General features: G+C 67.4%; 42 protein-coding genes and 2 tRNA genes (1 of these 44 only partly in view). 12 read left to right on the forward strand and 32 right to left on the reverse strand.

The genetic code is table 11. The annotated features are described in order from the left end of the window. The 4 genes from aceA to GGR48_RS06780 all read left to right on the forward strand — a co-directional run. Window positions 1-779, forward strand: the 3' portion of a protein-coding gene (gene aceA / locus GGR48_RS06765; protein ID WP_183951123.1) for an isocitrate lyase. 502 nt of this gene lie to the left of the window's left edge; only the last 779 of its 1281 coding nucleotides appear in the window; its start codon lies beyond the left edge, outside the window; it ends in the stop codon at window positions 777-779. A gap of 29 nt (window positions 780-808) precedes the next feature. Then, window positions 809-967 carry a hypothetical protein gene (locus GGR48_RS06770; RefSeq protein WP_183951124.1) on the forward strand — a complete coding sequence of 53 codons (159 nt, stop codon included), beginning with the start codon at window positions 809-811 and terminating at the stop codon, window positions 965-967. A 293-nt stretch (window positions 968-1260) separates the two neighbouring features. Continuing rightward, window positions 1261-2220, forward strand: coding sequence for a cation diffusion facilitator family transporter (locus GGR48_RS06775; protein ID WP_183951125.1), 960 nt, complete (start codon window positions 1261-1263; stop codon window positions 2218-2220). An 8-nt stretch (window positions 2221-2228) separates the two neighbouring features. After that, the gene (locus GGR48_RS06780; RefSeq protein ID WP_183951126.1) at window positions 2229-2906 is read left to right on the forward strand and encodes a hypothetical protein; all 678 of its coding nucleotides are present in this window, start codon (window positions 2229-2231) and stop codon (window positions 2904-2906) included. Here the strand turns inward: GGR48_RS06780 and GGR48_RS06785 are convergent. After that, a complete protein-coding gene (locus GGR48_RS06785) occupies window positions 2813-3484 on the reverse strand; it encodes a DUF4893 domain-containing protein (protein WP_183951127.1) in 672 nt (223 codons plus the stop codon). The genes GGR48_RS06780 and GGR48_RS06785 overlap by 94 nt on opposite strands. After that, entirely contained in the window at window positions 3484-4269 is a 786-nt protein-coding gene (locus tag GGR48_RS06790; RefSeq protein ID WP_183951128.1) for a 3-hydroxybutyrate dehydrogenase, read from the reverse strand. Before GGR48_RS06790 ends, GGR48_RS06785 begins: the two co-directional genes overlap by 1 nt. Before the next feature lie 124 nt (window positions 4270-4393). On the opposite strand from GGR48_RS06790, the gene ypfJ reads away from it, so the two are divergent. Further along, window positions 4394-5296, forward strand: coding sequence for a KPN_02809 family neutral zinc metallopeptidase (ypfJ, locus tag GGR48_RS06795; RefSeq protein ID WP_183951129.1), 903 nt, complete (start codon window positions 4394-4396; stop codon window positions 5294-5296). A 144-nt stretch (window positions 5297-5440) separates the two neighbouring features. Here ypfJ and GGR48_RS06800 read toward each other — a convergent pair whose 3' ends face one another. Both GGR48_RS06800 and GGR48_RS06805 read right to left on the reverse strand, forming a co-directional pair. Continuing rightward, entirely contained in the window at window positions 5441-6424 is a 984-nt protein-coding gene (locus GGR48_RS06800; protein ID WP_183951130.1) for an NADP-dependent oxidoreductase, read from the reverse strand. Window positions 6425-6525: 101 nt separating this feature from the next. Beyond that, window positions 6526-7773 carry a DUF2171 domain-containing protein gene (locus GGR48_RS06805; RefSeq protein WP_183951131.1) on the reverse strand — a complete coding sequence of 416 codons (1248 nt, stop codon included), beginning with the start codon at window positions 7771-7773 and terminating at the stop codon, window positions 6526-6528. Between the two features lie 246 nt (window positions 7774-8019). Between GGR48_RS06805 and GGR48_RS06810 the strand changes: the two genes are divergently transcribed. From GGR48_RS06810 to GGR48_RS06820, 3 genes are all read left to right on the forward strand, one after another. Beyond that, window positions 8020-8095, forward strand: a tRNA-Ala gene (locus GGR48_RS06810). Between the two features lie 103 nt (window positions 8096-8198). Further along, complete coding sequence (locus GGR48_RS06815) at window positions 8199-8972, forward strand: NUDIX hydrolase (RefSeq protein WP_183951132.1); 774 nt, start codon at window positions 8199-8201, stop codon at window positions 8970-8972. Further along, window positions 8972-9703 (forward strand): extensin-like domain-containing protein, encoded by a 732-nt coding sequence (locus GGR48_RS06820; RefSeq protein ID WP_183951133.1) that lies wholly within the window; start codon window positions 8972-8974, stop codon window positions 9701-9703. The genes GGR48_RS06815 and GGR48_RS06820 overlap by 1 nt, the downstream gene beginning before the upstream one ends. A 56-nt stretch (window positions 9704-9759) precedes the next feature. On the opposite strand, the gene GGR48_RS06825 is transcribed toward GGR48_RS06820, so the two are convergent. The 4 genes from GGR48_RS06825 to GGR48_RS06840 all read right to left on the reverse strand — a co-directional run bounded on the left by GGR48_RS06825 (window position 9760) and on the right by GGR48_RS06840 (window position 12449). After that, the gene (locus GGR48_RS06825; protein WP_420854063.1) at window positions 9760-10284 is read right to left on the reverse strand and encodes a hypothetical protein; all 525 of its coding nucleotides are present in this window, start codon (window positions 10282-10284) and stop codon (window positions 9760-9762) included. Between the two features lie 213 nt (window positions 10285-10497). Next, window positions 10498-10785, reverse strand: a complete 288-nt coding sequence (locus GGR48_RS06830; RefSeq protein WP_183951135.1) for a hypothetical protein — start codon at window positions 10783-10785, stop codon at window positions 10498-10500. Window positions 10786-10846: 61 nt separating this feature from the next. Next, a complete protein-coding gene (locus tag GGR48_RS06835) occupies window positions 10847-11626 on the reverse strand; it encodes a transglutaminase-like domain-containing protein (RefSeq protein ID WP_183951136.1) in 780 nt (259 codons plus the stop codon). A 76-nt stretch (window positions 11627-11702) separates the two neighbouring features. Beyond that, a complete protein-coding gene (locus GGR48_RS06840; RefSeq protein WP_183951137.1) occupies window positions 11703-12449 on the reverse strand; it encodes a Bax inhibitor-1/YccA family protein in 747 nt (248 codons plus the stop codon). Window positions 12450-12571: 122 nt separating this feature from the next. Between GGR48_RS06840 and thpR the strand changes: the two genes are divergently transcribed. From thpR to GGR48_RS06855, 3 genes are all read left to right on the forward strand, one after another. After that, the gene (thpR, locus tag GGR48_RS06845; protein WP_183951138.1) at window positions 12572-13132 is read left to right on the forward strand and encodes an RNA 2',3'-cyclic phosphodiesterase; all 561 of its coding nucleotides are present in this window, start codon (window positions 12572-12574) and stop codon (window positions 13130-13132) included. Window positions 13133-13184: 52 nt separating this feature from the next. After that, a complete protein-coding gene (locus tag GGR48_RS06850; RefSeq protein ID WP_420854066.1) occupies window positions 13185-13721 on the forward strand; it encodes a superoxide dismutase family protein in 537 nt (178 codons plus the stop codon). Between the two features lie 67 nt (window positions 13722-13788). Continuing rightward, window positions 13789-14451 (forward strand): HAD-IA family hydrolase, encoded by a 663-nt coding sequence (locus GGR48_RS06855; RefSeq protein ID WP_183951140.1) that lies wholly within the window; start codon window positions 13789-13791, stop codon window positions 14449-14451. A 233-nt stretch (window positions 14452-14684) separates the two neighbouring features. On the opposite strand, the gene GGR48_RS06860 is transcribed toward GGR48_RS06855, so the two are convergent. The 22 genes from GGR48_RS06860 to GGR48_RS06965 form a co-directional block, all read right to left on the reverse strand. Next, complete coding sequence (locus GGR48_RS06860; protein ID WP_007404566.1) at window positions 14685-15038, reverse strand: HesB/IscA family protein; 354 nt, start codon at window positions 15036-15038, stop codon at window positions 14685-14687. 2 nt (window positions 15039-15040) lie between these two features. Then, window positions 15041-15499 (reverse strand): SUF system Fe-S cluster assembly protein, encoded by a 459-nt coding sequence (locus tag GGR48_RS06865; protein ID WP_183951141.1) that lies wholly within the window; start codon window positions 15497-15499, stop codon window positions 15041-15043. Further along, the gene (locus GGR48_RS06870) at window positions 15496-16701 is read right to left on the reverse strand and encodes an aminotransferase class V-fold PLP-dependent enzyme (protein WP_183951142.1); all 1206 of its coding nucleotides are present in this window, start codon (window positions 16699-16701) and stop codon (window positions 15496-15498) included. The genes GGR48_RS06865 and GGR48_RS06870 overlap by 4 nt, the downstream gene beginning before the upstream one ends. A gap of 145 nt (window positions 16702-16846) precedes the next feature. Next, window positions 16847-17926: a SufB/SufD family protein gene (locus tag GGR48_RS06875; RefSeq protein ID WP_183951143.1), complete on the reverse strand. Its 1080-nt coding sequence runs from the start codon at window positions 17924-17926 to the stop codon at window positions 16847-16849. A 136-nt stretch (window positions 17927-18062) separates the two neighbouring features. Continuing rightward, window positions 18063-18806, reverse strand: coding sequence for a Fe-S cluster assembly ATPase SufC (sufC, locus tag GGR48_RS06880; RefSeq protein ID WP_183951144.1), 744 nt, complete (start codon window positions 18804-18806; stop codon window positions 18063-18065). Then, window positions 18806-19129 carry a hypothetical protein gene (locus GGR48_RS06885; RefSeq protein WP_183951145.1) on the reverse strand — a complete coding sequence of 108 codons (324 nt, stop codon included), beginning with the start codon at window positions 19127-19129 and terminating at the stop codon, window positions 18806-18808. The genes sufC and GGR48_RS06885 overlap by 1 nt, the downstream gene beginning before the upstream one ends. Further along, entirely contained in the window at window positions 19129-20592 is a 1464-nt protein-coding gene (gene sufB / locus GGR48_RS06890) for a Fe-S cluster assembly protein SufB (RefSeq protein WP_007404490.1), read from the reverse strand. Before sufB ends, GGR48_RS06885 begins: the two co-directional genes overlap by 1 nt. Continuing rightward, window positions 20592-21047, reverse strand: coding sequence for an SUF system Fe-S cluster assembly regulator (locus GGR48_RS06895; RefSeq protein ID WP_183951146.1), 456 nt, complete (start codon window positions 21045-21047; stop codon window positions 20592-20594). Before GGR48_RS06895 ends, sufB begins: the two co-directional genes overlap by 1 nt. 237 nt (window positions 21048-21284) lie before the next feature. Then, window positions 21285-22331, reverse strand: a complete 1047-nt coding sequence (locus GGR48_RS06900) for a Glu/Leu/Phe/Val dehydrogenase family protein (RefSeq protein WP_183951147.1) — start codon at window positions 22329-22331, stop codon at window positions 21285-21287. 133 nt (window positions 22332-22464) lie between these two features. Then, a tRNA-His gene (locus tag GGR48_RS06905) sits at window positions 22465-22541 on the reverse strand. 64 nt (window positions 22542-22605) lie between these two features. Beyond that, the gene (locus tag GGR48_RS06910; protein WP_183951148.1) at window positions 22606-23328 is read right to left on the reverse strand and encodes a type II secretion system protein N; all 723 of its coding nucleotides are present in this window, start codon (window positions 23326-23328) and stop codon (window positions 22606-22608) included. After that, window positions 23328-23801: a type II secretion system protein GspM gene (gene gspM, locus GGR48_RS06915; RefSeq protein ID WP_183951149.1), complete on the reverse strand. Its 474-nt coding sequence runs from the start codon at window positions 23799-23801 to the stop codon at window positions 23328-23330. The genes GGR48_RS06910 and gspM overlap by 1 nt, the downstream gene beginning before the upstream one ends. Continuing rightward, a complete protein-coding gene (gene gspL / locus GGR48_RS06920; RefSeq protein WP_183951150.1) occupies window positions 23798-24880 on the reverse strand; it encodes a type II secretion system protein GspL in 1083 nt (360 codons plus the stop codon). Before gspL ends, gspM begins: the two co-directional genes overlap by 4 nt. Next, window positions 24880-25869, reverse strand: coding sequence for a type II secretion system minor pseudopilin GspK (gene gspK / locus GGR48_RS06925; protein WP_183951151.1), 990 nt, complete (start codon window positions 25867-25869; stop codon window positions 24880-24882). The genes gspL and gspK overlap by 1 nt, the downstream gene beginning before the upstream one ends. After that, complete coding sequence (gene gspJ, locus GGR48_RS06930; protein WP_183951152.1) at window positions 25862-26551, reverse strand: type II secretion system minor pseudopilin GspJ; 690 nt, start codon at window positions 26549-26551, stop codon at window positions 25862-25864. Before gspJ ends, gspK begins: the two co-directional genes overlap by 8 nt. A gap of 71 nt (window positions 26552-26622) precedes the next feature. Further along, on the reverse strand, window positions 26623-27078 hold the full coding sequence (gene gspI, locus GGR48_RS06935; RefSeq protein WP_420854067.1) for a type II secretion system minor pseudopilin GspI: 456 nt from the start codon (window positions 27076-27078) through the stop codon (window positions 26623-26625). A gap of 73 nt (window positions 27079-27151) precedes the next feature. Beyond that, entirely contained in the window at window positions 27152-27652 is a 501-nt protein-coding gene (locus tag GGR48_RS06940) for a GspH/FimT family pseudopilin (protein ID WP_276208011.1), read from the reverse strand. Window positions 27653-27738: 86 nt separating this feature from the next. Then, on the reverse strand, window positions 27739-28194 hold the full coding sequence (gspG, locus tag GGR48_RS06945; protein WP_183951155.1) for a type II secretion system major pseudopilin GspG: 456 nt from the start codon (window positions 28192-28194) through the stop codon (window positions 27739-27741). Between the two features lie 12 nt (window positions 28195-28206). Next, window positions 28207-29430: a type II secretion system inner membrane protein GspF gene (gene gspF, locus GGR48_RS06950; protein WP_183951156.1), complete on the reverse strand. Its 1224-nt coding sequence runs from the start codon at window positions 29428-29430 to the stop codon at window positions 28207-28209. A 387-nt stretch (window positions 29431-29817) separates the two neighbouring features. Beyond that, window positions 29818-31293, reverse strand: a complete 1476-nt coding sequence (gene gspE, locus GGR48_RS06955; protein ID WP_483409547.1) for a type II secretion system ATPase GspE — start codon at window positions 31291-31293, stop codon at window positions 29818-29820. 130 nt (window positions 31294-31423) lie between these two features. Beyond that, window positions 31424-33646 (reverse strand): type II secretion system secretin GspD, encoded by a 2223-nt coding sequence (gspD, locus tag GGR48_RS06960; protein ID WP_183951157.1) that lies wholly within the window; start codon window positions 33644-33646, stop codon window positions 31424-31426. Continuing rightward, a complete protein-coding gene (locus GGR48_RS06965; RefSeq protein ID WP_183951158.1) occupies window positions 33643-34476 on the reverse strand; it encodes a type II secretion system protein N in 834 nt (277 codons plus the stop codon). The genes gspD and GGR48_RS06965 overlap by 4 nt, the downstream gene beginning before the upstream one ends. Window positions 34477-34581: 105 nt before the next feature. On the opposite strand from GGR48_RS06965, the gene GGR48_RS06970 reads away from it, so the two are divergent. Continuing rightward, window positions 34582-35253, forward strand: coding sequence for a prolyl hydroxylase family protein (locus tag GGR48_RS06970; RefSeq protein ID WP_183951159.1), 672 nt, complete (start codon window positions 34582-34584; stop codon window positions 35251-35253). Window positions 35254-35818: 565 nt separating this feature from the next. Here the strand turns inward: GGR48_RS06970 and GGR48_RS06975 are convergent. Next, a complete protein-coding gene (locus GGR48_RS06975; protein WP_183951160.1) occupies window positions 35819-38659 on the reverse strand; it encodes a TonB-dependent receptor domain-containing protein in 2841 nt (946 codons plus the stop codon). A 113-nt stretch (window positions 38660-38772) separates the two neighbouring features. Beyond that, window positions 38773-40404 carry a hypothetical protein gene (locus tag GGR48_RS06980; RefSeq protein WP_183951161.1) on the reverse strand — a complete coding sequence of 544 codons (1632 nt, stop codon included), beginning with the start codon at window positions 40402-40404 and terminating at the stop codon, window positions 38773-38775. Window positions 40405-40997: the final 593 nt, after the last annotated feature.

The raw sequence follows: 40997 nt of genomic DNA on the forward strand, positions 1-40997 counted from the left end.
CGGCGGGGGTCCATTTCGAGGACCAGCTCGCCTCGGAAAAGAAGTGCGGGCATCTGGGCGGCAAGGTTCTGATCCCCACCCAGACGCATATCCGCAATCTGGACGCGGCACGGCTGGCGGCCGACGTGTCGGGCGTACCGACGATCATCTGCGCGCGCACCGATGCCGAAAGCGCGCGCCTGATCACCTCCGAGGTCGACGAGCGCGACCGCGAGTTCCTGACGGGCGAGCGGACCGCCGAGGGCTTCTACCGCCTGAAGGAGGGAACCGGCGTCGACCATTGCATCAAGCGCGGACTGGCCTTCGCCCCCCATGCCGACCTGTTGTGGTGGGAGACGTCCAAGCCCAATCTCGACGATGCGCGCCGCTTCGCCGAGGCGATCAAGCGCGAGCATCCGGACAAGATGCTGGCCTATAATTGCTCGCCCAGCTTCAACTGGGAGAAGAATCTCGACCGCGACGACATCGCCCGTTTCCAGCGCGAGATCGGGGCGATGGGGTACAAGTTCCAGTTCGTTACGCTGGCGGGGTTCCACCAGCTGAACTTCGGCATGTTCGAGCTGGCGCGCGGTTATCGCGATCGGGGCATGGCGGCCTATTCCGAACTGCAACAGGCCGAGTTCGCCGCCGAGGACCATGGCTATACCGCGACCCGCCACCAGCGCGAGGTGGGCACGGGCTATTTCGACCTCGTTGCCCAAGTGGCAGCGGGCGGCGAAAGCTCGACCACCGCACTCGCCGAATCGACCGAAGCCGCCCAGTTCGAGCAGGCGGCATAATAACCCCGAAATGGAAAGGAGACCTGATCATGCAGACCGAACCCCAACGCAGCCGTGCCGTCTTCTCGACCGAGGACTTCGCGCTGATGAAGGAAGCCATCGCCGAACACGTCAAGCGCGTCGCGGACGATCCCCGCTCGGTGAAGTTCGCGCATCTCTACCACCGGCTGGGGCGGATCGCCTCTTGAGGTGATCCCTTGGCCTTCGACTTCGGCGCAACGCGCCGAAGTTTATCCTGAGCGGCTGGCTTGCCAGCCAGTCGAAGGGCTCAAGCTGAACGGCGGTTTGGGATCAGCTCTGACACGAGGCCTTTGTCCCAACCTCCGTTCGCACTGAGCGAAGTCGAAGTGCACGCTTCGAATGACAGTAACGCACCCCACCGTCCAAGACTTCCTTGGGGAAGGAGGCACCCCGCCGGCACCCACCGGCGGGGTTTGTTTTCGCGGCGGAACAACGACCCCGATGGGACGCTTAGCGCTCCATGCCCGATACCGGCCTGACCGCGCGTATTCGCGAGAACATCGTCCTCTACGGCGCGCTGGCGGCCAATCTGGGCATCGGCGTGGCCAAGTTCGTCGCCGCCGGCATCACCGGATCGTCGTCGATGCTGACCGAGGGCGTCCATTCGGTCGTCGACAGCGGCAACCAGATCCTGCTGCTCTATGGCCAGAAGCGCGCCAAGCGCGGGCCGGATGCCATCCACCCCTTCGGCTATGGCCGCGAGCTGTATTTCTGGGCGTTCGTCGTCGCCATCCTGATCTTCGCGCTGGGCGCCGGCATCTCGATCTATGAAGGCTGGCTACACGTCCGCGACCCCGAGCCGCTGGTCGATCCAACGGTCAACTATATCGTGCTGGCCATCGCCTTCGCCCTCGAAGGGGCATCCTGGACGATCGCGGTTCGCGAGTTCCGCCGGTCGAAGGGCGATGCCGGCTGGTGGCGGGCGATCCATGAATCGAAGGACCCGCCCGGCTTCATCGTGCTGTTCGAGGATTCGGCGGCGCTGGCGGGGCTGGTCATCGCGGGCCTGGGCGTCTTCCTGTCGCACGAACTCAACGATCCACGCATCGACGGCATCGCCTCGATCCTGATCGGGGTGGTACTTGGGATGGTCGCGGTGCTGCTGGCGCGCGAGGCCAAGGGGCTGCTGATCGGCGAGCGTGCCGACCCGGCGGTGGTCGAGACGATCCGTGGCATCGTCACCGAACGCCCATGGATCACCCATGTGAACCATGTCCGCACCGTCCACACCGCGCCCGACAGCATCTTTGCCGCGATCAGCGCCGATTTCGTCGACAGCCTGCCCATGGGCGCGGCGGAGACGATGATCGAGACGCTGGAGGATGATCTGCGACGCGCGGTGCCGAGCCTGTCATCCATCTATATTCGCCCGGAAAAGCGCGAAAATGCCGCTACGGCTGCGCCCCAACCCAGGTTATAAGCGGTATCATGACCAAGTCGCTGCGCCTTCTGCTCGCCTTCGCTTTGTGGATCGGATGGGCCTTGCCGGCCCAGGCCGCCGTCACGATCACATTCTGGAGCCATGAGCTGGGGAACAGCTTTCCCCATGCGTTCTTCTCGCTGCGCGGCACGGTCGATGCGACGGGCCAGCCGGTCGATGCCAATTACGGCTTCACCGCCAAATCGGTGTCGCCGGCGATCCTGATGGGCACGGTGCCGGGGCGGCTCGACATCTCGAAACCCTTCTATATCTCGACCAGCGACGCGCAGTTCTCCTATGTCATGATCGACGCGCAATATGGCGACATATTGGCGCTGGTCGCGGCATGGGACGACAAGACGGGCGACGGCCATTACAATCTGAACCGGCGCAACTGCGTCCATTTCGTCCAGGAGGCCGCCCGGCGGCTGGGGCTGATCGGGCTGGATCACCCCGAGCTGATGAAGAAGCCGCGCTCCTATCTGAAGGCGGTGGCCAGCGCCAATGCCGACCGGGTCACGGTGCTGGGCATGTCGGGCAAGGCCTATCTCGCCTCGCTGCTGCCGCTGCCGGCTTTCGGCGCGCCGATCGGTCAGGTGCCGCTGGCCCCGGCGGTGCCGCCTGCGCCCACACCGGCCGTACCTTCATCGGCCACCAGTTCGACCACGTCCAGGATCGACTCGTAAGACGGATAGGGAAAGGCGATCCGCCAGCTGCGCTCGCCGACCCGCTCCAGCACGCCCGCCATGTCGCGCGCGCGGTCCTGGCCATAGGCATAGGATCGCTCCTCGTCCCCCAGCATCAGCGTGCCCAGGAAGATGCTGCGCGCATCGGTGTCGGGGTAGAGGCGCCCCGTCAGCCGCTGCGATCCGGTCAGCTTCACCAGCTGCTTGCCGCCGTCCGACACGCGGCACCGGAAATAGGGATAGGCGACATAGGTCAGCGTGCCGCGCCCCTGCGATCCCAGCTTGATCGTGCGACATCGGTAATCGCCATCGGGTAGCCCGGGCTCGGCGATCGAACGGTCGGGATTGACCAGTTCGCCCAGCGCCGCGACGTCCGTTGCCCAGCCGCCGGCCCGTGCCTGGCGCAGCCCCTTCATCCACGCGTCGCGCCAGTTGCGCAGCCGCAGCCGATCCTCCTCGGTCGCGGCGCGTCGCCAGTCGACCGCCTCCGCCTGCCGCCGCGCGGCATGGGCGATCCCCGTCCCGCCGGCCGTAAGCCCCAGCATCAGCACCAGCGAGCAGCGCTTGCCCCCGCGCATCACTGCGCCGTCCAGCCGCCATCGACCGACAGATTGGCGCCGGTGATCGCCTTGGCCTCGTCCCGGCACAGGAACAGCGCCAGCGCCGCGACCTGTTCGATGGTGACGAACTCCTTGGTCGGCTGCGCCTTCAGCAGCACATCCTCGATCACCTGATCGCGGGTCAGCCCGCGCGACTTCATCGTATCGGGAATCTGGTTCTCGACCAACGGCGTCCAGACATAGCCGGGCGAGATGCAATTGGCGGTGATGCCATCGGTCGCCACCTCCAGCGCCACCGTCTTGGTGATGCCGACGACGCCGTGCTTGGCCGCGACATAGGCCGACTTGTTGGGGCTGGCGACCAGGCTGTGCGCCGAGGCGGTGGTGATGATCCGGCCCCAGCCCTTCGTCCGCATATGCGGGATGGCGGCGCGCATCATGTGCCAGGCCGAGGACAGGTTGATCGCGATGATCGCGTCCCATTTCTCGACCGGGAATTCGGTGATCGGCGCGACATGCTGGATACCGGCATTGTTGATGACGATGTCGACAGAGCCGGTTTCCCTGGCCGCACGGTCGATCATCGCTGCGATTTCGTCCGGCCGGGTCATGTCGGCGGGGTCGTAGAGCGCGGCGGCGCCACTCGCCTGTTCCAGCGCGGCGCGGTTCGCCTCGATCGCATCCGCATCGCCGAAGCCGTTCAGCATCACGGCCGCTCCCTCCGCCGCCAGCGCCTTGGCATAGGCCAGGCCGATGCCCGAGGTGGAACCAGAGATCACCGCGGTCTTGCCCTTCAGGAACATGCGCTTCTCCTTGATATGCGCCGCACCATGCGGCCTGGCATCCGCGCGTGCAACCGCCGGAAGGGCTTGCGGGTTCAACGAACCAGACCCGATAGGTGGGCGAGGACGAAAGGGGTGATGTGCCATGCGGCTCGACGATTATGACAACGACATCAATGTCGGCGAGGCGCAGGGTGGCGGCGGCTTCGGCGGTGGCGGCGGCGGGCTGCTCTTCGGCCTGTTGCCGCTGATCGGCAGCCGGTTCGGCTGTGGCGGCATCGTCGTCGTCCTGATCATCCTCGCGGTCCTCGGCATGAACCCGCTGGGACTGTTGACCGGTGGCGGCTCCAGCAACGCGCCCGTCACGCGGACCGCGGGGTCGAGCGAAGGCGGAAATGTGCGGCAGGTCTGCGAAGCCTCGCCCGAACGCCGCGAGACCTGTCAGGCGTTCAGCAACGCCCAGAACACCTGGGAAAAGATCTTCGCCGAGTCCGGCCAGCGCTTCTCGCCGCCGGGGCTGCGCTTCTTCACCGGCTCGGGCCAGTCGGGCTGCGGCGCAGCGCAGGCGGCGATGGGGCCCTTCTACTGCCCGACCGACAGCAGCATCTATCTCGACACCAGCTTCTTCGACGAACTCGCCAACCGCTTTGGCGCGAAAGGCGATTTCGCCCGCTATTATATTGTCGCGCACGAGTTCGGCCATCACATCCAGAATCTGCTCGGCACGTCGGATCAGGTGCGGCGCGCACAGCAGGCGGCGGGTCAGGCGGAGGGCAATGCCCTGTCGGTGCGGCTGGAGCTGCAGGCGGATTGCTATGCCGGCGTCTGGGCCGCGCGCAATCGCGACCGTCTGGAGCCCGGCGACGTGCAGGAAGGCATGACCGCCGCGCAGGCGATCGGCGACGATACGCTCCAGCGCGAGGCCTCCGGCCGCGTGGTGCCCGACAGCTTCACCCATGGCACCTCGGAACAGCGGATGCGCTGGCTGCGGCGGGGCATCGAGACGGGTGATCCGGCCCAGTGCAACACCTTCTCAGGCGCGATCTGAACGGATTGATCCTCCCCTCATAGGGGAGGTGGCAGGCCGAAGGCCTGACGGAGGGGTGTCCCGGTTCGCGAGGAAACAGATCCTCACCACCGGCGACACCCCCCACCATGCCGCGCATGCCCCCCTCACAGGGGAGGAAGGCGGTTACAGCTTGACGAGCATTTTGCCCTTGTTGCCGCCGGAGAACAGCGCCAGGAACGCCTCGGGGGTCTTGTCCAGTCCTTCGAACACCGTCTCCTCGCGCTTCAGCTTACCCTCTGCCAGCATCGCGGCCATGTCGCGATAAAAGCCCTCATGGTCCTTGAAGTCGGACACGATGAAGCCCTGAATCCGCACGCGATTGCCGATCAGGCGGGCGAGATATTTCAGGCTGGTCGGCTTGGCGTCGTTATAGACGTCGATCATCCCGCAAATCGCGAAGCGCGCGCCCGGATTGGCATGGGCGAGCGCGGCGTCGAGATGATCGCCGCCGACATTGTCGAAATAGACGTCGATCCCATCGGGGGCGACCTGCCCCAGCGCCTCGGCGACGGGTGTGCCGCTCTTATAGTCGATGACCGCATCGGCCCCCAGCTGGCGCACCCATTCGACCTTTTCGGCGCCGCCCGCCGATCCGATCACGGTCATGCCCTTGGCCTTGGCGATCTGCACGACCGTCGAGCCGACCGCACCCGCTGCCGCCGAGACGAACACCGTGTCGCCCGGCTTGGCCTCGGCAACATGGAGCAGGCCGTAATAGGCGGTCATGCCGGGCATGCCGAACTGGCCCAGAAACGCCTGCGGATCGGCCTTGATGTCGGGCAGCGGCTGGACATGCTGCGCGGGTAGCACCGCCTCGTCGCGCCAGCCGGCCATATGGCTGACCATGGTGCCGACCGCGATGCCATCCGCCTTGCTCTCGACCACCTCGCCGATCGCGCCGCCCTGCATCGGCTCGCCGAGCTGGAACGGGGGCACATAACTCTTCGTGTCGTTCATTCGCCCGCGCATATAGGGGTCGACCGACAGCCAGCGATTGACGACGCGCACCTGCCCCTCGGCAAGATCGGGCAGCGTTTGCTCGACCAGCGCGAAGTCGGTGTCGACGGGCAGCCCCTTGGGGCGCGCGGCCAGGGTCCAGGCCTTCATATAATTGTCCTCTTCGTTACAATATTCGTAAATGGGAAAGGGCCCGGGTGTTGTCCACCCGAGCCCTTCCCTGTCGTCATCGATGGCGACGAGCCGTGCGATCAGTAACCGCGATTGGTGTCCGACGCGCTGCCGGTCGTGGTCGTGCCGGTGGTGCCGGTCGTCCCCGTGGTGCTCGACGTGCTGCCCGTGGTGGACGTGCCGGTCGTGGTCGAACCGGTGCCGGTAGTCGAACCGGTCTGGCCATAGCTGTTCGACTGGCCGTAGCTGTTCGACGACTGGCCATAGCGGTTGCCACGGTCGTCATTGGTGCGGTCGCCGAACATGGCGCGCGCATTCTCTTCCTCGCGCCACTGGGCCTTGGCTTCGTCGGCGGTCTTGGTCAGCGTGACCTTGTCATCGACCGACTTCAGCCAGCGCGACGGGATCGAGTGGTGCTGGCCACCCGCGTCGCGGTCGTTCTTGGTCAGCAGGATGCGATCGCCGCGCAGCTTGTCGACGGTGCCGACATGGCTGCCGTCCGAACCGACGACCTCCTGATGCTCCTTCACCTTGTTCAGCAGGTCGCGCTGGCCCTGACGCTCGGTGCGCCAGCTGCTGAACTCGTTCTGGAACTTGGTGCGGTTCTCGCTGCGATATTCATCATAATCGCGGTCGAGCGCGGCAATCTGGCCCGAGCGCCAGTCGTTATAATGATGGTCCTGCTCCGCGTAATAACGCTCGTCATAGCGGGCATCGGCCTCGCGACGGCGCTCCGCCTCCTCGTCGCCGAACCACGAACGGACTTCGTCCCCGGCGCGCGCAAAGAAGCCGCGATCCTCATAGTCATAGCCCTGCGGCTGACGGCCATAATCGCCGCGCTGGCCCTGCTGACCCTGACGGCCATAGTCGCGGTTCTGGCGATCGTCGCGGCCATAGCGGTCGCCGGTATAGCCATAACCGCGCGACGAATTGCCGTAGCTCGAAGTGCGGTTGTCGTCGCGGTCATAGTCGCGGTCGCTGCGGTAATCGCGGCCATAGTCGCGCTCGCCGCGATAGCCGGTGTAACCGCCCGAGCGGCCTTCGCCGTAACGGCCCTCATAGGCGCGGCCGCCGAAATCCTGACGCCCCCGGTTCAGCGAGTCGCGGTTGCCATAGCCCTGATAGCCATAGTCGCGTGCGCCATAACCGCGGCGGTCATCGTTGCGGCTGCCATAACGGTCGTCGTCGCGATCGCGATCGAAGGCGCCCGCCGCTTCATAATTGCGCGCGCTGGAATAGGTATAGTCACGGCCCGAGCCGTAGTCGCGGCCATAGTCGAAGTCGCGGTCGCCCCGATTGGCGTCGCGGGAATAGCGATCATAAGCCATCCATATTCTCCTGAATTCCGGTCCTGCGGGGGCCAGGGTCGCTCACCGGCGCCTGTACCGTCCGAGCGTTTCAATGAGGCAGATCAAGACATTGTTCCGTGGCCGATGCGGTGCGCACGACGGAATGCGCCACCCGACAGGCCGAAGGAGTCGGAAAAATTTTTGAGCGATGGCATCGAACCGGTGTTGCGTCGCCCCGGATCACCGGCTAATGGCGTCGCTCCCGATCATGATCGGGCACGGGGCGGGGCTGTAGCTCAGATGGGAGAGCGCTGCAATCGCACTGCAGAGGTCAGGGGTTCGATTCCCCTCAGCTCCACCACCCCGCCTATCTCCCGACATCGCCGATCCGACATGAAGCCCGCCAATCATGCCATCATCGCGCGCGGCTTGCCCGACCGGCGGCTTTGCGCGTTAAGCGGGCGATGAACGACGATCCCGCCATCCCGGATGCGATCCCCGCCGCCAGTCTGATCCTGATACGCGACGGCATGGACCCGGGCGACCCGCCCGAGATATTGATGGTGCAGCGGGGTGCGACGCTCGCCTTTCTGGGCGGCGCGATGGTCTTTCCCGGCGGGCGCGTCGACCCCGCCGATCATGCGCTGGTCCCCCATGACGATCCCGATCCCGCCGACACCGCCGCGCAGATCGCCGCCATTCGCGAGACGATCGAGGAGGTCGGCCTGGCGGTCGGCCTCTCCCCCACCCCGGATGCCGCGACGCGCGCGGCGCTATGCGAGGGGGTGCGACAGGGCCGGGCGTTGGCGGACGTGCTGCGTGACCACGACCTGACGATCGATACCGCCGCCCTAATCCCGTTCGCGCGCTGGTGCCCCGAACATAGTCCCGTCCGCCGCTTCGACGCGCGCTTCTATCTCGCCTGGATCGACCGCGACCGGTCCGAGACCAGGATCGACGGCAGCGAGACGGTCGATGCGCGGTGGCTTCCCGCCGCATCGGCGCTGGCACAGGCAGACGCGGGTCGGATGCGGATCATCTTTCCCACGCGCCGCACGCTGGAGCGGCTGGCGCTCTACCAAAGCTTCGCCGCTGCGGCCGCCGATGCCGGAGCATGGCCGGTGCGGCGGATCATCCCGTTTCTGGCCGATCGCGACGGTGTGCCGTCGATCTGCATCCCTGACGATCTGGGCTTTCCGGTGACGGCGGAAGCTGCGTCGCAGGCCGAGCGCGGCTGATGCACGGGCTTCGCCACGGCGTCCGCCTCCTGGTCGGCATCGTCGTCGTCGCGACGCTGGCGCTGCTGCTCTGGGGCCTGAGCCGGCAAAGGCCGCAGGACGTGCCCTGGGCACCGCTCGACCTCGGCCAACCGGTGGGCATGTCGACCGGGCGCAAGCTGACGGCGCTCACCCAGGATCGCGAGCAATGCATGGCGCTGCTCGACCGAGCGGGCATCCGCTACAATCCCCTGCCGACGCGACGTGATGGCGCACAATGCGGCTATGACGATGCCGTGCGGTTCGCCGACGGCGGCGCGCAGGCCATCGCCTATCGCCCGGCCTCGCTCGGCGTATCCTGTCCGGTCGCCGCCTCGCTGGCGCTATGGGAGTGGAATGGCGTGCAGAGCGCCGCCCGCGAATTGCTGGGGTCCGAGGTCGTCCGGATCGATCATCTCGGCAGCTATAATTGCCGACGGATCAGCGGGCGCAGCACGGGCGATTGGAGCGAACATGCCCGCGCCAATGCCGTCGACATCGCCGGTTTCGGCTTGCGCGATGGCCGCCGGATCAGCGTGTTGCGCGACTGGTCGGACAGCGGCGCCAAGGGCCGGTTCCTGCGCCGTGTCCGCGACTCGGCCTGCGAGCTGTTCGCGACGACCCTGTCGCCCGATTACAACGCCGCACATGCCGATCACCTCCATCTCGATCAGGCCTATCGCGGCCCGATGGGATGGCGCGCCTGCCGATGACTTGACCGGTAATCCTGGCGGTGACGAGGCCCCCCCGGCCCGTCACCGGCCCGGGATCAGCTGGCCAGCGAGGTGCCGTTCGTGTCGACCTTTTCGACCCAGTGCGGAAAGAAGGCCGGCTGGCGGCTCGACCAGCCGGCGGCAGTGGCCGCCGCTTCGCTGATCGACTGGAGCAGCTGGCGACGCAGTTCGGGATGCAGATGCGGCAGCGCCGCCGCCGCGCAGAACAGCGAGGGCAGCCACGGCCGCACTTCGGCCCCGATCAGCCGTTCATAGAGGAAGCGAAAGGCCGAGAAGCTGGTCAGACGCCCCTGCCCCAGATCGAACGCCGCGATCATCACCGCCGGCGCCAGAAAGGGTTCAAGCGATTCGAGACCGCTGTCGATCGGAATATGGTGCCGCACCTCGGGCAGGTTGCGATACAGACGCGCCTGCGCGCGGATGCTCGCGGCCTCGACGACATCGCGCGACCAGCGGGTCATCGCATCGTCGCGGTCCAGCCCGATATCGAGCGAGCGGCGGATATAACGCTGCGTCGATGCCGAGAAGCTCGCAAATTCCTTCATTTCGGCCAGGGTCATCGCACCTTCGGCTGGCCTGTTCTTCGATCCCATATCGTCACCCCACCCATTGGTTGAACGCGCCCAGCTTACGCCAAGTTGGTTAACGCAAGGCTGAACGCGTCAGGGACAGACGATCATGAAACGCGCCGCACCGCAACATTGGTTGCGACGAACCGCTGTCGTCGCAACCAATTACGAGCCTAAAGCGGCTTCGCGGCAACTTTCATGCGCTCAGCGCTCGTCCTTGTCGTAACCCGAGGACGGTGCCGGATCGCTGCGCCCCGGCTGGATGATCGAAACCGGATCGCTGGCGTCCATCGTCTCGTCCAGGCTTTCGTCGAGCTGCGCGTCGACATCCTCGGGATTGCCTTCGATCTCGTCGGTGATCGCCTCGTCCTGGCCGGCATCCTGCTCGGGCTGTTGGCTGGGCTGGCCCGGCCGGTTGCCTTCCTCGGCCTTGGCGCCGCCGGGCGCTACCGAAACGCTGTCCAGCGCGCGATCGTCGATGCTGTCATTCATGGCACTTCCCCATCTCAGTGGACAGGATCAACGAGCCACCCCGCGCAACCGTTCCTGCCCGTCAGTCGAGCCGGTCGACGCGCACGCTCTGTTCGCACAGCTGCGCTTCGCCGAAGATGGTCATGAAGGCGATGTCGGTCGCGTCACGCCCCACCCCGACCAGCGCGATCTCGTCGGCGCGCGCCATGCCGGTCGCATCGACCAGATGCCAGCGGCCATCGAGCCACAATTCAGCCACCGCATGAAAATCGGGCGGATCGACGCCCGGCGCATAGGCCGAGACGCAGCGCGCCGGAATCTCCGCCGCCCGCGCCAGTGCGACCAGCAGATGGGCATAGTCGCGACACACGCCGGTGCGCGAGGCGAAGGTGTCGAGCGCGGTCGTCACGCCTTGCGAGCTGCCCGCGCGATAGGTCATCCGGGTCGCCACCCAATCGACCAGCGCGGCGGCCAGCGCACCGCCGGACAGCCCGCCGAAGCGCGCGCGGACGAAGCCCTCCAGCTTGTCCGACTCGCAATAACGGCTGGGCAGCAGATAGGGGATCAGGACACCCGGCATCGCGCGGGCCGGCGTCGCCGGCAGGACGTGCAGGTCATGGACCGGACGGTCGATCACGACGATCGCCTTGTACCGGGCGGACAGGGCGTGGTCGGCGCGGACCCAGCAGCGCTGGCCGATGCCGTCCTCGCCCGGCACCGCCGTGACGCCGTGATCGGACCAGATGGTCAGCGACTGTTCCTCCAGCCACTGGTCGGCCATCGCCGCTGCCTCGATCTGCAGCAATATGTCCGCCGGTGCGGTCAGCGTATAATCCAGCGACACTTCGATCGACAGCCGCATCACATCATCCCGTCATAGCAAAAGGGCCTGGCGGATTGTCCGCCAGGCCCTGAAAGATACTCATAGTCGCTGTGCGTCAGTCGCGGCTGGAACCGGTCAGGCGCAGGATGAACAGGAACATGTTGATGAAGTCGAGGTACAGGCTGAGCGCCGACATGATGACCACGCGGTCCTGCATCGACGTACCGCGCACCTCGTAATAGAGCGACTTGGTACGCTGCGTATCATAGGCGGTCAGGCCGGCGAACAGCAGCACGCCGACGAAGCTGATGACCAGACCCATCGTCCCCGACTGGAGGAAGATGTTGATGATGCTGGCGACGATCAGACCGACCAGACCGATGATCAGGAAGGTGCCGAAGGCCGACAGGTCACGCTTGGTGGTGTAGCCGTACAGGCTCAGCGCCGCGAAGCCCGCCGCGGTGGCGAAGAACGCGCCCGCGATCGACGAACCGCTATAGACCAGGAAGATGGTCGACAGCGACAGACCCATGACGATCGCGAACGCCCAGAAGAGCAGCTGCATCGTCGATGTCTTCATCCGCGACTGGCCCATGCTCAGCGCGAAGACGAAGCCCAGGGGTGCGAACATGATGACGTACTTCAGCGGACCGCCGCCCATGAAGACCTGCGCGGCCGGGCTCGACGCCCCGCCCCAGGCGAACAGCAGCGCGACGATACCCGTCAGCAGCACGCCGGACGCCATATAGTTGTAGACGGACAGCATGTACGAACGCAGGCCGGCGTCGAACGCGGTCGAGCCCGTGTTGGCGGTGGTTCCGAACGGCGCGGCGCTCGGCCGTGGATCAGACCAGTTTGCCATGGTGAACTATTGCTCCTTTGCACGGCCATATGCCGGTTGATGGAAATATCGCTCTCTCGGGGACGCATTTCAAGCCAAAGCGGTTCCCGATCATAGCGTCATTACGATAGAAACACTTTGTTATGCTCCGCCTGTTCATCGCACTCCGCCCGCCGCCCGCCATTCGCGACCTGCTCGCCGATGCGATGGATGGTGTTCCATCGGCTCGCTGGCAGGATGACGACCAGCTGCATCTGACCCTGCGCTTCATCGGCGAGGTCGATCGCCCGGTGGCCGAAGACATCGCCGCCGCGCTGGGACAGGTCCATGCGCCCGCGCCGACCGTGCGGATCGCGGGCGTCGGCACCTTCGATCGCCGGGGGCGGGTCGACACGCTCTGGGCCGGGGTCGCGCCGCACGATGCGCTCGCGCATCTGCACCGCAAGGTCGACCAGGCCTGTGGGCGCGCGGGTCTGTCACCCGAGCCGCGTGCCTATCTGCCACATATCACCTTGGCCCGCCTGCCCGGCTCGGCCGGCCGCGCGCCCGAGATCGCGGGGTGGCGCGCGGTCCATGCCGGGCTGTCGAGCGCGCCCTTCGCGATGGAGCACCTCGTCCTCTACCAAAGCCATCTGGGTCATGGCGGCGCATCCTATGAACCCGTGATGCGTTGGCCGCTGGACACCGGCGCGCCCGATGCCTGAACCTTGGCGTGCCGGCTATGAAAAGACGTTCGAACAGGGAGCTTCCGACATGATGAAATATGCCACGCTGCTGACCATCGGCACCCTCGCGCTGGGCCTCGCCGCCTGCGACCAGACCAAGATGGAAACCGGTGCCCCCGTCCCCGGCGCGCCGAGCGCGACCGCGATGCTGCGTACCGGCACCGGCGGCGAGGCCGGCCGCGCGACGGCGACCGAGGTGGCGGGCGGCCTGCGCGTCACGCTCGACGCGATGAACGTGCCGGCGGGGCTGCACGGCGTCCATGTCCACACCGTCGGCCGTTGCGACGCGCCCGATTTCACCACCGCCGGCGGCCATTGGAACCCCGCGCAGCGCCAGCATGGCAGCATGAACCCGCAGGGCCCGCATGAGGGCGATATGCCCAACATGAGGGTCGGCAATGACGGGCGCGGTACGCTGGGCGTCGTGCTGCCCGGCGCGACGATGGCCGGGCTGCTCGATGCGGACGGCTCGGCGATCATCATCCATGCCGCCGCCGACGATCTGAAAACCGACCCCAGCGGCAATAGCGGCGCGCGTCTGGCCTGCGGCGTGTTCCAGGCCAACTAAGCCCCACTCCGATCGGCCCCGTCGCATGACTTCCGAGCGGCGGGGCTTTTCCTGTCAGGATGTCCGCATGACCAGCGCCCTGCCCACCCGTCGCTTCGGCGGGTTCCTGTTCGACATGGACGGCACGATCCTCAGTTCGATCGCCTCGGCCGAGCGCGCCTGGACGGATTGGGCGACGCGGCAGGGGCTGGATGTCGACGCGTTCCTGCCGACCATCCACGGCGTCCAGTCGGTCGAGACGATCCGCCGGCTGAACCTGCCCGGCATCGATCCGGTGGCGGAGGCGCATGCGCTGACCGAGGCGGAGATGCTGGACGTCGACGATGTCGTGCCGATCGGTGGTGCGGCGGAATTCCTCGCCGCGCTGCCGGCGGATCGCTGGGCGATCGTGACCTCCGCGCCACGGCGGCTGGCGGAGGTGCGGCTGAAGGCGGCGGGCCTGCCGCTACCGGGCGTGTTCGTGACGGCGGAAGATGCCGAGCGGAGCAAGCCCGCGCCCGACGGCTTCCTGCTGGGGGCGAAACGGCTGGGCATCGCGCCGGAGGATTGCCTGGCGTTCGAGGACGCACCCGCCGGGATCGCGGCGGCCGAGGCGGCGGGCATGACGGTGGTGGTGATCACCGAGACGCATGGTCACGCGATGGATACGGCCCATGCGACCGTGACGGATTATCGCGATCTGGCGGTGGAGTGGGACGGTGCCAGTCTGAAATTGGACCACCGGATTTAAATCGCCATCCTCACCCTTCCCACCCAACTTCCGTGGGCGGGCCCCTTCCCTCTCCCATCGGGAAAGGGAGGGAGGCGCGAAGCGCCGGAAGGGTGAGGGCATCCCGCCCCACCGTTCAGCCTGAGCGAAGTCGAAGGCCAAGGGACGCGGGATGGCTCAGGGCGTGCACTTCGACTTCGCTCAGTGCGAACGGAGGGAGAGCGTGGAGCGATGGACCATCTGGCCGCCTCCCCTCAAACCGTAAAGCTCTCCCCGCACCCGCACGCACCCTTGGCGTTGGGGTTCTGAAACACGAACCCAGCGGTGAAGTCGTCCTCGACCCAATCCATAGTCGATCCGATCAGATACAGGATCGACCCGCCATCGACGAACAGCGTGCCGCCCGGCGTATCGATCTTCTCATCGAACGCCTTGGCCTCGGTGACGTAATCGACCGAATAGGCCAGCCCCGAACAGCCCCGGCGCGGCGTCGACAGCTTGACCCCGATCGCCCCTTCCGGCGCGCGCGCCATCAGGTCGGCGATCCGTGCCTCGGCCGAGGGCGTCAGGTTCAGTGCGGCGGGGCGCGGACGGAGCGTGGTCGCCATGGTCAGAGCATCCCCAGTTCGAGCTTGGCGTCGTCCGACATCTTCTGCGGGTCCCATGGCGGGTCCCAGACGAGATTGACGTCGGCGGTCGCGATCCCCGGCACCGCCGAGACGCGCAGTTCCACCTCGCCGGGCATGGACTCGGCGACCGGGCAATGCGGGGTGGTCAGCGTCATCGTGACGACCGCATGGCCGCCCTCGGTCACTTCGACGCCGTAGATCAGCCCCAGGTCATAGATGTTGACCGGAATCTCGGGATCGAAAATATCCTTCAGCGCGTCGATGATGCCATCGTACAGCGCGCCGCCCGGCTGGGTCGGATCGTCGGCGGTCGGCTTTTGCGACAGGAAGCCCGACAGATAATCGCGCTGCCGCTCCGCCGGGGCTTCGACCACGTCCTGCACGCGCGCCTTGGGCGGCTGCGCCACGCTCTCGACCTCTTCGATCTTGTAATCGCTCATCCGAAAATCCTCGTGACCCGCCGGACGCCATCCACCAGCGCAACGACGTCATCGGGTCCGTTATACACGCCGAAACTCGCCCGCGCGGTGGCGGGCAGGCCGAGCGCGTCCATCAGCGGCTGCGCGCAGTGATGGCCCGCGCGGATCGCCACCCGGCTCTCGTCCAATATGGTGCCGATATCGTGGGGATGAACCCCCTCGACCGCGAAACTGACGATTCCCGCCGAGTCCTCAGGCCCCAGCAGCCGCACCGAATTGATCGCCGACAGCCCCTCGCGCGCCTGCGCGACCAAGGCCGCTTCATGCGCATGGATCGCGTCCAGCCCGATGCTCGTCACATAGTCGATCGCGGCATGAAGCCCCAGCGCCCCGACGATATGCGGCGTCCCCGCCTCGAACCGACCCGGCGGCGGCGCATAGGTCGTCTTCTCGAAGCTCACCCGGTCGATCATCGACCCGCCACCCTGATAGGGCGGCATCGCCTCGAGCAGTTCCGGCCGCGCCCACAGCACGCCGATACCGGTCGGGCCATAGAGCTTGTGGCCTGAAAAGACGTAGAAGTCGCAGTCGAGCACGTTCACATCGACCGCGATGCGCGGCACCGCCTGGCACCCGTCGAGCAGGATCTTCGCGCCCACGCCATGCGCCAGATCGGCCGCGCGCCGTGCGTCGAGCACCGAGCCCAGCACGTTCGACACATGGCCCAGCGACACCAGCTTATGCGCGGGCGTCAGCATGCGCGCCATCGCGTCCAGGTCGATGCGATGATCGGCCGTCAGCGGCAGCACGTCGATCGCGACGCCCAGCTTTTCCGCTACCATCTGCCACGGCACGATGTTGGAGTGATGCTCCAGCATCGACAGCAGGACGCGGTCGCCCGCCTTGAGGTTGGTTGCGACCCAGCACTGGGCGACGAGGTTGATCCCCTCGGTCGCACCGCGCGTGAATACGATCTCGTTCGCCGACCCAGCGCCAATGAACCGCGCCGTCGCCTTGCGCGCCTTTTCATAGGCGACCGTCATGTCGGCCGAGCGCTGATAGACGCCGCGATGCACGGTGGCATAGCTGGTGTCATAGGCCCGCGTGATCGCGTCGATGACAACTTGCGGCTTCTGCGCGGTCGCGGCGGTGTCGAGATAGGCCCAGCCGTCCGGGATCGCGGGGAAGTCCGCCACCCGGTCGAGAGGAGATACGGTCGCCATCACCCGATCCTCCCCATCTTCGATGGGGAGGGGGACCGCCGCGAAGCGGTGGTGGAGGGGCAAGCCCCTCCGGCCCCTCCACCACTCGCTTCGCGAGCGGTCCCCCTCCCCGCGCGAAGCGCAGGGAGGATTTGGGTGATCGCCGTCAAAGCGCCGCCCCCAGCCAGGCGTCGGCATCCGCCGCAAAGGCTTCGCGCACCACCTCGTTGCCGATCCGGTCGATCGCATCCGCCACGAAGGCGCGGGTCAGCAACGCCTGCGCACGGGGCTTCGGGATGCCACGGCTCTGCATGTAGAACAGTGCCTTGGCATCGAGTTCACCCACGGTCGCGCCATGCGCGCACTTCACGTCGTCGGCGAAGATTTCGAGTTCGGGCTTCAGGTTTACCGTCGCCGTCCGCTGGAGCAGCAAGCCGCGAAGCGATTGTTCGCCATCGGTCTTCTGCGCATGACGCGCCACTTCGACCCGCGCGGCGAGGCTCGTCTGGCTGCGATCGGCGGCGACCGCGCGCCACAGCTGATGGCTCTGGCCGTTCAGTGCGGCGTGACGCAGACTGACAGCGCACTCCTGCTTCAACTCGCCCTTGGTCAGCAGCGCGCCGCCGAACTCGGCATAGGCGCCGTCGCCGGTCTGTGTGATGCCGCCATCGATCCGCGCGCCCATCGTACCCGCCGCCAGGAAGGTCGCGGTCAGGCTCGCCCCCTCGCCCAGTTCGGCTTCCTCGCGCAGCGACACGAAGCCGTCATCCTGCACCAGCCGCACCGCGCGCATCAGCCGCGCCGACGCCGCCAGCTTCAGCCGCGTCAGCCGATTAGTCCAGCCGCGCCCGACATAAGTCTCATAGACCTGCGCCGCCGCATCCTCGGCGAGCACGATCTCAGCAGGCAGGTGATTGGCCGCACCGCTGGCGACATGGACGATCTGCACCGGATCGGCGACCGCATCGCGCTCCAGCCGTAGCGACCAGCCACGCCCCAGCGCCTGCCTACCCAGCGGATGGTCGCTGGCATCGATCTGGGTCAGCTGGACCGGGCCGAGATTGCTCGCGCTTTCATCCAGCACGCCGTCGACGAACAGCAACCGCGCGCCCGGCAGATCGAGGAAGCGATCCACCCCCGCGACCGGCACCGCCCGCTCGCTCTCCGCCGCCCTGCGAAGCGCGTCGATATCGGCCCAGCGCCAAGCTTCCTCACGGGTCGAGGGGAGTTCCAACACCTCCACCATCAATTCCTCCCCAAGCTCTGCTTGGGGAGGGGGACCAGCCGCAGGCTGGTGGAGGGGCAAGCCCCTCGCCCCTCCACCACCGCTTCGCCGCGGTCCCCCTCCCCATCGAAGATGGGGAGGATTTGGAAGGCCGCGCTCACGCCTCCACCCCGGCATAGCCTTCCCGCTCCAGTTCGAGCGCGAGTTCGGGGCCGCCCGAGCGCACGATACGGCCATCGGCCAGCACGTGCACGCGATCGGGCTGCACATAGTCGAGCAGCCGCTGATAGTGCGTAATCAGCAGCACCGCCTTGTCGGGGGCGCGCATGATCCGGTTGATGCCGTCGCCGACGATGCGCAGCGCGTCGATGTCGAGGCCGGAGTCCGTCTCGTCCAGGATCGCGAACTTGGGGTTCAGGATGCCCATCTGGACCATCTCGTTGCGCTTCTTCTCGCCGCCCGAGAAGCCGACATTGACCGGACGCTTGAGCATGTCCTGGTTCAGCCCCAGCCCATCGGCCTGCGCGCGGGCGAGCTTCAGGAACTCACCGCCCGACAGCGGCTTTTCGTCACGCTGCCCGCGCTGCGCGTTCAGGCTTTCGCGCAGGAACTGGACGTTGGATACGCCGGGGATTTCGACCGGATACTGGAAGCCCAGGAACAGGCCCACGGCGGCGCGCTCGTTCGGCTCCAGCTCGAGCAGGTCGACGCCGTCGAACGTCACCGAACCCTCGGTCACTTCATACCCCGGACGCCCGCCCAGCACATAGCCCAGCGTCGACTTGCCCGCGCCGTTCGGCCCCATGATCGCATGGACTTCGCCCGCATTCACCTCGAGCGTCAGGCCCTTGAGGATCGGCTTGCCGTCAATCTCGGCGTGGAGGTTTTCAATTTTCAGCATCATCGATCCAACTTCACCACGGTGCCATAGGCCCAAATTTCGATCACTTGCGTCGCCACCAATCCCTTTGAGACAGCGGAACGCTCACTAAAGTGGCAATTGATGACGGCATCCCCGGCAAGGTCTAGACACTGCTGCCGCAGCTTATTCTTAACCTTTCGAAAAATACCGTCGAGATCGTGTCCACCAAAACCGGCATCTTGGCTTGCAATAGCGGTCACACTATCGATCGGCGAAAAAGGCACCGAAAGCCCAGATGTAATCACCACAACGTGAGTATTTTCGTCTTCTACCTCAGGGGAGGCTTTCTTGCCCCAAGCCATCACCCGACCGAACCCTCCAGCGAAATCCCCAGCAGCTTCTGCGCTTCGACTGCAAACTCCATCGGGAGTTGCTGCAGCACTTCACGCGCGAAGCCGTTGACGATCAGCGCGACCGCCGCTTCCTGATCCAACCCACGGCTCATCGCGTAGAAGAGCTGATCCTCGCTGATCTTGCTGGTCGTCGCCTCATGCTCGATCTGCGCGCTGGGGTTCTTCACCTCGATATAGGGCACGGTATGCGCGCCGCACTGGTCGCCCAGCAGCAGGCTGTCGCACTGGGTGAAGTTGCGGACATTCTCGGCGGTCGCCGCCACGCGGACGAGCCCGCGATAGGTGTTGTCCGAGCGTCCGGCCGAAATCCCCTTCGACACGATGGTGGACCGCGTGTTCTTGCCCAGATGGATCATCTTGGTGCCGGTATCGGCCTGCTGGCGGTTGTTCGTGACCGCGACCGAGTAGAACTCGCCGACCGATCCGTCGCCCGCCAGCACGCAGGACGGGTATTTCCACGTCACCGCCGAGCCGGTTTCGACCTGCGTCCACGATACCTTGCTGTTCTTGCCCTGGCACAGCGCGCGCTTGGTGACGAAGTTGTAGATGCCGCCAACGCCATTCTCGTCGCCCGGATACCAGTTCTGGACGGTCGAGTACTTAATCTCGGCATCGTCCAGCGCGACCAGCTCGACGACCGCCGCGTGCAGTTGGTTCTCGTCGCGCATCGGCGCGGTACAGCCCTCGAGATAGGAGACATAGGCCCCCTTGTCCGCGACGATCAGCGTACGCTCGAACTGGCCGGTATTCTCCGCATTGATGCGGAAATAGGTCGACAGCTCCATCGGGCAGCGGACGCCCTCAGGGATATAGACGAAGGTGCCGTCCGAAAAGACCGCCGAGTTGAGCGTCGCGAAGTAATTGTCGCGCTGCGGCACGACCTTGCCCAGCCATTTGCGGACCAGATCGGGATATTCCTTGATCGCCTCGGAGATCGAGCGGAAGATCACGCCCGCCGCTTCCAGCTCCTTGCGGAAGGTGGTCGCGACCGACACCGAGTCGAACACTGCGTCGACCGCGACCTTGCGCGCGCCCTCGACGCCCGCCAGCACTTCCTGCTCGGCGATCGGAATGCCCAGCTTTTCGTAGGTACGGCGAATTTCGGGGTCGAGCTCGTCCAGCGACGCGATCGTCTTCTTCTGCTTGGGCTCCGCGTAATAATACGCGTCCTGATAGTCGATCGGCGGGATGTTCAGCTTGGCCCAGTCCGGCGTCTCCAGCGTCTGCCACAGGCGAAACGCCTTCAGCCGCCAGTCGAGCATCCATTCCGGCTCGCCCTTCTTGGCCGAGATATAGCGAACCGTATCCTCGCTCAGCCCCTTGGGCGCGAAGTCCTGCTCGATCTCGGTGGCGAAGCCCCACTCATATTTCTTGTTGGCGGCGGCGAGCGCCTCTGCATTCTTCGTGGCCATCAGGCGAATACCCCCGGACGTGGCGACACGTCCATCACTTGCGATTCAACAGGATCGGCGGCGAGCGTCGCGAGCGTCACCCCGGAAAAGGCGGCGCGTACCGCCTGATTGACGACATGCCAATGCGGACGCACACGACATTGCATTTCCAGGCCGCAGTCATGCGCGGCGCCATCGACACAGGCGGTCAGCGCGATCGGGCCGTCCACCGCCTCGACGATATCGGCCAGGCTGATCGTGTCGGCGTCGCGGGCGAGGCGGATGCCACCGCCGGTGCCGCGCGTGCTCTCGATCAGGCCAGCACTCGCCAACCGGCTGACCAGCTTCTGCGCGGTGGGCAGCGGTACGCCCGTCTGCCCGGCCAGCAGGGTCGCATTGCTCCGCCCGCCCGCACCTTCGCGCGCGGCGGCGGTCATCATCACGACCGCATAATCGGCTAGGCTGGAAAGGCGCATGGTCTCCAATCGGACGGATTTGGTCCGATTGGCAAATGGGCGTGAGGGGGCGGTTCGTCAACCGGGTTTCGGTGTGGGAATTTCGATGGGTGTGAGTGAGGGGTTCCTCACTCTCTTCTTAAGCCCCTCCCGTAAACGGGAGGGGTTTGGGGAGGGCAAGGCCACAGGCGATGGTCTCGGTGAGACTCCTTGCCCTCCCCCATCCCCTCCCGCCTGCGGGAGGGGCGTGAGACTCACTTAGCGCCCGATCAAGCCTTGCGCGATCTCGTCCGCGACATCCGACGCCGGGCGGCCCGTCTCGGCCGAGCGCTGCCACACCTGTTCCAGCCGCTCGGGGATCTTGGCGATGCGCGCCATCACCTCGGCCTCGTCGCCCTGGCCCAGATATTCCAGACCGACATTGATGATACCGCCCGCGTTGATGACGTAATCGGGGGCATAGAGGATGCCCGCCTCCGCCACGCGCGCGCCGTCCTCGCGAGTCGCGAGCTGGTTGTTGGCGCCGCCCGCAACGACCTTGGCCTTCAGCCGCTGGATCGAATCGGCGTTCAGCACCGCGCCCAGCGCGTTGGGGCTGACCAGATCGACATCGGCGAATAGGATCTCGTCGGCCGAAGCGACGCTGGCGCCCAGTTCCGCCGCCATCTGTTCGGCACGGGCCTGGTTCACGTCGGCGATGGTCAGGACCGCGCCGTCCTTGGCCAACAACTTGGCGAGACCGCCGCCGACCGAGCCGACGCCCTGGATCGCCACGCGCACGCCCTTCATGTCGGACGCGCCCAGACCGCGGCTAGCGGCGGCCTTCACGCCCAGATAGACGCCGTGCGCGGTGTACGGGCCGGGGTCGCCGCCCGCCGCACCGCTCGCCACCGGCAGGCCGGAGACATAGCGGGTCTGCGTCGCGATGATCTTCATCCGCTCCTCGGACATGCCGACGTCTTCGGCCGTCACGTAGCGCCCGCCCAGCGACTCGACCGCGCGGCCGAAGGCTTCGAGCTGTGCGGTGGTGATGACGTCGCCGGGCTTCGCCGCCAGGACCACGCCCTTGCCGCCGCCCAGCGCCAGCCCCGCCATCGCGTTCTTGTAGCTCATGCCGCGCGACAGGCGCAGCGCGTCGGTGATCGCCAGCGCGGGCGTGCCATAGTTCCAGAAGCGCGCCCCGCCCGCCGCCGGGCCGAGATGCGTCGAGTGCACGGCGATGACCGCCTGCAGACCCGATGCGGGATCGGTGAACAGATGCACGCCTTCATGCGCGTCGAAATCGGGAAAGCCCCAGTTCGTCATGCTCGTCCTTCGGTCCGACAAATGCGGAACCGGACCGAGTCTTCCGACCCGGCCACCCAGATCGGTGAGGATGTTGGGGGGACACGGCTCTGAAGGGGGCCGGTGCCGTGGCCAGCGCACTGGCCTGAAAGAATGGGGCGACCGACGGGACTTGAACCCGCAACTTCCGGCATCACAAGCCGGCGCTCTAACCAATTGAACTACGGTCGCCGCGAAGGCTTGCGCCCCTAAACGGGATCACCCGGCTTCGTCAAGCGCTCAAAAAGCGCCCGCGTCAAAATCTCCCCTGCGCCGACAGGCGATAGCCGCCGCCCGACCCCGCGACGAAGCCCAGCTGCTCCAGCTTGGCCGCCGCCGCCGGATCGCCAGGCGTCAGGACGAGGTCTGCGGTATAGCGGCCATCGGGACGGATGCGCAGGTTCACCGCCTCGGTCCCGCCCTGCCCCGTCATCGGCAGTAGCAGCGCGCCGGCCTCGCATCGGGCATTGCCCATCATCGTCGGCGGCAAAGGCAGCCCGCCCGCCTCGCCGGTCACGGTCGCGCGCACGCGCCCGCCCGCTTCCTCGCACACGCCGTCGCGGAAACGGACGGTGACGTCCTCCAGCGACAGCATCGTCACCGGCAATGGCGCGAACAGCGCGGCGGCGGGCAGGCTGGCGGTGACGCCGTCGATGCCCATGGCATGGCGGCTGATCGTCGCGGCGCCCATGATCGGCCGGCCATCGGCCCCCGCCCCCTCGAACGCCAGTCGCGCCCGGCCGACGAGCAGGGCCAGCGGTGACAGCGACACGCGCAGATCACCGAGCGCGACCTCGCCGAACCGCGCCTCCAGCATGCTGCCGCCCCAGATGGTGCCGCCGACCCGCCTTGCGCTCAGCCCCTGATCGGCCAGCCCGGTCGCGCCCAGCGCGAGGCGCATCGGCAGGAAGACGATCAGCGCCACGACCAGCATCGCGACGAACAGCACCGATGGCCGCGTGGTCATCCGCAACCGCATCAGGATACCCGTGTCCGCAAGAGGAGCGCGACGCCGACCGTGCGGTCGCCATTGTCGGTCAGGGTCGCCTGTTCGACCAGCACGCCGCCCCGCTCCAGCCGGGCGAGCCACGGCGTCAGCGCGGCGGGGCGCGCCGACCCGATCTGCGCGCGGACCCGGCCGGGGCCGTCCTCGGTCAGGCTGGTCAGCGTGAAGCCCGCCTGCTCGGCCGATACGCGCACCGTGTCGGCCAGCGTGCCGGACAGCGCGGCGGGACGGCGGCGGCGTTGCGAGAGTTCGGCGGCGATGGCTTGCGCCTCGCCCAGCCGGATCACCGCATCGGCATGGCGTTCACGCGCGCTCGACAGGCCGTCGCTCATCGGGCGCAGGATGCCGCCCCAGATGATCGTCACGATCAGCAGCGCGCCCATGACCAGCAACAGCCGCTTCTCGCGCAGCGAACGCCCGTCGAACCAGAGTTTCAGCGCCTTCATCGCCCACGCACCGTGAATTCTCCCGTGATCCGGCCATTGGCCGCGACGAAGGTGCTGGGCTGGACGGTGAAGCCCTGCGCCTCGATCGCGCGCTTCAGGTCGGTGGCCAGCGCCTCGCGGTCCACCGCCACGCCCAGCCGGACGTCCCCGCTCGACTGGAAGTCCAGCGCGGTCAGCTCGGTGCCGGGGACGCCGCGCACCGCCGCGAAGATCGCCGCCGCCGTCCGGCTGAAGCCCTGGCCCGGCCCGCGTACCGCCGATAGCCGCTCGGTCAACTGCCGGTCGGCATCGACCAGGGTCTCGCCACGCGGCAGCGCGGTGCGCGCGACCTGCTCGATCTTCGCCTCGGTCGCATCGGCGGCGAAGCTGTATTTGGTCCACTTCACCAGATCGATCGCCAGCGTAACGACGATGATCGTCAGACCCAGCCACGCCAGTCGCTTGACCAGCCGCCAGTCGATCGTAAAGCCGCGCCGCCGCGCGAACGGCCCTTGCCGCAGGTCGAGCGCGGGGGCTGCGGCGACCGCCCCCAACGCCGCCTCGATCCCGTCGACGTCCAGATCGGCGAGCGGCGCCTCCCCGGTGACGATCTCGGTAAAGCCCGGCTCGTCGGCGAAGCCCGACGAACGCCCGCGCACCACGCCCTGCCCGGCCAGATCGCCGCGGACATAGCCTTCATCCGGGCGCGGCAGCAGCAACGGCGCAGGCACGACCGCGACCGGGTCCACCCCCGCCGCGCCCAGCCGCGCCAGCCAGCCCGCCATCGCGCCGCGATTGACGATCCCGATCGGGCGTCCGCCATCCTCGTCCTCGCCGACCGCGACATGGAGTTCGTCCATCGGCGCGGCACTGACCTCGGCCGCCAGCAGCCGTGCGGCGGCGGCGGCCTGCGCGGTCGAGCGCGCCGGGATGTCGGCCCAGTGCAGCGACACCGCATCGGCGGGCGCGACCGCGATCACCTCGCCGTCACCCTGGGGCAGGCCCTCACCGCTGGCGGCGATGCGTTCGTCCTCGATCCGCATCCAGCGATAGTCGCCGCCCTCGCCCGGCGGCAGGAACAGGAGGTTGGTCGCACTCATCACTCTTCCCCCCAAATCCGCGCCACCAGCTGCGGCATTCCCTGTCGCGCATCGACCAGCGCGCGTTCGTCGACCCGGACGCTGCCCAGCGTCACCGTGATGCGCAGATTGAACCAGCCGCTGGTCGTCGCCACGCCGCCGCCCCCGCTCGCCCCCGGTATCTGCGCCCAGAACGCGCCCGCGTCCGCATAGCCTTGCGGCGGACGGCGCAAAAGGGCCTGTGCGATGGCACCCGGCGAAATCGTATCGACCTGCGCCATCGCGACCAGCGGTGCCTGCTCGGGGGCCAGCGTGTTGATGTTGACCATGGTCGGCGTCGCCTGGGGCAGCGTGCATATCCAGGGGCGCAGCTGGGCATACAGCTCGGGCGTCACGCCGTTGACCATGCGGAACTCGCTGACATCCGCCATCATCGCGCCGCCGGTGCGATAGGGCGGATCGCGAGTAAGATAGAGCGCATCCTCCGCGCCGCCGCCCTGCGGGTTCTGGTCGTTATCGATCCAGTCGGAGGTGGCGGTGGCGACCTGTTCGGCGACCTGGCCGGGGATACCCAGCAGCCGCATCAGCTTGGCGAAGTGCGCGACTTCCACCGCGTTGCCGATCAGCACGCCGGGCTGGCCGGGCAGCGCGCTCGCCAGGCCGTTCAGGTTGAAGCAGTTGCCGCCGTCGGTCACCCGCGCCACCGCCGAGCCGCCCCCCACCATCCCGCCGAGCGGCAACGCGAAGGGCCGGTCGCTCCATCCGCCCAGCAGCGACACCCGCCCCTGCGCCTGTTGCAGCAGATCACCGATACGGATCATCGCCAGCGCCTCTGCGGCATAGGCGTATCCGCGGGCCTGCTCGATCGCCACCGCATTGCCGCCCAGCCGGGTCGCCAGCCGCAGCTTTTCCAGCGCGGTCGCGGCCAGCACCGCGATGACCGCGACCAGGATGAGGACCGTCAGCAGCGCGGCGCCCCGCTCGCCGGACTTGGGGCAATGGTCAGCCACCGGGCGTCGCGGTCGGGGTCGGAGTGGGTGTCGGCGTGGCACCCGGGCCGCCGACCGCGCCGGCGGCGGTACGATAGCCGGTGCCGACCAGAAACAACTGGCGGAAGATCTGGCCGTCGTCGCGCACGATCGTCACCTCGGCCGCCTGGGGCAAGGCGACGCCCGGTTCGCCCTGCCATTGCTCCAGCCAGGCCCCTTGGAAACGGTAGCGCAGATGCAGCTCGCGGACGTGATCCATCAATGCGGCCGGCTCCATCGGCGTGGCCCCGTCGAGCAGCGGCCACGCCGCCCGCTCCAGCACGTCGCCGTTCAACCGATAGGCGACCTTCTGCAACGACGGCCGCTGGGCATCGTCGAGATTGCTCCAGCCCGCCCGGACCAGCCGCATCGCATCGGGTCCGGCGACCATCGCGGGCGTCTGCACCCCGCCCTCGTCGCGCGTCGGCCGGTCGACCGCCTGCGCCAGATCGGCCGACAGGATCGCGGTCGTCCGACTGACGGCGGCCATCGAATCCAGCCGCTGCCCGGTCACGCCCTGCGCCCGCACGCTGAGTGACAGGATCGCCACCGCGGCGGCGGCCAGCATCGAGAAGATGAGCAGCGCCACCATGACTTCGACCAGGGTGAAGCCCGCCTGCCCCGTACCCCCGCGCAGGCGCGGACCCAGTTCTTTCTCAACCATTGTTGCCGCAGCCGGCGTCAAGGATACTGGGCCCCCGCCTGCGCGGGGGAACCCAAAGACGGGCAGGCCGATCACGACGCCGCCACCCCGATCGCCGCCGCCGCCATGGGCGGACGCACCATCGTCATCCGCCCGACGATGCTGCCCCCGGCATTGGCGACCGCGACGTCGATCCGCACGACGCGGACATCGCCCGTCCCGCTGACGATCCGCGTCCATTTCCAGCTCCGCCCGCCATTCACCTCCGCCCCCGTCGTACGCCCGAGCGCGGGGGCTTGTGGATCGGTGACGGCGGCGATCGCGACGTTGCGCGCGACCATCTGCGCCACCAGCGTCTCGTCTAGGATCGAGGCGCCGCGAATCGTCGCGCTCTCCAGCCGGACCAGCGCCATCGCCGCCAGGCTGAACACCGCGAGCGCGACCATGATCTCGATCAGGGTAAAGCCCGCTTCTGTTCCTCCCCTGCAAGGGGAGGTGGCAGGCCGAAGGCCTGACGGAGGGGTGTAACGGCCAGCGAGGGGACAGATCGCGAGCGGCGATACCCCTCCGTCACGGCTGCGCCGTGCCACCTCCCCTTGCAGGGGAGGAATATGGGATGCCTCACCCATCGACGCGCACCGTACCGTCCGCCCCGATCCGCACGATGCTGCTCGCCCGCTCGCGGGTCAGGCGCAGCTCGACCGGGCGGTCGGCCAGCCCCGTCACGTCGAAGGTGATCCGCACCCGCCCGCTGGCGTCGGGAATCTGCGCCTGCGTGCCGTCCTCCCATTGCGCCACGCGCAAAGGCTTGGCGGTCATCGGACTCCACGCGCCCTCCGCGCGCCGGTCGAAGCCATAGCCGCCGCGCGTCACCCAGATGCTGACCGGCGACGCCTCGACCACCGCCACGTCATGCGCGGCGCGGACGCGGGCGGCGAATTTCAACGCCTCGTCCGCCACCCGCCCGCGCCGATCGGGCAAAGACCAGACCGCGATGGCGGAGGCCAGCCCGATGACGGTGATGACGATCATCAGTTCGACCAGGGTGAAACCGTTGGCCCGTGCACTTCGACTTCGCTCAGTGCGAACGGAGGTTCGGACCGGTGCCCCCGCTCCGTTCAGCCTGAGCGAAGTCGAAGGCCACGCCCGAACCTCCCCACGCAGGCCCAGCCCGCCGCCGTTCCCGGCATCCAGGCGGGCACGCAGGCTCACTTATCCCAGTTGCCAATATCCGCGTTGATCCCCTCGCCGCCTTCCTTGCCATCGGCGCCGTAGGTCCAGACATCCGCCTCGCCGTGCTGGCCGGGCGAAGCGTAGAGGTACGGACGGCCCCAGGGGTCGTCGGGCAGCTTCTTGAGATAGCCGCCCTTCTGGTAACGCGACGGATCGGCGAGGCCGGCGGGCATCGTCACCAGCGCCTGCAACCCCTGCGACGTCGTCGGGAAGGTCAGGTTCTGGAGCTTGTACAGCTCCAGCCCGCCCTCGATCTGCGCGATGTCGGCCTTGGCCTTCTGCACGCGCGCGGTGTCGCCCGAGGGGAGCACGTTCAGCGCGACGATCGTCGCCAGCAGGCCGATGATGACGATCACGACCATCAGTTCGACCAGGGTAAAGCCGTTGGCGGGCCGCTTGCGGCGAATCGGACGGCGATTTTGGGTACGCATCAACATGTCCTCTTATTGACCGGCCAGCGTGTTGAGCTGGAGGATCGGCAGCAGGATGGATAGCACGATCGTCGCGACCACGCCGCCCATCACGACGATGATCGCCGGTTCGAGCAGCGAGAGCGCGGTGGCGGTGAAGCGGTCGAATTCGCGCTCCAGATAATCGGCGGCGCGCTCCAGCATCTCGTCCAGCCGACCCGCCGCCTCGCCGCTGGCCGCCAGATAGGTGAGCAGCGGCGGGAACACCCCCGCCCGCCGCATCGCCGCTGAGAGGCTCCCACCGCCCCGGATCGAGTCGACGATGGCGTCGGACGCCACGCGCAACCGGCGGTTATGGATGGTCCCGGCGGTCAGCGTCAGTCCTTCGAGCAGCGGCAGCCGGCTGGCCACCATCGTCCCCAGCGTGCGCGCCATTCGCGCAGCGTGCAGGTCGCGCAGCAACCGCCCAAGCAGCGGCAGCTTGAGCAGCCAAGTGTCGAAGGACAGCCGGATCGCCGGCACCTTCAACGCCCGCCAGAAACCGACGCCGACGATCGCCGCCAGCCCCGCCATTAACCACCACCAGCCGACCAGCAGGTCCGACACGGTGATGACCATACGGGTCAGGAAGGGCAGTTCCTGCCCGACCGTGTCGAACTGCTCGACCACCTGCGGCACGACGAACATCATCAGCGCGGTGACGACACCCAGCGCCACGACCGCCAGGATCGTCGGATAGGCGAGCGCGGTGATAAGCTTGCCGCGAATCTCCGCCTGCCGCTCGAGCAAGGCCGCCAGCCGTTCGAGGATCGTCGGCAGCGTCCCCGAACTCTCCCCCGCCGCGACCATCGCGCGGTAAAGCGGCGGGAAGCTCTTCGGCTCGCGCGCCATCGCGTCGGCGAGGCGACGGCCCTCGGTGACGCCCTGATGCACCGTCGCGACGATGGCGCGCACGCGCTCCTGCTCGGTCTGGCGGGTGATCGTGCGGAGCGACTCCTCCAAGGGCGAGACGCGATTGAGCGTGGCGAGCTGGCGGGTGAACAGCGTCAGCTGCTTGACCGACATGCGCGCGCGGCCGAGCTTCAGCCCGAAGAGCGGACGCCGTTCGGCGGTGTCGCCGCTGCCCGGCTTGACCGAAACGACGTAGAGCCGCTGCTTCTCCAGCGCGGCGCGCGCGGCGTCGCTGGTCTCGGCGGGGATGAACCCACGCTTCTCCGCACCCTTCGTATCGATCGCGACATAGTCGAACCCGGCCATGTCAGTGCGCCTTCACAAGGTCCTGTTCCCCCGCGAAGGCGGGGGTCCAGTTGCTGCGAGGCGTGTCGGATCGCCATTTTATCTCACGCGGAGACGCGGAGACGCGGAGAAGGGCATTTTCGCGCAGAGGCGCAGAGGACGCAGAGATGTCGTCCTCGCCGCGCCAACGGCCCTCCAGTTTCGGCTTGTTGAAAAGGCTGTGCGCTACCGCGCACGAGACACCTCTGCGTCCTCTGCGCCTCTGCGCGAACCTATTCTTTCTCCGCGTCTCCGCGTCTCCGCGTGAACCGATGACACGACGACCGGCAACGTTCGCCCCGATACGGCCGGGGCACTGGCCCCCCGCCTTCGCGGGGGAGCGGGAAATGAGGAGCGTGCGCACCGCCTTCACACCGCGTCGGAATCGCGGCGGGATACGCGGATGGCTTCCTCGGCCGTGGTCACGCCGTCCAGCACCAGCGTCCGCGCCACTGCCGCCAGCGGTTGCTGCCGGGCGAAGGCATGTGCCGAAATCGCCTGTTCATCGCCGCCTTCGTTGATGAGGCGCCGAATCACATCGTCCACCCGTACCGCCTCGTACACGCCCGTCCGGCCTTTATAGCCCGAGCCGTTGCACTGCGGACAGCCGACCGCCTCATAGACGGTGGCCTGGGCGTCGATGCCCAGCAGCGGCGCGACCGTTTCCTTCGCCTCGACCGGCCGCTTGCACGCCGGGCACAGCCGCCGCACCAGCCGCTGCGCGATGACGGCGCGCAGCGTCGAGGCGAGCAGGAACGGCTCGACCTTCATGTCGCGCATCCGGGTGATCGCGCCCACCGCATCGTTGGTATGGACCGTCGACAGCACCAGATGCCCGGTCAGCGAGGCCTGCACCGCGATCTCGGCCGTCTCGCGGTCGCGGATTTCGCCCACCATCACCACGTCCGGGTCCTGGCGCAGGATCGCGCGCAAACCGGCCGCGAAGGTCAGGCCGACCTTGGCGTTGACCTGGGTCTGCCCCACGCCCTCGACCGCATATTCGACCGGGTCCTCGACGGTCAGGATATTGCGGCTGCCATCGTTGAGCAGGCGCAGCGCGGCATAGAGGCTGGTCGTCTTGCCCGAGCCGGTCGGCCCGGTGACGAGGATGATGCCGTTCGGCTCGCTCAACGCCTCGCGCAACAGCGCGTACATCGCCGGGTTCATCCCCAGCGCGTCGAGGTCGATGCCGGCATTCTCCTTGTCGAGGATACGCAGCACCACGCGCTCGCCAGCCCGGCTGGGCAAGGTCGAGACACGCACGTCGAGCAGCTTGCCACCCAGCGTCAGCGCCATGCGCCCGTCCTGCGGCACGCGCCGCTCGGCGATGTCGAGCCGGGCCATGACCTTGATGCGGCTGACCACCACCGGCGCGACATGCGGCGGCATGCGCAGCGTCTCGCGCAGCACGCCGTCGATCCGCATCCGGACGACGAGACCAGTCTCATAGGGCTCGATATGGATGTCCGACACGCCGTTGCGCGCGGCATCGGCGATGATGCCGTTGATGAGCCGGATGGCGGGCGCATCGTCGGCGGTGTCGAGCAGGTCCTCGGCGGTCGGGATGCCGTCGGCCAGCATGTCGAGTTCGTCGCCCATACCGACCGCCGCGATCGCAGTTGCCTGTCCGTCCATCGCATAGGCGTCGGACAGGAGGCGGTCGAAGGCGGGGCCTTCCACGCGCGCAATGGCGAACGGGCGACCGATATGACGGCGCAGCTCGATCAGCGCGCGCGGGTCGGCGCCTTCGCGAAGCGCCACGGTCAGCGGTTCGGTGCTCTGGACGACCGTGCCGAATTTGCGCGCGAAGGCATAGGGGATGGTCAGGGGGGCGACCAGTTCCAGCGTTTCAGGGACTTCATCGGCGGCGGGAAGTCGGAGAGCGGGTGGCCCTCCCCCATCCCCTCCCGCCTGCGGGGGGGGCGTGCCCAGTGGCAGGGGGACGGTGTCCCCCGTGGGGAGGGGTTTCCGCGCGTCAGTCACGGCGCTTGATCGGTTCGACCGACTTGGCGACGGGGACGGCGATACGCGGGTCCTCGATATTGCCGGGCATCGGTGCGTGCGGGATCGGCGGCGCGGCGTTCATGTAATCGCGCACCAGCTCGTCGATGGACGGCTCGACGCCGGGCTGGGCATAGCCCTGAAGCTGGCGCAGATAGCCGTAACGTTGTTCGGTGACGCGGCGGCTGTCCTCGGGGGTGCGCAGGATGGTCGGGCGGATGAAGACCATCAAATTGGTCTTCGACCGACTGCGCGCCTTGGAGCGGAACAGCGCGCCCAGGCCGGGAATGTCGCCGAGCAGCGGAATCTTCTCGATCGTGCGGCGTTCGTTATCGTCGAGCAGGCCGCCGATGACCGTGATTTGGCCGTCATCGGGGGTGAAGACATTCTCGAACGCGCGCTTGTTGAGGATCAGTTCGCTATTGTTGCTCGACACCGGCCCCGCGATCGAGCTGACTTCGAGACGGACATAGAGTTTCAGCGAGCCGCCCGCATTGACCTGCGGCTTCACGTCCAGCTGGATGCCGACATTCTGGCGCTGCACGGTGCGGAAGGCATTGTCGAAATTGTTCGACAGCGCCTGGCCGGTCGTCACCGGAATTTCCTGACCCACCAGGCTGTGCGCCTGCTGGTTGTCCAGCGTAATGATGTGCGGGACCTGGAGCAGGTTGGAGGTCGTGTCGCTCTTCACCGCATTGATGATCGCGCCGAACACCGTGTCGCCGATCTGCCCGCCCCAGCCGGCAAAGCCGCCGGTGGTGCCCAGGATCGACTGCACCGCCGACTGGGTCAGCTGGTTGAACGAGGCGTTGGGGACGTTGGTCTCGGTGCGCGTGCCATCGGGGGCGACGACGACGGTGCGATTGCCGCCCAGCGTCTGCGCGCCCACAGCACCTGCGATCTGCAGGATGTTGGGCGCGGTATTGCCATAGGTCGAGGCCGCGAACGCCCCGCCCGACAGGCTGCCAAGCAGGAACTGCGCGCCCAGCCGCCGCGCGGTCTGGTCGGATACTTCGGCGACGATCGCCTCGATCAGCACCTGTTCGCGGCGCACGTCGAGCTGGCGGATGACCTCGCCGATCTGACGCTGGATGTCGGCGGGCCCCGCCACGACGATGGCATTGGCGCCGGTGAAGCGGGTGACGACCGCCGCCGTCCGGCCCCCTTGCGTGCTGATCGCGGGCTGCTGGCCATTCTGCCCGCCGGCCCCGGGGGCGCTCTGCGCCTGGGGCTGGGCGACCGGCTGGATACGCTGCGCGATCGAGGTGCCCGCGGCCGAGCCGGCCTGGCTGTTGGTCTGGGTGAAGCTGCCGCGCGACAGGGTGGTTTCCTGCACCGGATCGGGCGTCTGGCCGACCAGCTGCTGGAGCACGGGCAGAAGCTGCTCGGCATCGGCATTTTGCAGGAAGACGACGCGGATTTCGGTGCCGCTCTTGGCCTTGTTGTCCAGGTCGATCGCGATCTGGGCGAAGCGCGCGACGCTCGACGGATCGCCGCGCAGCGCGATGGAGTTGGAGCTGTCGATCGCCACGACCGACACGCCGGTCGACCCTTGCGGCCCACCGCCGCCCTGGCCCCCGCCGCCGCCACCGGCCAGCGTCTGGAGCGCCGTCGCGATCTCGCGCGCGCCGGCATTGCGCAGCGCGATGACGCGGGTCGAGGCATTGTCGGCGTCGATCCGGCGCACGACCTCGCGGATGCGGCGGATATTGTCGGCGAAATCGACCACGACCAGGCTGTTGCCGCCGCGATTGGCGGTCACCGATCCTTGCGCGCTGACCAGCGGGCGCACCGTCTCCAGCGCGCTCGTCGCGTCGATCGCGCGCAGGCGGATGATCTCGGTGACGTAGGAATTGCGGTTCGCGCCCGCCGACCCGATGCGGCTGGGCTGCGAGGCGGCATTGTCGATCGGCTGCACCCGGAACGCGCCACCCGAGGTCGGCACCGCGACCAGGCCGTTGGAGCGCAGCGTCGAAAGGAATATCTCGAAATATTCGGAGCGCGACAGCGGCCGGTCGGTCACCACGGTCACCTTGCCGTTGACCCGGCTGTCGATGATGAAGGTCCGCCCCGTCACCTTGGCGGCATCGGCGATGAAGGCGCGGATGTCGGCGTCACGGACGTTGAGCGTGGTCTGCGCCTGCGCGCCCACCGCGAGCGCTAATGCCAGAACCGAACCGAGAACGAGCTTTTTCATGGCTTGGATGCTGCAATCTGAAGGGACAGCGGCAGCGTCTGATCGCCCCGCTCGACCGTGATGGAAAGAGAGCCGCCCTGTGCGAAGTCGCTCGCCAGACGGTCGATGTCACCGGGACCGGTCACCGGACGCCCGGCCAGCGCGGTAACGACATCGCCCTCGCGCAGGCCCGCCGCCCGGAACGCCGCGCCCGAGCCGATCGGGCGGACGACGAGGCCGGAGACACGCCCGCCCTCCAGACGCGGGATGAAGCCGATGTCCTGCCGCACCTGCCCCAATGCGACGCCCTGCCCGCTTGGTGCCGGAGCGGTGGCGATGGGCGTCATGCCCGGTGCGGTGCCGGCGGCGGGGGGTGCGTCGGACTGGTCGAGATACAGGTCCTCGGTCGCGCCGCCGCGGTCGATGGTGATATGGTCGAACGCCACCGCCTTCAGCGTGACGCCGGGCTGCACCTCCTCGCCGACCGAGACCGAGCGCTGGACGCCGTCCGGCCCCGCCACGATCGCCGAGCCGCGCCCCGACGCCTCGTCGATGCGCGTGCCGAACAGGGTCAGCTGGAGATTGGTGACGGCGGCCGGCGCGGCCTGTTGCCCCTGCAACCGGAAGAAGGGGTCGAAGCCGTCAAGGATCGCGGCGGTCGATCCGGCGATGACCGGCGCCGCCGGACGCCAGTCACCCAGCGGCGAAACCGGCGTCGCCAGCACCCATAGCAGCCGCGCGCCCTGAACGGCGAGGACCGCCATCAGCGCCAGCTCGGCCACCGAATAGACATTCACGACGGGCAGACGCCGCAACAACCGGCGCCCGCGCGCGTCGAGCCTCAACCGCATGAAACCAGACCCCATCCGCTTTATTCGCACTAGGCATGGCATGTTACATGTTTGCGTCAAAGCCCCGAAACATGTTCGTCATATTGGTTTCACATGAAAGATGCGATGAACGCCCTGACCGAAGCATGGCCCGATCTGGGCAATGGCCTTGATTCCGCACCGATTGTCGCGCGACTGACGGCAACGCCGGGCGTCCAGCGGCTGCCCAGCCCCAAGCTGACCCTGTTCGTCAAACGCGACGTGCTGCCGCCCGAACTCTGCGCCGAGCTGATCACCCGAATCGATGCGGTACGCCGCCCTTCAACCATCGCCGACCCCAATGGCGACAGCGCGTTCCGGACCAGCGAGACGGGCGACCTGCCCGCCGACGATCCGACGGTGATCGACACCGAACGCCATATCGCGATGCTGACCGGCCTGTCGGCCGCGCATGGCGAGCCGATCCAGGGACAGCGTTACGCGGTCGGTCAGGAGTTCAAGGCACACACCGATTATTTCGACCTGAACGGCGCCGACTATCACCGCTATTGCGGGCTGTCGGGCAATCGCACCTGGACGGTCATGCTCTACCTGAACACACCCGAAGCCGGCGGCGCGACCCGGTTCAAGGCGGTCGACAAGATGATCCAGCCCGAACCCGGCAAGATGGTCGCGTGGAGCAACCGCCGCGCGGACGGCTCGCTCAACCCCGCGACGCTGCACCAGGCGATGAAGGTGCGGGCGGGGGTGAAATATGTGATCACCAAATGGTATCGGGAATTGCCCTGGCGGGGATGAGTGCCCGCTGGCACGGCTTTCCGCCTCCGTTCTCACTGAGCGCGGGCGAGGCGCACGTCCCGGTGCGGGCGGCTTGGTGGATGGTGTCCCGTGGCCTTCGACTACGCTCAGGCTGAACGGGGTGTGGGACAACCCCACTCTCACCCCCGTTCGCACGGATTCCTACCTCCGTTTACACTGAGCGAAGTCGAAGTGCACACCCGACGCGCGCCGCTTGGCGGACGGAATCCCGTGGCCTTCGACTACGCTCAGGCTGAACGGGGGGCGGGACAGCCTCACTCACACCACTGTTCGCACGGATTCCCAACCTCCGTTCACACTGAGCCAAGTCGAAGTGCACGCCCCACGCGCGCCGCTTGGCAGGCGGAATCCCGTGGCCTTCGACCACGCTCAGGCTGAACGGGGGGTGCCGGACAGCCTCACTCCCAACCCCGTTCGCACGGCTTCTCACCTCCGTTTGCACTGAGCGAAGTCGAAGTGCACGCGCCCCCACCCCGCCGAAAAACAAAAGGCCGCCGTCCGGATCACTCCGGACGACGGCCCCTGGCCCACGAACCCTCCGCGATCAGAAGGTCGTGCTGATCCCCAGCGAGAAGACGCGGCCCAGATTATACCGGTTCAGATACACGAACCGGCCATTCCCGAAGTCCTGCCGCTCGTTGTAGCGCGTGCGGGTCAGGTTGCGCGCCTCGGCCTTCAGCTCGAACTTGCCGCCGGCCAGCTCGAAGCCCTGACGTGCGACGAGGTCGAGGCGGATGCCGGGCACCTCGATGATGTCCGGCTGGAACCCATCGCCCGACAGATAGGACGGACCGCGATTGGTCACGCGGTTGCTGGCGTAGTTGAACAGCAGCGTGACCTGCGACAGCGCGGCGGTGTCCTCGACGCCCAGCTGCAGATTGACCAGATGGTCCGACTGGCCGGTCAGCGACGCGCCGTCGCGGAACAGCAGCCGCGCCTGGCCGAAGCCCGAGGCGCAGCCGTTCAGGCCGGGCGAGCCGGCGGCCACCGCCGGGTTGGGCACGCAGGTCGAGTCGGCGTTAATCTTCGACTTGGTGTAGGTATAGTTGGCGATCGCGACCAGGCGACGCGTCGCGAAGAAGTCGCCGCCCAGGCCCGACAGCGGTACATATTTCTGCAACTCGACCTCGGCACCATAGAGGATCGCCGAGGGCAGATAGGTGAAGCCCGTCTGCAACCGGTCGTCCGCGCCGGTATAGAAGCCGACCTGCTCGATTGGGTTCTTGATCCGCTTGTAGAAGCCGGCCAGCGTGAAGCGCTGATCGCGCGCATAGAACCATTCGTAGCGCGCCTCGAGGTTCCACAGCTCGCTGTCACGCAGGTTCGGGTTACCGAAGAACAGGCGGTCCGAGTCGGGATCGCGGAACTGCTGCGGTGCGAGTTCGCGGAACTGCGGCCGCGAGATCGTCTTGGCGCCGCTCGCGCGCAGCTGCATGTCGGCCGCGAAGTTCCAGGTCAGCGTCCCCGCTGGCAGGAAATAGGCGTTCTTCAGGCGGGTCGTGGTGCCGAGCACCGGCGTGACCGTCTCGACCGCGTTTTCATAGCGGATACCCGCCACCGCGCGCAGGCCGTCGGTGACCTCCGCCTCGGCCTGGGCATAGCCGGCATGGACGTCCAGCTTGGCGTCATAGGCATAGGCGCCGGCCTGGGTCGAGAATTGCAGCTGCAGCGTGCACTTCGGGTCGGCGCGCAGCGGGCAGGCGTTGTTGATCACGTCCGGGCTGAGCAGATAGTCCGGGCGGTACAGATTATACGGAAAGCCCGGCGCGGTGCCCGCGCCGTCGCTGGTCTGGTAATTCAGCTGGATACGGCTCGAATAGCGGTCCGTGCCCTGGTAGAAATAACCGGTGCTCAGCGTGATCGGACGGTCGCTGTCGAGCTTGTAGGAAAGGTCGGCCTGACCGGTCCATAGATTCTCGTTCAGCTCCGAGAAGATGATCGAGGCGAACGGCGTGAAGCGCTGCGTCACCTGATAGGCACCGTTGCACTGGAAACCGCCCGCGCCATTGGCACCGTCATAGCTGATCGGCAGGCCCGTGGTCGTACGGTTCGAGCAGAGATAGTCGAACTGCCGCTCATAGGGCGCGTTGCGCTTGGAGTTGGCGAAGGCGCCGCGCGCGTCGAACTTCAACGCGTCGGTCAGCTTGAACTCGCCGACCAGCTGGCTTTCGATCAGCTGGCGCTCGAACCAGTTGGTGTTCTGCTGGAAGCGCAGGCCGCTGGGGTTGTTGTACAGCTCGGCCGCCGATCCGCGACCCTGCTTCAGCGTGTCGTGGATATAGACGTTGGTCCAGCGGATCGTGTTGTTGCCGAACTCATAGCCCAGACCGACCAGCGCGTTGGCGACGATGCGGTTGTCGGTCAGCAGCGTGCGGAAATCGTTGCGCAGCGTGCCGTCGGGCGACACCGAATCCTGCTGGATCGCCGAGCGGGTGCGGAAGGTGTTGGACAGGCTGAGCGACGAGATCACGCCCAGACGGTCGCTGCCGATGTCGAACACCGAACCACCCGACAGCTCGCCCGACCAGTTGGCGGGCAGCTGGTTGTTACGCTGGAGCAGCGTGGTCGAAGCGTTGGACAGCTGCGCGACCTGCGCCGCCGGGATCAGGCCCGAGCCGCGCCCGGCCTGGATGTCGCGTACGAACTGCGGCACGGAGCGCGTGCCGTCGTCGAAGCCCAGCCAGTCGGCGTCGCCGCCGCGATAAGTATAGCCCAGCTCGCTGGTCGTGGCATCGTCGGCCGCCAGCGTGACGCCGCCCGAGATGAAGTTCTTGGCCGGGATCGCCTTGGTCGTCAGGTTGATGACGCCGCCGCCGAACTCGCCTGGATAATTGACCGAATAGGTCTTCTGGACCAGCGCCGAGCCGACGATGGTGGTCGGGAAGATGTCGAGCGGGACCGAGCGGCGCAGCGGCTCGGGGCTGGGCAGCGGCGAGCCGTTAAGCAGCGACGAGGAATAGCGGTCGCCCAGACCACGGACATAGACGAAGCCGCCGCCGACGACCGACAAGCCGGTGACGCGGGTCAGCGCGCCGGCGATGTCGCCCTCGCCCGTGCGCGCGATGTCGGCGGCCGACAGGACCGAGACGATCTGCGGCGTGGCGCGGATGGTGTTGGGGATGTTGCGGCCGACCACGACGATCTCGCCGCTGGCCGAGGCATCGACGCCGGGGGCCGAGATTTCGACCGGCTCTTCCGCCGCCTGGCCGTCCTGGCCGGTCGGGGTCTGGCTCTGCGGGGTCGCCGGCCCGTCGGGGCTGGTGGCGGTGGTGCTGGTCTGCGCGGGCGCAGGGGTGGCGCCACCCGCCGTCTGCGCGAGCAGCGCCGGCGCGACAAGTTGCGAGGTCAGGAGCAGGAGGGAGGCATAAGCGAGGCGTCGCTGCATGGCCGGGTCATCCAATCAGATTTTCATGGGGGAAAGCCGGGGCGGCGATGATCCGCCACCCCGGCTTGCCGAGAGCGCCCGGAGAAGACCCAAGCGCATGGTTCAGCCGGGCCTTAGCGGCCGTTGCAGCTGAAATAGACCGAGGTGAAGACCGGCGGGCCCTGATCCTGCAGGTCGGCATTGGCGGCGCGGATCGTGGTGCGATCGGCGCCCGAGCCGGCACCCGCGATCAGGTTGACGCAGGCGACGCCCGACTGGGTCGACTTCACGATGCCGTTGATGAAGGTCATGTCGGCACCACCGCGCAGGCGGATCGCGGCGGGTGCGTTCGCGGTCTGGACGAAGGTGAAGTTGGCATAGCGGCCGAAGGTGCGCGGCAGCAGGTCCTCGGCATTGTTCGAGTCGATCTCGGTCGAGAAGCTGTCCGCCGTCGCGCCCAGCGTACGCTGCGCCGCGATCATGAACTGCATGAAGCCGCGATAGCCATTGTCGATGTCGAAGCCGTCATCGTCCGCGCCGGTGATCGCGATGTACTTCAGGTTCGACGTGCCGCCGAAGATCTCGATGCCGTCATCGGCCGAGTTGTGGCTCTGGATATGATCCAGAACGGTGCCCGACCCGGTGCCGCCCAGCGTCAGGCCCTGCAGCTCGTTGCCGTCCGAGATGGCGATGCCCGAATAGCGGATCTGGACATAGGACATCTGGCCCGACGAGTCGGCCTGGTTCGCACCGCCGTAGAAGCGGCCGGTCACGCCCTCGATCGCCAGCTGGCAGGTGGTCGAGGTGCCGGCGGCGTTGTTCGGGCCGGTGCCGGTGGCGCAGACGGCGGTCGGCGCACGGCCGAGCAGGATGATGCCGCCCCACTGGCCCTGGGTCGCGTCGGACACACCGTTGCTGACCAGATTCTGCTGCGAGGTGAAGACGATCGGTGCGTCGCGTGTGCCGACGGCCGAAATCTTCGAGCCGCGATTGACGAGCAGCAGGTCGTTGGTCGCCTCGGTCGAGTCGGCGGCGATCACCACGCCCGGCGCGATGGTCAGGGTCACACCGGTGCCACCGGTCGAACCCAGATCGGCGCCGACTTCGGTCTGGCCGCGCAGGCGATAGACGACGCCGGCGATCTTCGGCAGCGTCAGGTCGCTGGTGATGTTCTGCGGCAGGCGGCAGAAGCGCAGCGTCGGCGAGGACGAGCTGTTGGTACCGTCATCGGTGGTGCCGGTCGGGCAGGTCGAGGTCGACGCCGAATAGGTGCCGATCGACGGCACCGCGGTGCAGCGCGCACCCGAACCGCCGAATTCAGCCGAGGTCGAGTTGCAGGTCCAGCCCTGGAAGGCGGTGTCCGACGGACCGTTCAGCGCGCCGACATAATTGGTCGAGGTGAAGAAGCTGTTCAGCGTCGAGGGATCAGACGCGGTGGTCAGCGAGGTGCTGCTGGTCGGATAGATGCCGTTCAGCGCACCGCCGGTGCCGTTGACGTTGTTGTTGCTGCCCGCATTGACGATCGCGAACTGCTCGGCGGCGGTGATCGTCACGCCGTTGACGGTCGTTTCCTTGGCGAAGTCGGCCGCGGTGATGGCGGCGGTCGGTGCCGGGGTGGGCGACGGGGTCGGCGTCGGCGCCGGCTGCACGATCACCACACTGCCCGCGCCGGGCGAGGCCACGCTGTCCGCTCCGCCGCAGGCGGCGAGCGCCGCGCAGGCCGAGCTGGTCATGAGAATGAGGCCGAAGCGCTTGATGCTCGCCATCGCCGAAAAACTCCCGATCTTATCGTTGCTGTGCGGGCGAGGGTCCGCCCGGCGATCGACTCGAGCCTGTTCCCCCTGGCCGATCCCGAGCCGGGCGTTAGGCGTGACAGATGACGCCAAGATGCCGTTTCAGAGAAACTTTTGTGACGGTTGCGAGTCGATTTCGTGACAGTGTGGGGTTGCTGGGGTGACGCGTGGGGCGTGGCGGTTGGCTTGGCCCAGGCTGAATGAGGCGGGGAAATGGGGTTTTCGGTCAGGGACTTGCCATCGACGCATTTCGACGGAGGTGGAATGGCGGATCGTGTCGGGGCTGTTTGGCGTGGCTTTGGCCCTTGGCCTTCGACTTCGCTCAGGCTGAACGGAAGGCGGGCGCGCGGAGCTGCCGGTGAAGCACGTTGACCGCCGGGCGGTCACGCGGAGCGGCAGCTTGAGGGAACACCTAATGGAGGTCAGAAAAGACACTGGAGGAGGGCGTGGGACATAGGCTTCGCCCGCCCGGGGAGTGTCAGGAATTTCGTGTGCGGGCGGGCGGATGAACATTACGCCGCCATGGCCTTGATGAAGCGTTCGCCGAAGATGACGGCGAACTGGGC

It is taken from the genome of Sphingomonas pseudosanguinis (genome assembly GCF_014196255.1).
Classification (GTDB): Bacteria; Pseudomonadota; Alphaproteobacteria; order Sphingomonadales; family Sphingomonadaceae; genus Sphingomonas; species Sphingomonas pseudosanguinis.

Bases quoted from the DNA above. Each gene is read 5' to 3' on its own strand.
- GGR48_RS06875 (WP_183951143.1), bottom strand. From the start codon at position 17,926: ATGGTGGAGGTGTTGGAACTCCCCTCGACCCGTGAGGAAGCTTGGCGC.
- GGR48_RS06785 (WP_183951127.1), bottom strand. From the start codon at position 3,484: ATGCGCGGGGGCAAGCGCTGCTCGCTGGTGCTGATGCTGGGGCTTACG.
- GGR48_RS06970 (WP_183951159.1), top strand. From the start codon at position 34,582: ATGAACGCCCTGACCGAAGCATGGCCCGATCTGGGCAATGGCCTTGAT.
- GGR48_RS06840 (WP_183951137.1), bottom strand. From the start codon at position 12,449: ATGGCAAACTGGTCTGATCCACGGCCGAGCGCCGCGCCGTTCGGAACC.
- gspD (WP_183951157.1), bottom strand. From the start codon at position 33,646: ATGAAAAAGCTCGTTCTCGGTTCGGTTCTGGCATTAGCGCTCGCGGTG.
- GGR48_RS06965 (WP_183951158.1), bottom strand. From the start codon at position 34,476: ATGCGGTTGAGGCTCGACGCGCGCGGGCGCCGGTTGTTGCGGCGTCTG.
- GGR48_RS06780 (WP_183951126.1), top strand. From the start codon at position 2,229: ATGACCAAGTCGCTGCGCCTTCTGCTCGCCTTCGCTTTGTGGATCGGA.
- GGR48_RS06885 (WP_183951145.1), bottom strand. From the start codon at position 19,129: ATGGCTTGGGGCAAGAAAGCCTCCCCTGAGGTAGAAGACGAAAATACT.
- GGR48_RS06870 (WP_183951142.1), bottom strand. From the start codon at position 16,701: ATGGCGACCGTATCTCCTCTCGACCGGGTGGCGGACTTCCCCGCGATC.
- GGR48_RS06980 (WP_183951161.1), bottom strand. From the start codon at position 40,404: ATGGCGAGCATCAAGCGCTTCGGCCTCATTCTCATGACCAGCTCGGCC.
- gspJ (WP_183951152.1), bottom strand. From the start codon at position 26,551: ATGGTTGAGAAAGAACTGGGTCCGCGCCTGCGCGGGGGTACGGGGCAG.
- GGR48_RS06805 (WP_183951131.1), bottom strand. From the start codon at position 7,773: ATGGCTTATGATCGCTATTCCCGCGACGCCAATCGGGGCGACCGCGAC.
- gspL (WP_183951150.1), bottom strand. From the start codon at position 24,880: ATGAGTGCGACCAACCTCCTGTTCCTGCCGCCGGGCGAGGGCGGCGAC.
- GGR48_RS06770 (WP_183951124.1), top strand. From the start codon at position 809: ATGCAGACCGAACCCCAACGCAGCCGTGCCGTCTTCTCGACCGAGGAC.
- GGR48_RS06825 (WP_420854063.1), bottom strand. From the start codon at position 10,284: ATGACCCTGGCCGAAATGAAGGAATTTGCGAGCTTCTCGGCATCGACG.
- GGR48_RS06855 (WP_183951140.1), top strand. From the start codon at position 13,789: ATGACCAGCGCCCTGCCCACCCGTCGCTTCGGCGGGTTCCTGTTCGAC.
- GGR48_RS06820 (WP_183951133.1), top strand. From the start codon at position 8,972: ATGCACGGGCTTCGCCACGGCGTCCGCCTCCTGGTCGGCATCGTCGTC.
- GGR48_RS06865 (WP_183951141.1), bottom strand. From the start codon at position 15,499: ATGAGCGATTACAAGATCGAAGAGGTCGAGAGCGTGGCGCAGCCGCCC.
- GGR48_RS06860 (WP_007404566.1), bottom strand. From the start codon at position 15,038: ATGGCGACCACGCTCCGTCCGCGCCCCGCCGCACTGAACCTGACGCCC.
- GGR48_RS06830 (WP_183951135.1), bottom strand. From the start codon at position 10,785: ATGAATGACAGCATCGACGATCGCGCGCTGGACAGCGTTTCGGTAGCG.
- gspM (WP_183951149.1), bottom strand. From the start codon at position 23,801: ATGAAGGCGCTGAAACTCTGGTTCGACGGGCGTTCGCTGCGCGAGAAG.
- thpR (WP_183951138.1), top strand. From the start codon at position 12,572: ATGCTCCGCCTGTTCATCGCACTCCGCCCGCCGCCCGCCATTCGCGAC.
- GGR48_RS06910 (WP_183951148.1), bottom strand. From the start codon at position 23,328: ATGCGGTTGCGGATGACCACGCGGCCATCGGTGCTGTTCGTCGCGATG.
- ypfJ (WP_183951129.1), top strand. From the start codon at position 4,394: ATGCGGCTCGACGATTATGACAACGACATCAATGTCGGCGAGGCGCAG.
- gspF (WP_183951156.1), bottom strand. From the start codon at position 29,430: ATGGCCGGGTTCGACTATGTCGCGATCGATACGAAGGGTGCGGAGAAG.
- GGR48_RS06835 (WP_183951136.1), bottom strand. From the start codon at position 11,626: ATGCGGCTGTCGATCGAAGTGTCGCTGGATTATACGCTGACCGCACCG.
- GGR48_RS06900 (WP_183951147.1), bottom strand. From the start codon at position 22,331: ATGACGAACTGGGGCTTTCCCGATTTCGACGCGCATGAAGGCGTGCAT.
- GGR48_RS06895 (WP_183951146.1), bottom strand. From the start codon at position 21,047: ATGCGCCTTTCCAGCCTAGCCGATTATGCGGTCGTGATGATGACCGCC.
- GGR48_RS06790 (WP_183951128.1), bottom strand. From the start codon at position 4,269: ATGTTCCTGAAGGGCAAGACCGCGGTGATCTCTGGTTCCACCTCGGGC.
- GGR48_RS06975 (WP_183951160.1), bottom strand. From the start codon at position 38,659: ATGCAGCGACGCCTCGCTTATGCCTCCCTCCTGCTCCTGACCTCGCAA.
- GGR48_RS06775 (WP_183951125.1), top strand. From the start codon at position 1,261: ATGCCCGATACCGGCCTGACCGCGCGTATTCGCGAGAACATCGTCCTC.
- gspG (WP_183951155.1), bottom strand. From the start codon at position 28,194: ATGCGTACCCAAAATCGCCGTCCGATTCGCCGCAAGCGGCCCGCCAAC.
- GGR48_RS06850 (WP_420854066.1), top strand. From the start codon at position 13,185: ATGAAATATGCCACGCTGCTGACCATCGGCACCCTCGCGCTGGGCCTC.
- GGR48_RS06800 (WP_183951130.1), bottom strand. From the start codon at position 6,424: ATGAAGGCCTGGACCCTGGCCGCGCGCCCCAAGGGGCTGCCCGTCGAC.
- sufB (WP_007404490.1), bottom strand. From the start codon at position 20,592: ATGGCCACGAAGAATGCAGAGGCGCTCGCCGCCGCCAACAAGAAATAT.
- sufC (WP_183951144.1), bottom strand. From the start codon at position 18,806: ATGCTGAAAATTGAAAACCTCCACGCCGAGATTGACGGCAAGCCGATC.
- GGR48_RS06815 (WP_183951132.1), top strand. From the start codon at position 8,199: ATGAACGACGATCCCGCCATCCCGGATGCGATCCCCGCCGCCAGTCTG.